Raw genomic sequence first — 57671 nt, 5'->3', positions numbered from 1 at the left:
GAGCACTTTGGTGTTTGTGGCGGTTGTAAATGGCAGAATATGAAATACAGCCAACAGTTGTATTACAAGCAAAATGAGGTGAAAAACCATTTGCAACGCATTGGAAAAATAGAACTTCCAGAATTTGAACCGATTTTAGGTTCCGAAAAACAGTTTTTTTACAGAAACAAAATGGAATTTTCGTTTTCGAACAGCCGTTGGTTGACCGAAAAAGAAATTGACAGCACCGAAGATTTAGGAAACAGAAACGCGCTTGGTTTTCACATTCCGAAAATGTGGGATAAAATCCTGGATATCAATAAATGTCATTTGCAGGAAGATCCATCGAATGCGATTCGTAATGAAGTTCGCGCTTTTGCAAACGAGCATGGATTGACTTTCTTTAATCCAAGAGCGCACGAAGGTTTATTGAGAACTTTGATGTTGCGTACGGCTTCAACTGGTGAAATCATGGTTTTGATTCAGTTTTTCGAAAATGATAAAGTAAATAGAGAATTAATCCTAGATCATCTTTACGAGAAATTCCCGCAAATTACTTCGCTTCAATACGTGGTGAACAACAAAGCCAACGATACTTTATACGATACCGATATTAAATTATACAAAGGAAGAGATTACATCTTGGAAGAAATGGAAGGGTTGAAATTTAGCATTAATGCGAAATCTTTCTACCAAACCAATTCAGACCAAGCGTATGAATTGTATAAAATCACTAGAGATTTCGCCGGTCTTACCGGAAATGAAATCGTTTATGATTTATACACCGGAACGGGAACTATTGCACAGTTTGTTTCTAAAAAAGCAAAAAAAGTAATTGGTGTGGAAAGTGTTCCTGAAGCGATTAAAGACGCAAAACTAAATGCGGAACGCAATGAAATTACCAATTGTGAGTTCTTTGTAGGAGATATGAAAGTCGTTTTCAACGACAGTTTCATCGCGCAACACGGACATCCTGATGTGATTATCACCGATCCGCCAAGAGACGGAATGCACAAAGATGTAATTGAACAAATCATGAAAATTGCTCCTGAAAAAGTGGTTTATGTAAGTTGTAATTCGGCTACACAAGCGCGTGACTTGGCTTTAATGGACGAAAAATACAAAGTGACTCGGGTACGTCCTGTGGATATGTTTCCGCAAACGCATCACGTGGAGAATGTTGTACTTTTGGAGAGAAGATAGCCATTTTAGATTGCAGATTCTTGAATGTTGATTGCAGATTTTAAAAATTGATATTGCCATTGCTATTGTCATTGAAATTTTTCACTTCAGCTATCCTATTGCACACCGAATTACACAAAAACAAATTGTAAATGAAAAAAATAATTTTATTGGTATTCGTATTAGCGCTATCCTTCTCCAGTTGTGAGAAAGACGATATTTGCGATGCAAATACACCCACAACGCCTCGTTTGGTGATTAGCTTTTACAGTATTTTAAATCCTTCGGTTTTGCAAAACGTGAATGATTTAAAAGTAGTTGGCGAAGGAATGACGGATGGAATTATTTTTAATGCCAGTGCGACAGATGATTCAAAATACCTGACAAACGGAAGCACGATTTCGATTCCGTTAAGAACGATAGGAACTACAACCAGTTATAGTTTTACTTTAAATTCTGGCAATCCAAATCCAGCTTTGGTGAACCAAGACAATATAAAATTTGATTATACGACACAAGAGTTATTTGTGTCGAGAGCTTGTGGCTACAAAACCATTTTTACATTAGACCCAACAAATCCATACACACATACCGATGCTGCAGTTGCAGATACAAAATGGATAAAACACATCTCGGTTGAAAAAAGTAACATAGAAAACGAAAATGAAACACATATTAAGATCTTTTTTTAGTTTTTGTCTCCTATTATCGTTGACTTTGGCACAAGCACAAGAGACTACTCCTGTCAAAAGTGATCCAAAAAGCACCAAAACGGATCAAATAGTTCCTGAAGCGCCTTTACCATTGGTCGAAATTAGTCCTGAAATTATAAAGAACGATTCGATTCCTGTAAAAACTGACCGATACGGGATTCGTGTTGGACTAGATTTATTCAAATTGACACGCGCCTTATATGACAAAGATTATAAAGGAATTGAGTTTGTGGGAGATTATAGATTGACGAAAAAATATTTTTTGGCTGCCGAAATTGGCAACGAAAATAAAACCACTGATGATGACCGTGTGAATTTCACTACCAAAGGTTCGTACCTAAAAGCAGGTTTTGATTACAACGCCTATGAAAACTGGCTGGATATGGAAAACATCATTTCTATAGGAATGCGTTACGGTTTCAGTACTTTTAATCAGCAATTAAACAGTTATAGAATTTATAATGCCAATCCTTATTTTGGTGAAGTTCCTGTAATTCCTTCCGGTCAAAAATTTGATGGATTAACTGCCAGTTGGATTGAAGTAGTGGCAGCAGTGAAAGCCAAAGTATTCAATAATGTTTTTATGGGTTTCAGTCTTCGATTGAACCGATTAATAACCAACAAAGAACCGGAGAATTTCTCCAACTTATATATTCCCGGGTTTAACAGGACTTATGATGGCGATTTCGGAGTAGGATTCAACTATACCGTTACTTATTTTGTTCCTATTTATAAGAAGAAAGTAAAACCTGTTGCAGTTCCTAAAAAAGTTGATACCAAAAAGTAATTCCGAATTTAGAATAAAAAAATATCGCAAAGAAAACAACAGTTCTCTTTGCGATATTTTTTGTTTTTAGAATAAACTAAAGCTATCCTATTTCCTTAATTCCTTTCATGAAAATCCATTTCATGAATAATTTCTCTCCGTCTTTGGTTTTTACGGATTGAAATTTTGGTGCCAAAAGCGTTCCTATAACAAATGCGGTTAACGGAATCCAAAAACTAGTTAAATTAGTAAAACGCTCCACTAAAAATCGAGCGGAAATAAATAATATTGCAAAACATCCCAATTGGTATAGAAATGCTCGTATTTGTAATTTGGTCATAATAAATTATGAATTGTAAGTTATGAATTATGTGTTTTTTAATTTGATTACTCCTTGCTGTCTGAAATCTGATCTGTGTTATCTGAATCCTGAACAACCTGAAACTTCGTTCTCTTACTTCCTTCGTACATTTCGTATTTTACCAAACGTGCTTCTAAACCAGCGTTAAAAAGCTTGATTTTTCTCGAAGGTTTTAATCCTACATATTTCAGTGCTTCCAGATTTGCTGTAATCATCCAAGCATTAGTTCCCGGATAATTTTTCTTCAAGGTATCACCAATACTTTTGTAGAATTCTTCCATGTGAATATCCAAACGCTCATCATACGGCGGATTGAAAACTATATGTAATTTTCCTTCTGAAGTTTTCTCAGTATCAAAAAAGTTCTTTTCTTCAATAGAAATATACTCGTCAAGATTGGCATTTTTGATGTTGTCTTTGGCTTTTTGAACGGCACTTGGTGCTTTATCATAGCCTTTTATCGTGTAATGAAACTCCCGAACACGTTTCAATAAACTGTCTGAAATAGCATCAAATAAGTCATTATCCCAATCGTTCCATTTTTCGAAAGCAAATTCTTTACGGTTGATGTTTGCCGGAATATTACAGGCAATCATCGCTGCTTCGGCTAAGAATGTTCCCGAACCACACATTGGATCCAAGAAATCGGTTTGTCCGTCCCAACCGGAAAGCAATAGAATTCCTGCTGCCAAAACCTCGTTTATAGGAGCTATATTTGTAGCTGTTCTATACCCACGTTGGTTCAATGCATTTCCTGAAGTATCCAGTGCAACCGAAACTTGGTCTTTATCGATATGGATGTTGATTCTTAAATCAGGGTGTACTTTATCAATACTTGGTCGTTGACCTGTTCTTTCTCTGAACTGATCCACAATCGCATCTTTACACTTTTGGGAAACAAATTCTGAGTGATTAAAATATTCCGAATGTACTGTTGTATCAATCACAAATGTCTGATTGGCATTCAGCAATTTAGACCAATTCACTCCCGAAATGCCTTTGTATAAAGCCTGCTCATTATTTGCCTTGAAAAAATAAATAGGTTTCAGGATTTTCAAAGCCGTACGTAAAGACAAATTCGCTTTGTACATAAACCCTTTATCTCCTTTAAAACTCACCATTCTCACACCCTGCTCGACGTTTTGTGCGCCCAGCATTTGCAATTCTTTTGCTAATATTTCTTCAAAACCAAAAAAGGTTTTGGCAACCATTTTATAATTATTTTCCATTGTAAAATCAAGTATTCGTTGCAAAAATACACTAAATTTGCATCAATCGAATTAATTGAAAAAGAATAAATGTCTGCAGCACAAAATCCGCCAACTGAAAATCATCTGAAATCATCTGAAAACTGGTATACCTCTTGGTTTGATACTCCGTATTATCACATCCTTTACAAAGACAGAAACTACAGAGAAGCACAGGTTTTTATGGACAATCTTACCCATTATCTTAATCTTCCTGAAAAAGCAAAAGTATTGGATTTAGCGTGTGGCAAAGGCCGTCATTCTATTTATTTGAACCAATTAGGATTTAATGTTCTTGGTGCTGATTTATCTGAAAACAGCATCGCTGAGGCTTCTAAAAACACGAATGAAACGCTGCATTTCAAAGTTCACGACATGCGCGAACCTTTTGAAGAAAAATTCGATGCCATTTTCAATTTATTTACCAGTTTTGGTTATTTCGAAAATGACGAAGACAATCTTACCACGCTAAAAGCCATCAAAGAAAGCCTTTCGGAATATGGTTTTGCCGTGATTGACTTCATGAATGTTGCCCAAGTCATTGAAACGCTGATTCCGGAAGAAACAAAAACAGTCGAAGGAATCGATTTTCATATCAAACGCTATTTAAAAGACGGTCATATTTACAAAGAAATTGACTTTGAAGACAAAGGTCAAAAATTTCATTTTACCGAAAAAGTAAAAGCCTTGACACTTCAGGATTTTGAACAATTAATGGAAGAAGCCGGGATTTACCTATTGGATATTTTTGGCGATTACAAATTGAAAAAATTCCATAAAACAGATAGTGAACGACTAATCATGATTTTCAAATAGATAATTTCGGTTAATCGGTTATTTGGTTAATCGATAAAACATGTTAACTATTCAACAAATAAACAGTTAAACAAAAAACATGAATTACCTTTTACCATTACTTTCCGTAATTATAGGATATATCATCGCATTGGTTTTAAAACCAAAAAATAAAACCAATTTAAAGTTATTATTAGCCTTTAGCGGTTCGTTTTTACTTTCCTTAACGGTGATGCATTTATTACCGGAAGTTTATGAAAGCGCCAACCCTAATATTGGAATCTTTATCATGCTTGGAATCTTATTCCAAATCATACTAGAGTTTTTCTCCAAAGGAGCAGAACACGGGCACGTTCACGGACATGAAATAATGACTCAAATCCCGTGGCTGCTGTTCATCAGTCTTTGCATCCATGCCTTTCTGGAAGGATTTCCCGTAAGTCACCACCATGATTTAGCCATAGGAATTGCCATCCATCATTTGCCAATCGCCATCATATTGACCACTTTTTTCATCAATGCAAGTCTGGATAAAAAAGCCATTCTTTTCTTCATGGCAACTTTTGCAATTATGACGCCGCTAGGAACCATCTTGTCTGATTATATGCCTATATTAAACGTATATTATACTGAAATTACAGCCATTGTAATAGGAATATTATTTCATATTTCGTCCACCATTATTTTCGAAAGCAGCGAAGGACACAAGTTCAATATCGCCAAAGTTTCGATGATAGTAATAGGAATCGCCTTGGCATATTTTATATAATTTTGTAACCAAAAAAGCAGAAAAATAGTGTTCGTTCTCACTTTATTTTTCTGCTAGTTTGCTAGCTGTTAGTTATAGTTGCTTCTTCTTTTGTTTATCTATAAATCTTAAATTTAGAGATTAATTTCTAAATCTATTATATGACTGTCCGTTACTTGTACCAAGCTACATCTTATGAATAAAATTTAGCTGTTTTGTCATTTCGACGAAGGAGAAATCACATAACGAGAGCAACTAATGAGATTTCTCCTTCGTCGAAATGACAAAATTAAATACATTGGTATTAGTAACGGACAGTCATAATCTATTATATACTCGCTCTTCTTTTCTCTTCCTCATTTCCAGAATTTCTTTATTTTTCTCTGATCTTATTATTTCCAAAAGTATAGGTCAACGAAACTCGAAAAAATCGACTGCTTTCATTTTGGCTATACACTTGTTTTATACCATTAACAACAGAGACCAAATCTTTCAAAGAAGCGGTATCAAAAATGTTGTTAATAAGTAATAAAACATAGAAATCACTAAAAACCAAATTCAAATACTTCTTCTGGTTTTTCTACACAGTTTTCGACATCGTGGATGAAATTATCGATTTGTTCTTTGGTCACATTTGGCATGCAGATGATGTGCGAGATATCGCCTTCGGTAGCCAATTGCCATTTCGATTTTATTTTTTCGGAGACTTTAGGAAATACAACTGTAATTGCATTTGGGTTTCGCCAAGCATTAATGCCAATTTCTTTTAGTCTTTTTTCACAATATTCGGCAATTTCCAAACTATGCAAGTAACGCTTTTTTAAACCGTTAACCCCTAATTTTTTAAGAGTATACCATAAAAATAAAGGACAATGTCCATTTCGAGACCCCGTAATGGTAGTGTCCAGCGAACCTATATAGGAAATTCCCTTTGAGATTCGATCTCTGTTGGATCGTTTTGTAATAATTACACCCGTTGGTATTGGCGAACCAATAAATTTATGACCGCTGATGGAAATGCTATCCGCGCCATCTTTAAAGTCAAATGGGAAACGAGGTTCCATAAAAGCGCCGTAACTGCCGGACAAAGCCGCATCGCAATGGATATAGCTGTCCTGTATTGCCAATCCTTTTAAGATATTTCTAATTTTAGAAACGTCATCTTTCGCTTCTTTCATAGTCGTGCCAAAGGTTGTCAACACTATGGCGGGCTTGTGTCGATTCATTTTTAGGGTATTCTCAAAATCGGTATAATCAATTTCTCCATTTTCTTGTGATCGGATGACAATGCTTGGAATATTAAGCAAATGAATGTTTTTACGGACACTATAATGGGTCGATTCGGAATAATAAACCATTGCTTTTGGATATAATTCTCTAGCCAGATATAAACCGTACAAATTGCTTTCGGATCCTCCATTGGTTACATAACCCCAATAATCTTTGGGATTCGCTCGGAATAATTTGGCAAAAAATCCAACAACTTCCCTTTCCAGTTCATGGGTTTGCACTTTATAGGTGCAGTCCTCGAAAGGATCTCCCAGATTATTAATCGGGTATTTTAAGAAATGATTGATTTCTGAATAATCAAAATCTTTTGAAACAGGATAGCCCAAGAAATTGTCTCTTGCATTTTCAATAAATTGTTCTAATTCAATTAATCGTTGGTTATCTTGCTCTGTTAATGACTCTGAAATTGTTTTCATGCTTTTGAAATATTTTTTTTTTGCAAAAATACTTTAATTGAAATACAATTCTATTTATCGAATCAAATTCGAAATATAATTCTACATTTGTTGTTAATTACAGAATTTTGATATTGAATTGTTTCAATTTTATTTTTCAAACAAGATAATTTTTCTGCTATGGATGCAACAGACAAAAAGATATTAATGCTCCTGCAACAAAATGCAAAGCTCAATACGAAGGAAATCGCCGAAAAAGTAGGCTTGTCAGTCTCTCCCACGTTTGAACGGATAAAGAAATTAGAACAAAAACAATACATCAAAAAATATGTAGCCCTGTTGGATGGCACAAAAATCGGAAAATCGATCAGTGTGTACTGTCAGGTTACCTTGGCCGTTCATTCGAGGGAATTGATTGATGATTTTAAAAAACAGATCAACGAATTGCCTGAAATTATGGGATGTTTTCATGTTTCCGGGAATTATGATTTTTTATTAAAAATTGCCGTAAATGACATGAATGAATACCAGAAGTTTATCATAGACAAACTATCGGTAATAAAAGGGATTTCTAATGTTCAGAGTTCCTTTGTCATGGAGGAAATAAAAAATGACATTGCTTATACGTTATAGAAAGGATTGTTGCAAAGTAGAGACGCACTGCAGTGCGTCTCTACTTTGCAACAATCCCATTATTTACTCGCTCTTCTTTTCTCTTCTTCATTTCCAGAATTTCTTTGTTTCTCACTGATCTTGTTATTCCCAAAAGTGTAGGTTAACGAAACTCGGAGAAATCTACTGCTTTCATTTTGGCTATACACTTGTTTTACGCCATTAACAACAGAGACAAAATCTTTCAAAGAAGCGGTATTAAAAATGTCATTCGCTAAAAAGGTTACCTGCATGTTTTTTTTGAGGAAGTCTTGTCTTAAAGCGATATTTAAACCTGACATGTAACCCACTGCATACAAACCACTTTTATAGGGAGAACTGTAGGTGTAATCTACTTGTAATTTTGTTGTTTCGCTTAGTGAAAAAGTATTGTTTGTAGAAAAATCGAACTGGGGACTATTTGTTGGAGTAGCATTGATATCCGTTGTAAAATTTGTTTTCGACCCTAAAAGATATATTGAGCTTTCATTTTCCCACCAATTGGTGAGGCTTGCCGAATAACTCTCTCCAATGCCGTACGAATACTCTTTGTAATAGTTCTCCCTAGTTACAATTTGCGTATTTGTTGTGGGGTTGGATGTGAATATAACACCATAACCGTCGGTAATGATATTGAAGAAAATATTGGTTCTTAATTTCTCTTTGTAAGAATGTGTGAATTCAAAATTATCACTAAAAGAGGGTTTCAAAAACGGATTTCCTTCAGAATAACTGTTGCTGTTGATATAGGTTCGAAAAGGGTTTAGCAAGTCAAAGCGAGGTCTGTTTATTCTTTTTCCGTAATTGAAATTAAAATTATGATTGTCATTCTTTTTATAGGCGATATAAACTGTTGGAAATAATTTTAAATAGTTATTTTCAGTTTGTTGCTTTAAAGTTTCAGAATATCCGTTTGTCTGTGTGTTTTCAAGTCTTAATCCTAATTGAATGTTGAATTTATCATTCAGTTTTTTATCTCCATTGATATAAATGGCCTGATTGTTTTCCTTGTATTCAAAGCCACTAGATTGATTGGGGTCTAATTCTGGAGTTCCTGTAATGGTATTGAAATAGAGTACATCACTTTTACTGTTTGTAAAACTTGCTTTAACACCATATGACAAATCTACAAATTGGAGCGGATGTTCCATGTCTGCCTTGATACTCCTATTATCAATGTTTTGATGGGAAATATTTCTTCCTGACTGATTTATGTCTAAGAATGTCATGTCTGGCGAATAGGTTTTTGTTGTAAAATCTCGGTCAAATTTTGAATCGTAATTGAAATAGTCAAGGTCAACCGTAAATTTTCTATTTAAAGAATCTAATTTTGTCAATAGATGAACATTATAGGTTTTATTGCCTGATTGTTTGTTGTTGAAACCATTGTTCAATAATATGTTGTCAACCGTATTTGAAGTATTATAATTTTTAATGACAATATCAGATTTAAAATCTGGATTCTTACTGTCATTCAAATACTGAAAACCAACAGTTGTTTGGTCTGAAAGGTCATAATCCAATGCTAATTTTCCCGAAAGATTATCTTCTTTTATTTTCGACTCACTACTCATATATGACAGACCATTTGGAAAATAGAGGTACAAATCTTCAACTGCATTGCTGTATCCTGATTTTCCATTACCGCTTACGGAAAATCGAAACTTCTTTTTGTTGTAAAAAAAATTATTTCTTAAACTATAAATCCCATATTTATTCTGATCATAAGATAACGTCGTGGTGTTTTTCCAAGAATCTGGTGCGCCTTTTTTTAAGATAATATTAATGAGTCCGCCAGTGCCACTTGCGTCGTATTTTGCAGGTGGATTGGTAATGATTTCAATATTCTTAATGTCGCTTGCCGATACTGATTTTAAAAAACTATTGAGTTCTTCTCCAGATAATTCAATCATACGTCCATCAATCATAACTCGTGATGTGCCTTTACCTAATATGTTTATAGAATTGCTTTGCACCACAACCCCTGGAGCCGTATTTAAAGCACTTAGCGCATCGCCACCAACAGTCGAAATATTGTTTCCTACATTATAAACCAAACGATCTATTTTCTGTTCGATTGGATTTTTTTGGGTTTTAATGACAACTTCAACAAGTTTTGTAGCATTTTCTTTCAGTGTAATTGTACCTAAATCGATGTCTTTTTCAATCAGAATATCTTTTTCCCAATCCATGAATCCTAGTGGACTAATCTTTATTTTATAGGAACCGTTTTTAAGGTCTATTTCAAAAGTTCCGTCATCTTTAGTTGTGGTTCCATTAATGATTTTTCCATCGGAATTTGATACTATTACATTTGCCCATGCTAATGGTGTTACTGCATCGGATACTTTTCCTTTTAATTTTAAAGACGATTGTGCTAAACAGAACAAAGGCAACAGTAAAAAAATAATCAGGTTTGCTTTTTTCATAATTTCTAAATTTATACTTGGTTTTAATAATTTGAAACAAAGTTGCTTTAGAAAATTTCGAAATGCGACCGACAAAAAAAAGTCGAACCAATTTCATCTGTAGAAATTGGTTCGACTTTTTTAGTGTAAAGTTCGACTTTTCACAAACCGCTTATAATGAGCTATTCTATTCGGAAATTAATGTTCTTAAATATTTTATATTGTGCTTCGACTACTGATAAATTAAAACCATGGCCCGCTTTTGGTAATAGTATGTATTCTTTTTTTGGAGCATTAATTTTATTGAAATATTCTTTTGTAGATTCCTTTGGTGTTAAAATATCTTCTTCACCTTGAATGAAATAAACCGGTATTTTAAAGTCCAGATTATTCTTCAGGAAGTTAATGGAAGAGCGCATAGAATTTACGCCCAGTTTTTTGTCACCGACAAAATTGACAAACGAATAGTCATCGCCATCCCTTCTGGCCCAATCATCTTTTGCATTGTTATAGCCTGGCGATTCTACAAACCAAGACTCAGGTGCCGGCAAGGAGTTTTCTCTTTCATATTTTTTTACAATTCTCCATAACTGACCCACTGTTTTAGCCCTATTGTAAGGTGGCTTACTAATCGTGTTTAGCATGTCTAGGGACTGCTTGTCATTGTTTTTTTCTGCCAATTGGTATACTTTGTTATAAAGCGACATATCATCATCAGGATTCACTATTTGTGAATGACCCACATAGGCATAAAACAGGTCAGGACGTTTTGTCGCTATTGTCACTCCCAAAGCAGATCCCCAAGAGGTTCCGAAAAGAATAAGTTTCTGCTTTTTCAAATACTGACGTAAGTATTCCGAGAGTGCAATACCGTCAACAGCGATCTGTTCAATCGTTAATGGGTGCGATTGCAAATATTCCGGGGTTAGTTCTTCCGGTGGTGCATTTTTCCCGTAGGTTTTTCCTGCGCCTCGCTGGTCCCATTGAACAATAATAAAATCTTTTTCCAATTCTTTGTAGAGGTTATCTGCATAGGGACTCATCACACTTCCCGGACCTCCATGAAGGAAAAGGATAACAGGTTTTGAACTTTCTCCTTTAATGGTTACCCATTGCTCAATGCCATTGATTTGGATAAACTTCTCTTCAAGAATTCGGTTTTTGCGGATAGGATCGGCCGCAGTCGTGGCTTCATTAACAATTTTTCTATCGGGATTTGATACTATTACATTTGCACGCGCTAATGGTGTTGTTGCATCGGATACTTTTTCTTTTAATTTTAATGATGATTGTGCTAAACAGAACAAAGGCAACAGTAAAAAAATAATCAGGTTTGTTTTTTTCATAATTTCTAAATTTATACTTGGTTTACTAATTTGAAGCAAAGTTGCTTTAGAAAATTTTGAAATGCGACCGACAAAAAAAAGTCAAACCAATTTCATTAGTAGAAATTGGTTCGACTTTTTGATTGTAAAGTTCGACTTTTTACAAAACGCTTATAATGAGCTATTCCTGTAAGCTGTAGGTGTTAGTTCGGTGTATTTCTTAAATGAGGTATTGAAAGAAGATTTTGAATTGAAACCAACTTCATATAAGATTTCTAAAATAGTCAAATGGCTTTTTGACTGATTTTTCAAAATATTCATCGCTTTTTGGATGCGGTATTCATTCACAAAATCAAAAAAATGTTGATTCATATGATGATTAATCAAAACCGACAAATCGCGAACGGGTATATTGATTTGATTGGCGAGTTCCTGTATGGTAAGCGAAGGATCAAGATAAGGTTCTTGATCAGTCATGTATTTTTTTAGCAATGCAATTTGATCGGTAATAATGATGTCCTGATTATTTTTTGATTCGGTTACGTTAGTATCGATTTCGGGCTTATTAATGATATCTTTTGTTAATAATAATTTAGAATCAATTCCTCTAAAAAGCTCAGGATAGTTCAGGGCTTTTAACACAAACCAGCAGGTTATAAAAAAAGCGACCATTCCTACGATTATATTTGCCCAAAGAAATACCTCATTATAATTCGTATATCTCAATAAATTCTTAAAAACCACAAAGGTATGCGCAGTAAAAAAAACAACTGTCATTTGAAACAGCCATTTATAAGTGGAAGTACTCGGATTCGTGTAATTTTCAAGGTATATTTCTTTATACTTTTTCAAAATTAGAAATACACTGATGATGTAAAACAAGTATTGAACTTCAATTAAAACCTGAAAAAAGTACATTTCAAACATTTGATTATGATGCTCAAAAAGGTGCTCTTTTGCAGTGCCATTTGATAGGTAGAATCTGGGAGTTAAAACTAAATTTATGATTAGAAACGGAATTGTATGTAATAAATGTTTTGGTTTTAATCGGAAATCAGTATAGCAAACAGCCAATACGTACAGATAGAATAATGGCATAATCAATAGACAAGCTGTCCATCTTAAAATTTCAAAATTCAGGTAATTATAAATATAGTCGTAAATAAAAAATCCGCTGAGGTCAAAAGCAGTTAGAATAAGAAACCACGCAAATAGTCGGTTTGCCAGTTTGTTTTTCGTTTTTACCGTGAGTAAAAAGAAAGCAAGAAGCAGCGAAACAAAAACAGCCATCATAGCGATGCCATTTAAAAAACTTAATTTATCCATTTACTTTTTAGTTATGCAACAAATATAATATTTTAGTTCGTTCAAAATAATTCAAAAAAACATTCGTTCTCACCTATCTATTTATAAAAGAAGGCATCGTAACTTGTATTACCCCTATTTTAAAAAAAAGATTTTAAATCTTTGCGACTTTACTCCTGAAATTTCGGGATTGCGATAAAAAAGATTAATTTTGGGGTTGTCCAATTACAAGAAAAATGACCTTTACAAAAACTACCGAACAATCCTCAAAATACGAACATTTAGAAAAAATGTCGGTTCCAGAATTGTTATCTAATATCAATCAGGAAGACAAAACCGTTCCGCTTGCCGTAGAAAAAGCCTTGCCTCAAATAGAAGCTTTAGTTACTAAAATCGTTGCTAAAATGAAATTGGGCGGACGATTATTCTATATTGGAGCAGGAACATCCGGGCGTTTGGGAATTCTTGATGCTTCGGAATGTCCGCCAACCTTTGGTGTTCCTTTCGATTTAGTAATTGGGATTATTGCCGGTGGCGACACTGCAATTCGTAAAGCCGTAGAAAACGCCGAAGACAATACTATACAGGCTTGGAAAGATTTAAAAGCGCATAATATAAATAAAAATGATGTCGTTGTAGGAATAGCAGCTTCGGGAACAACGCCTTATGTTATTGGAGGATTACAAACTTGCAACGAAAATAATATTACCACAGGAAGTATTTCTTGCAATGCAGAAAGCCCGCTTTCGCAAACGGCAAAATTTTCAATCGAAGTAGTTGTAGGTCCCGAATTTGTAACCGGAAGTTCCCGTATGAAAGCTGGTACCGCACAAAAACTGGTACTCAACATGATTACAACCGCCACCATGATTCAACTGGGAAAAGTGAAAGGCAACAAAATGGTCGATATGCAACTAAGCAATAGCAAACTGGTTGATCGTGGCGTGAAAATGATTATGGATGAAATTTCAGTTTCCTACGAAGAAGCCAGCGAATTATTGAAAAAACATGGCAGCGTTAGAAAAGCAGTTGATTATTATAGTGGTCAGTCCCAATAGCTATCGGGAGTATTCCGCTTTCAGCAATCAGTTGCAGATAACCCTTAACTCATAACTTTTAACCCTTAACTCATAAAATGGCAACCAACAAAGAACTATTATCTAAAGGAATCAAATATTTAGCGGGAGCTTTACCATTGCTATTCTTGGGACCTGCAGTGATTTATAATGCCTTTATGAATCAACAAAATGTGTGGCATTATTTGGTTTTAGCAATAGGAATAATTGCTTGTTTAGCAGCTATGTTTTTGATGTTTTTGGGTTTAAAAATAATTATGAAAAGTTTATTTAACGACTAATTCGTATCTTTACTAAAAATTTTAATCATGGATATTCAAGCTGAAATAAATTGGATTCATCAAGAAATTGATAAAGTAAAAGACCCTTCTTTTGTTGAAAAACTGAAACATCTTTTACAATCAATCAATTCAACAGCAGATGAAACTAGTACAGATTATAATACTGATATTGACAATGCATTAGAAAGCATCAAAAATGGGAATTTTTATTCTGATGAAGAAGCAAAATCAATTTCAAAAAAATGGGGAAGGAAATAATTTGGTCCTATGATGCGTTAGGACAACTAGAAGATATTCATTTTTATATTTTTTTTGAAAGCAAATCAATTCAAATTGCTGATAAGGTAGTTGAAGCTATTTTTGACAGTACCGAAATCCTCAAAACCCAACCCGAAATTTTCAAACTCGACAAACAAAAAGTCAATAATGACGGAACTTTCAGGGTTCTCCTTATTTATGACTACAACATTTCCTATCAAATTACTAAAACTACAATTCAAATTCTCCGCGTGAGACATAACGCCAGAAAATCGAAAAAACTCCCATGGAAAACCTAATTCATGTTCACAAAACATTTGAAAAAATCGTTTACATTGATAAAAAAGTAAACAATAGAGAATTTGAAGATTGCGTTTTTAAAAACTGTGATTTCTCCAATAGTGACTTCTCCTATACTACTTTTATGGATTGTGAGTTCATCGATTGCAATTTGGCTATGACCAAATTATCAGGAACAAGCTTGAAAGGGGTACAATTCAAAAACTGTAAATTGCTGGGTATCCAATTTGAGGAATGCGATGATTTCTTGTTTAACGTCAATTTTCAGGAATGTGTTTTGGATTATTCGTCGTTTGCCAATAAAAAAATGCCTAAGACAAAATTCAATTCCTGCTCGTTGAAAGACACTACCTTTATTGGAGCCAATCTTACGAGTTCCGTTTTTGACAACAGTAATTTGGATGGTGCTATTTTTAACAATACGCAATTAGCCGGAGCCGATTTTTCAAAAGCATCTAATTTTAAAATTGATCCCGAATTCAATCCCATGAAAAAAGCAAAATTTTCAACACAGGGAATCGTTGGACTTCTGGACAAGTATGACATCAAAATTGTGTAACCATGGAAACAAATATTGCCTATCTTGAAAGTGCGAAAAAGCAGTTTTTGTATTATAAAACACTAGGAGAAAAAGCCATAGAACAACTTGAACCAGAGCAACTTTTTGTCGCCGTAAATGAAGATACAAACAATATTGCCACGATTGTAAAACATCTTTCGGGGAATATGCTTTCACGTTGGACCGATTTCCTTAATAGTGACGGCGAAAAAGAATGGCGCAACCGCGATGCTGAATTTGAAAATGATTTACAATCTAAAGAAGCAGTTTTAGTCGCTTGGAATAAAGGCTGGGAATGTTTATTCAATGCTTTAAACGGATTACAACCAGAACAACTTTCACAGATTATATATATCAGAAATGAAGGCCATACTGTTGTGGAAGCGATCAACAGACAACTGGCTCATTATCCATATCACGTTGGTCAAATCGTTTTTTATGCCAAACAACTAAAAAATAGCGATTGGGAAAGTTTATCAATTCCGAAAAATAAATCCAACAGTTACAATGCGGATAAATTTGCACAAGAGAAAAGCATCAAGAATTTTACGGATGAAGAATTAAAACGGTTAAAATAATAGCTGCAATTAGCCCTGAGTACTTCACTTAATTTTATTTTAATTGGAGTTCAGTGAATTTCATTTGTAGCGGCATCCTTTTATTGGTCTCGTTTATTCAACGAGACCAATAAAAGATATAGCGAAAAACAGGACACGAGCGAAGCGAACTGACGAAGTAAACAGCTCCAAAAAAATTAAAAATAAATAACACTTAAGAAATGAAAAAAATAATACTCCTCCTCCCATTATTGCTACTAATGTCGTGTTATGATGCGGAGCGCAATTGCAAGGATTTTAAAACCGGGAAATTCAAGTTTGAATATGAAGTTAACGGCGTAAAAAAAATTGCCCTTTTTGAACGTAATGACAGTATTGAAATTGAAACTTTTGAAGGAAAAACAGATACCGCTTCGATACGATGGGTAAACGATTGTGAATATGTTTTACTGAAATTGCACCCAAAAAACATGGCTGAAGAAAAGGCAATTGGTATGAAAATTTTGACAACCTCAAAAAATTCCTATACCTTTGAATTTGGAATGGTTGGTGTTGATGAAAAACAAAGAGGAACTGTCACCAAGATTTCAAATTAAACAAATTAAAATCAATAAATAATAACGAACAAAAATGGAAGTATTTTTAAATCCCGATGCTTGGATTGCCCTTTTAACATTGACTTTTTTGGAAATTGTATTAGGAATCGATAACATTATTTTCATATCAATTGCCACAGGGAAATTACCTGCTGAACAACGTAAGAGAGCCACAAAAATAGGAATGTTCCTTGCCATGTTCATGAGAATCGCGCTTTTGTTTGGTATCAATTTATTGATTCAAATGAAAGAACCTTGGTTTCATATTGATTTCAGTTGGTTTTCAGCGGGAATTACTGGTCAGAGCCTTATTTTACTAGGCGGTGGATTATTCTTAATTTACAAGAGTACGAATGAAATCCGTGAAAAAGTAGACGAGAAAGGTCATGAAGAAAAAGAAATAGGAAAAGCTGCCACAAAATCATTTCAAAATGTACTGTTGCAAATTATCATGATTGATTTAGTTTTCTCTTTCGACAGTATTCTTACGGCAGTAGGTATGACAAACGGAGTTGAAGGTGCTTTGTATATTATGATTACAGCAGTGGTTATATCAGTATTAGTAATGATGCAGTTTGCAGTTCCTGTTGGGAATTTTGTAAACAAGCATCCATCTATTCAAATTTTAGGTTTATCATTTTTGATTCTAATTGGAATGATGTTGCTTACTGAAAGTGCTCATTTATCGAATGCATCAATTTTTGGAAATCACGTCACACCAGTACCAAAAGGCTATTTGTATTTTGCGATATCATTCTCATTATTAGTTGAAGTACTGAATATGAAAATGAAGAAAAATAAGTAATCATAAAAAAGCTTCCGCCGTGGCGGAAGCTTTTTTTATTCTAATGATAATGTTATTTGACCATCATCTTCCAATTGAATCTCTGAATCATCGGCATTAGTATCACCCATAACTTCTAACTCCTCAGGAATAACCTCAACAGGAATTTCATACGGCAAAGGTTCCAGCAGGTTTACTTGTTTCAACTTATCGGTTGTCAATTGATTCCCTAAAGCTTTAAATCCTTTCACCGAAATAAATGATTCTATATCTACCGTCATCGTTTCTTTTTGAACTCCTTTTACTTTTGTAAAAACCAATTCAGCCACTGGACGATACTCCGTTGATACAATCTCTAATTGTGAATTAGGATGTTCCGTGATAAAACTTTCCTCTTTATTCTCCGTTTCCACTAAGAAACGTTTGATGTAATAACGCTCTTTTTCTCCATCATAATAAATAGCTGAAATTGGTTTCTTCGGAACCCATTTTTCCAAAACGACCATATCTTCATCAAAATGAGTGGATAATTCTGGTGTAATTACTTTTATTTTTCCGGATTGCGATATAACCAAAATTTTATCATTTGGTCTGAACTCACCTAATAATTCACCTCTTGCATCTACATTTAATCTTTGAACAGTATCATCAAACCAAACTTTTCTAGGTAATAAAGTCGAAATGCCTTTCTCTTTCAATTCAATTTTTTTAATTGGATATTTGGTAACCAAATTTCCTTTGGAAGCCCTTCCTTTTATTGCTAAACTGGCAAAATCAATATCGAATTTCAGTTTTTTGACACTTCCCACCTGACGCAATAATATTGTAATTACTTCCGCTTCTCCATTTGGATTACAAGAGAAATATACTACTTGAGAACCCGCAGTTTCATTGGTTAAATCGTATGCTTTGTCTCTGGTAACTCCTGAAACATTGAATCGTTTGATGTAAGAAGGCCCAGATTTTCCATCACGGTAAATCATGTTATAAATGGTACGCTTATCACTTTTGTCAAAAATAGCAATGTGAATAATATCTTTACCCACAAAGGTTTTCGCATCCACTTTGGTAATCATCATTTTTCCATCACGAAGAAAAACAATTACGTCATCAATATCAGAACAATCCGTAACGTATTCGTCTTTTTTCAGGCTCGTTCCCACGAAACCTTCTTCTTTATTTACATATAATTTAGTATTTCTTAAAACTACTTTAGTTGCTTCGATATCATCAAAAATACGAAGCTCCGTTTGACGTTCACGTCCTTTTCCGTACTTCTCTTTCAATCGAGTGAAATAGGCAATCGCAAAATCAATCAGATGTTCTAAATTATGTTTTACTTGTTCGATGTCGCCTTCCAACGATTCGATTTTATCCTGCGCTTTGTTGCTGTCAAATTTAGAAATACGCATGATTCGGATATCCAATAAACGCAGAATATCGTCTTCGGTAACGGCGCGTTTTAAGTGTTGCGTGTGTGGTTTCAAACCATCATCAACCGATTTGATTACGCCTTCTCTGGTAATTTGCTCTTCAATATCACGATAGATTTTATTTTCGATGAAAATACGTTCCAAAGAAAGAAAATGCCATTGTTCCTCCAATTCGCTCAATTGAATTTCGAGTTCACTTTTCAGCAATTGGACAGTTCTGTTCGTTGAAATTTTCAACATCGCAGAAACCCCAATAAACAACGGTTTGTTGTCTTCAATCACACAACCCAATGGTGCTACAGAAGTTTCACAAGCCGTAAATGCGAACAACGCATCAATCGTTTTGTCTGGAGAAACACCCGGAAAAAGATGAATTAATATCTCTACCTCAGCAGCAGTATTGTCCTCAATTTTCTTGATTTTGATTTTCCCTTTATCATTCGCTTTCAAAATACTGTCAATCAAAGTCGTCGTATTGGTAGAAAACGGAATCTGGGTAATCACCAAGGTATTTTTGTCAAGCTGACCAATTTTGGCACGAACCCGAACACGTCCACCACGCAATCCATCATTATAATTGGACACATCGGCAATACCTTGCGTCATGAAATCCGGATACAGTGTAAAAGGTTTTCCTTTTAATATTTTTATCGAAGAATCGATTAATTCATTGAAATTATGTGGCAACACTTTCGTGGAAAGACCTACCGCAATACCTTCGGCTCCTTGTGCCAGAAGCAACGGGAATTTTACCGGAAGATTGTTCGGTTCCGCTCTTCGTCCATCGTAAGAAACGCCCCAATCGGTAATTTTTGGACTATAAATAACCTCCAAAGCAAATTTAGACAAACGTGCTTCAATGTAACGGGAAGCCGCTGCGCCATCTCCCGTTAGGATATTTCCCCAGTTTCCCTGACAGTCAATTAATAATTCTTTTTGTCCGATTTGTACCATCGCGTCACCAATACTCTGATCTCCGTGGGGATGATACTGCATGGTATGTCCTACAACATTGGCAACTTTATTGTAACGACCATCATCTAATTCCTTCAAGGAATGCATGATACGGCGTTGCACCGGTTTAAAACCATCTTCAATCGCCGGAACGGCACGCTCCAGAATTACATAGGAAGCATAATCCAGAAACCAGTCCTTGTACATTCCCGTAACTTTGGTAATGGTATCTTCGCTGTTTTCGTCGTTCTCGTAAAAATGTTGTCCTTCAAAAGATTTGGCATCTACTTCAATAATTCCATCAGCATCATTCTCTTCTTGATTTTCATCAATAGAATGATCCTCTGAATTATTTTCTTCGTCCTGACCTTTTGGGATTGTGTTATCGTCTTCTTCGTCTTTCATTATCTTGATTCCGAAATTAATTGTATTAAATCTTCTCTGCTTGGCAGAATTGTTTTGTATTTACTGGCAAAAATTTGCTCATTATTTTCAGGTAAAGTATATTCTACAACCAAATCACTTTTGTTTTGGCAAAGTACAATTCCTATGGTTTTATTTTCGTCTTCCAAACGCATTTCTCTGTCGTAATAATTGACGTACATTTGCATTTGTCCTAAATCCTGATGTTTCAATTCTCCTATTTTCAAATCAATCAGTACAAAACATTTAAGAATTCTGTTGTAAAAAACCAAATCGATTCGAAAATGTTTATCGTCAAAAGTAATTCTGTTCTGTCTTGCTACAAAAGTAAAACCATGACCTAATTCTAGTAAAAAATGTTCTAGTTTATTGATAATTTCTTCCTCTAATTCCGATTCCGAATAGTGATGTAATTCAGGTAATCCTAAAAACTCCAAAATATAAGGATCCTTAATAAGGTCTTTGGGTTTCTCTATAATCTGACCTTGCTCCGAAAGTTTCAAAATGCCTGCTACATCTCGGCTTAAAGCCAATCGTGTATAAAGAGCTGAATCATATTGTCGTTTTAACTCTCGAACACTCCAATTGTATTTTTCGGATTCTATTTCGTAGAAACGTCTTTCTTTCTCATCTTCAATTCGAATTAAGAAGTTATAATGAGACCAGTTTAATTTGAAAATCCGAGACAGTGTTGCGGATTTTGATATTTCATTTTGAGATAATATAGATGTGTTTTCGCTCATTTTTAATTTCGTAGACAGTGTCTGCGATTTTACATTTTCAAAAATCGTAGACACTGTCAACGAATTTGAATAAACTACATAAAACTTTCTTATTCTTTCAAGGTTCTCGACAGAAAAACCTTTACCAAATTCATTAGTCAACTGTTCAGAAAGACCTTTTAATAATTGCTTCCCATATTCAGCTCTATTTTTTCCGTTTTGCTCCTCTTCCACAATCATTCTTCCTATTTCAAAATAGGTGCAAACCATTGTTGAATTTACGGTACGTAAAACCTGTTGCCGGGCATTTTGCAATAGCACGACTACCTGAGAAAATAAAATTTTATTTTGAAGATTTTCTGGAATTGTATTTTCTTCGTCTTTCATTAAATATATTCTATTGAATACTAATTAATTCAATTTTTGTTTTATAAACTCTAAAAGGAATATTTTTCTTTACAAACATGCTCTTCCTTTGTAATTTCATTTCCATTTTTATCCAACTCTTTTTTTACAAGTGTATCACATTCTTTATGATCATTACTCCTTATAATAAAAAAGGTAGTTGAAAAACTAATCACAAATAATAAAGCGATAAAAATTAGTGTTCTTTTTGTAGGCATTTTATAACTATTTAAACTTTCTCAATTACATCTAATTCCACTTTCAAATTCTTGATGATAAATTCTTGTCTGTCCGGCGTATTTTTACCCATATAGAAAGACAATAATTGCTCAATCGATGTATTTTTGTCCATCATAATCGGATCTAAGCGAATGGTTTCTCCAATGAAATTTTTGAATTCATCCGGAGAAATTTCTCCCAATCCCTTGAATCGGGTGATTTCCGGTTTTGGTTTTAGTTTTTCGATAGCGTCTTTACGCTCTTCATCAGAATAGCAGTAAATCGTTTCTTTCTTGTTTCGAACCCTGAAAAGTGGCGTTTGCAAAATATACAAATGCCCTTCTTTTATCAATTCAGGGAAAAACTGCAGGAAAAAAGTGATCAACAACAAACGAATGTGCATTCCATCGACATCGGCATCGGTTGCAATTACGATGTTGTTGTAACGCAATTTTTCCAATCCGTCTTCAATATCCAGCGCCGCTTGCAATAAATTGAATTCTTCATTTTCATAAACAATTTTTTTGCTCATTCCATACGAATTCAAAGGCTTACCACGTAAACTAAAAACGGCTTGTGTATTTACATCCCGTGATTTGGTAATGGATCCGGAAGCCGAATCTCCCTCAGTAATAAAAAGGGTACTTTCCAGATTTTTAGGGTTTTTAGTATCCGGAAGATGGGCACGACAATCCCTTAATTTCTTGTTGTGCAAATTTGCTTTTTTGGCACGATCTGTCGCTAATTTTCGAATACCGGATAATTCTTTACGTTCTCTTTCGGCTTGAATAATTTTTCGCAATAATGCGTCTGCAGTTGCTGGATTCTTGTGTAAATAATTATCTAATTTCGTTTTCACAAAATCATTTACAAAAGTACGCACCGAAGGCATTCCCGGCTCTGAACCCATATCCGTAGAACCTAATTTGGTTTTGGTTTGCGACTCAAAAACCGGTTCCATTACTTTGATACTAATAGCTGTAACAATAGATTTTCGAACATCCGATGCTTCGAAGCTTTTATTGTAAAACTCCCTGATGGTTTTCACAATCGCTTCCCGATAGGCTGCTAAATGTGTTCCCCCTTGAGTTGTATTTTGTCCATTTACGAAAGAATGGTATTCTTCGCTGTATTGTGTTTTACTGTGCGTTAAGGCAATTTCGATATCGTCACCTTTCAAGTGAATGATTGGATATTCTAAATCATCAGCGTGAATGGTTTCTTCCAATAAATCTTTCAGACCATTCTCCGAAAAATATTTTTCACCATTGAATAAAATAGTCAAACCATTGTTTAAGTAACAATAGTTTTTGAGCATTTTGATTACATATTCATACCTGAATTTGTAATTTTTGAAAATCGCCTCATCCGGAATAAAAATAACTTTGGTCCCTTTTCTCTTGGTTGTTTCAATAATATCTTCTTCAAGAACAAGATTTCCTGCAGAAAATTCCGCAGCTTTTTGTTTTTCGTCTCGAACAGATTCTACACGGAAATAATTAGACAAAGCATTCACGGCTTTTGTCCCTACTCCGTTCAAACCAACGGATTTCTTAAATGCCAAGGAATCGTATTTCCCCCCGGTATTCATTTTAGAAACTACATCAATCACTTTCCCTAATGGAATTCCTCGTCCGTAATCTCGAACAGTAACTGTTTTGTCTTTAATCGTTACCTCGATTGTTTTACCGGCACCCATGACAAATTCATCGATACAGTTATCGAGCACCTCTTTTAGAAGAATATAAATACCATCATCCGGAGAAGATCCATCACCGAGTTTCCCGATATACATTCCGGGACGCATGCGAATATGTTCTTTCCAGTCGAGTGACCGAATATTATCTTCGGTATATTGATTTTGTTCGGACATTGTAAAATTTGTGGATTTTGCGCTAATGTAGTGTAATTCGATAAAATTTAAAATAGGAAGCCGTCAAAGTTATCAAGAATGATATTGACAACTGATTTAGGATTTAGGATTTAGGATTAACGATTTTAGATTGCAGATTTTAAATTGATATTGCCATTGTAATTTAAAAATTCTTGATAATTTCTTTCAACTGATTATCCAATTCGGGATTGGAAATTTTACCGTTTACAACATCAAAATTAGCATCGAAACTAGGAAGTGAGAAAGTTGCTTTTATATCAGCTCCATAACGGGGCAAAGCGTTTTTCGCAATTTCAAGAACGTTTGCTCCACCTCTTCCACCAGGTGAAGTTGCCATGAGAAGCATTGGTTTCCCTTGAAAAACTTTTACGTTTATTCTGGAACACCAGTCGAATAGATTCTTGAAAGCGGCAGAGTAATTGCTATTATTTTCGGCAAGTGAAACCACTAAAAAATCGGCTCCGGCAATTTTAGCCAAAAATGCTTTTGCGAGTTCATGCTGACCAATTACTTTTTCAATATCAACACTGAATAACGGCATTTGGAAATCGTTTAAATCCAACACCTCAACTTCAGCATTTTCGAAAAGATTTGCTGCGTACGTCGCTAATTTTTTATTGATGGAGTTTTTGCTGGGGCTTGCCCCAAAAGCGATTATTTTCATGATGATTTATTTTTACTAAAAGTACTAAAAATAAAATAACAACAAAATAATTGTCCGCAGATTCACAGATTACGAAAACAAATAAGAAAAAACGAAATTTCATTTTCTTCTAAATCGATTTTACCCCAGATTGCAACGGAAAGCATTTTTCAGATCAATCTTATTTTTTCTTGATGAAAAAGAGCGACCAAAGGAAGCTCCTTTTTTGTCTTAGAAAAAGAGATTGATGGGAAAATCTTGAAGTGGAAAGCTGGAATAGATACAAAAAAAAACCTGCAAAATTACTCTTGCAGGTTCCTCTTTATGCTATTTTATTAGCTATTTACACATTAAAACGGAAATGCATCACATCACCATCTTTAACGATATATTCTTTTCCTTCTACTTTGAATTTTCCTGCTTCTTTACATTTAGCTTCTGAACCGTAATGAACAAAATCTTCGTAAGCAATAACTTCGGCACGGATAAATCCTTTTTCGAAATCAGTGTGAATAACTCCAGCAGCTTGTGGCGCAGTTGAACCAACATCTATAGTCCAAGCACGAACTTCTTTAACACCTGCCGTAAAATACGTTTGTTGTTTCAATAATTTGTAAGCTGCACGGATCAACACAGATGCGCCTGGCTCTTGCAACCCCATATCTTCTAAGAAAACCTGACGTTCTTCATAGCTCTCCAATTCGGTAATATCAGCCTCAGCACCTACAGAAAGTACGATAACTTCCGCATCTTCATCTTTAACCAATTCACGAACCTGATCTACATACTTATTTCCGTTAACTGCCGAATTTTCATCAACATTACAAACATATAATACTGGTTTCGCCGTAATCAATTGAAAACCTTCCATCAAAACTTCTTCGTCATTGTTTTGCGGCGTTATAGTTCTCGCTGATTTCGCTTGAAGCAGCGTTTCTCTAATCCTGTTCAACAACGCTTCTTCGACGATTGCTTCTTTATTTCCAGTTTTAGCGGCACGTTTTACTTTTTCCAAACGTTTTTCAACATTCTCTAAATCTTTCAACTGCAACTCAATATCAATTGTTTCTTTGTCACGAATGGGGTTTACATTCCCATCAACGTGAACAATATTATCGTTATCAAAACAACGCAAAACGTGAATAATTGCATTACACTCTCTAATGTTTCCTAGAAACTGATTTCCCAAACCTTCTCCTTTACTGGCTCCTTTTACCAATCCTGCAATATCAACGATATCAACAGTTGCCATTTGCACACGCTCCGGTTTTACTAATTCTTCCAGTTTTTCTATTCTAGAATCCGGAACATTTACAACACCAATATTAGGCTCGATTGTACAAAAAGGAAAGTTGGCACTTTGCGCTTTTGCATTTGATAAACAATTGAATAATGTTGATTTTCCAACATTCGGTAATCCTACAATTCCTGCTTTCATATGTAGATAATATTTGTTTTTTTTAATGGAATATGCAATCGCCATTCTTCACATTCCTTTTTCATTTGAATCATGGCGATGTCATGATATTTTTGTTTACTGACAGCCTTTCCAGCCAAAAGTTTTAGTACTTACTTTAAAAGTTTGCAAATATAAGATTTATTAGATGCTAGATAAGCAAAACCGCACATTAATCCACAGTTGATAATTTTTTTATATAATTTTTATTGATTTGTTAATGATACGTTAAAAAATTATTATATTGCCACCAATTAACTAACCAAAAAACAACCAAACTCAACTTATTATGAAAAAACTTGCATTATTATTATTCCTGTTAAACGTCTCGTTTCTTTTTGCACAAAAAGAAATCTCGGGTGTTGTTAAAGACAATACCGGCAATGCCCTGCCTGGCGTGAATATTATTGAAAAAGGGACTCAAAACGGGGTTTCTACTGATATGGATGGGGCATACAAGATAAAAGTTAAAGAAGGAGCAACTTTAGTTTTTAGCTATGTTGGTTTTTCTAAATTAGAAAAAGCGGCTACAGATGCTGTCATAAATGTTGTTTTATCGGAAGAAGGCGGGCAAAATCTGGATGAAGTTGTAGTTACTGGAACCAGAACGGCGCCAAGAAGTAATACAACAACCGCACTTCCAATAGATGTATTGTCGTCAAAAGACTTAACATCAACTGGACAAGCTTCTTTTGACAAAGCGTTACAGTACAAAATCCCATCTTTCAACACGGTTCAAACACCTGTAAATGATGCAACTTCATTACTCGATCCTTATGAAATTAGAAATATGGGACCAAGCAGAACTTTAATCCTTATTAACGGGAAACGTAAAAACTTAAGTTCTTTATTATATGTGCAAACGTCTCCGGGACGTGGAGAAACAGGGGCTGATATTTCTGCAATTCCTACTGACGCTATCGAAAGAGTAGAAATACTTCGTGATGGAGCGTCGGCTCAATATGGTTCTGATGCTATTGCAGGAGTTATGAATATTATCTTGAAAAAGAATACCGGAAACGGATCAGTAACCGTTAGAAGCGGAATTACTTCTGAAGGTGACGGTGAAATGTTAGGAGTAAGCATGAATAATGGCTCTACTGTAGGAGAAAAAGGATTTGTAAATTACACAGTCGATTTTTCTAAAGTCAACTTATCTAACAGACCTGGAACAGTAGATGCTGCTGGTGAAGCAGGAGATTTTGGAGCTTCTCTTTCAGATGTTCAAGCCTTTCTTGCTAAAAAACCAGACGCTGGAAACATCAATGGTTCTCCAGAAACTGCTGCTGCAAAATTCTTGGTAAACGGTGGATTTAGTTTATCTGATGAAACATTATTATATTACAATGCTGCTTATGTTTACAAAAAAGTAAATTCTTTTGCTAATTATAGAACTCCTTATTGGAGAACTTTAACTGATTATCCATTCCTAAAAGACTTTTTTGGTGACGGAACACCAGCATCTTATCAAGGTTACGTACCAACATTTACTGGAGATTTAAATGATTACAATGGTACATTGGGATATAAATCAACAAAAAACGATTGGAATACTGATGCCAGTATTACTGTTGGTGGAAATACACAAACCTATTCAGTTGATAACTCTTTTAACAGATCTGACATTCAAGATGATGATGGAAATAATGTTTACTTAGAAAACAGTCCAATCTCTTTTAAACCAGGAGGAACTTCTTTCAATCACGTTGTAGGAAATTTAGACATCTCCAAAGTATTATCCGATAAAATCAGTATTGGTTTTGGATCTGAGATTAGAACTGAAACTTTTGAAGTAACAGAAGGCGACAAAGCTTCTTGGGATGGAATGGGAGCTGATTCATTCGCTGGTAACAGACCTGAAAATTCAGGAAAATGGAACCGTTATAATTTAGGTGCTTATTTTGACCTTGCTTATGATGTAACGGAAGATTTCTTAATAAATGGTACCGTTCGTTATGAAGACTATAGCGATTTTGGTGATGCAACAGTTTGGAAATTGAGTTCTAGATATAAATTTTTAGATGACAAAATCACATTAAGAGGATCTGTTTCTACTGGATTTAGAGCCCCTACATTACACCAAATTTATACTCAAAAATCACAATATTCATTCGTTCCAGGACAAGGAATTCAAGTGAGCGGTATTATAAATAATGTTTCTCCACAAGCGCGTCAATTAGGAATTGATCCATTAGATGCTGAGAAGTCTACAAACATCACTATAGGAATTGGAGCAAAACCAATGAAAAACTTTAATTTCACTATCGATTACTATAACATTAAAGTGGAAGACAGAATCGTTTTAGGAGACAAAGTAGATACTCAATTTGGTACAGTAGCTTGGTTTGAAAATTCATTTGACTCTAGAACTTCTGGTTTAGACGTAGTTGCTAATTACAACAACATCGAATTAGGAACAGGAAAATTAGGATTCAATTTATCTGGAAATATTACTTTTCAAAATGAAAGAATCTCACCTGTAAAAAGTGATAATTTTGGACCAATACTTGAATCATTAATGTTTACTTCAAGACCTGACACAAAATGGATTTTAGGAGCGAATTATGAAATTGGAAAATTTGGTTTCTCTCTTAACAACACTTACTTCGGTAAGACAACCTTTAATCAAGATGGCTTAGCTACAAATGACCCGACTGCTCCAGTTGGATCTGTAGATTATTTAAAAGCTAATTTAAAAACTGAGTTTACTCCAAAAGTTGTTACTGATTTAGGAGTTACTTTTTCTGCTACTGAAAAGCTAACTTTGGCATTGAATGTAAACAATCTATTAAATGTACTACCTGAATGGAAATTTGTAGCAGAAAATGCTAAGGGTGTAGAACTTTTAAATGACCCTGCACAAGTAAAAACACAATCTAATCTGATCACTTTCAACCAACGTTATTCTCAAATGACGTATGATGGATATCACTTTAGCCAATTAGGAACTATGTTTAATTTATCTTTAAACTATAAATTCTAATTCTAAGTTTATAAAAACTAAAAAGGGCTGTCAATCGACAGCCCTTTTTTTTGTATACCCCTAACCCTGTCAGGGTTTGAAACCCTGATAGGGTTAGGGTTTATTTCTTCATTAAATACAAAATAAACTAAAATATAGAAATTAACAATTAATTTGTAGGCATAATACTAGGATGTTAAATGTTTTAACTAAATTTGATTATCTAAAGGCCTTTAGAAATAAATTAATCTTAAAAAAGAAAAAAAAATGAAAAAAAAATTAACTAAAATAATGAATATACTTATTGTTTGTTCATTTTTAATATTTGTTCAGTGTAGTAATGATGGTAACATCGATTCAAGTACAAATGTGAATACATTAAATATTGATGAAATCATTCAATTAAGAAATTTTATTTCAAGTTCTATAGGAACTGATTTAGAAAAGGTCTCTTTTGATTCTATGACTAATAATTTTACTATTGGTGGTGACATTCGCATGTCATTAGTAGATGCTCGGCAACATTATAGTAAGTCCATTAAAAACAAGACATCTCAAACAAATAAAATTGCCCAACAAAAATATATTTATGCAATGACTCCTGCAAATGCTGCCTCTGTTCAAGTATATATTTCTCCATCTGTAAACTCAGATTGGAGAATTGCAATAAACCAAGCAATAACTAATTGGAATATAACAAATTCAGGTATTTCAATAATTTTAGTAAATGCTTCAACTTCAACTAGTATTGACATATCGACTTATACTGACACGACAACAAATACAATTGCATATGCAAACTTTCCTAATTCAATAGGTCAATCTGGTAAATACATAAAAATTAACACCCAATTCAATACCCTTACAGCAAACAATAAGATACAAGCAATGACTCACGAAATGGGTCACAATTTTGGACTAACTCATACAGATCAAGCAACTTATACCCAAATACCGTGTACACCCGTCTTAGATTCAGGATCAATTATGAATTCTACAGTTTCTGACTTAACAAATTTTAGTCTTTATGATAATGTTGCTATAAGTATTTTGTATCCAATATTTGCAGAAACAAAAAAACTCTATGGGGGCTCAGTAAGATACAAGGACTATTGCACAACAAATCCTTGCGACTTTAGTCAACTTTTTAATATTGATCAACTAGGTTATTTATACACAACCAATGTTTCTGGAACAATTCCTCTATATCGTCGTGGAGAAAACTACGCTGTTTATACATTAACATCAGATCCAGTTAATAATACATTTTTGGGATACATATTTTCTACTCAACAACCTGGCACTATACCATTGTATAGTTTTAAATATATAAATTATGATAATATCATATACAGAAATGAAAATAAAATTGTATACCATCGTTATTACACAATCAATTTAAATGGAATGGGGGTATCTAATTATGAAAAAATTGTGGGATACGTTGCATCAAAATAATATTTTTCATTCTTAGATTTATTAACTAAAATTAGTACTGATTTAGGAATTAACTTCTCTGCAACAGACAAGTTAACTTTGGCTTTGAATATAAACAACATTTTCAATGTACTACCTGAATGGAAATTTGTAGCAGAAAATGCTGCAGGGGTTGCTTTATTAGCAGATGCAGCCGAAGTAAAAACACAATCTAACTTGATTACATTTAACCAACGTTATTCTCAAATGACGTATGATGGGTATCACTTTAGCCAATTAGGAACTATGTTTAATTTATCTTTAAACTATAAATTCTAATTCGGTTATCGAATAATTTAAAAGGACTGTCTTTCGACAGTCCTTTTTTTATTTCGTTTATTCTCCCTAAATTTAGTACTTAATACACAACTATCATGACAAATCTTTATGACGGAAAAATGGCGGCAATTTTTGATGCTATGTATCAAACCTTTATTGATTATGATGAAGAGTATCATTTTTACAATAGTTTAATCCAAGAAAACAATTGTAAAACCATACTGGAAATTGGCAGTGGCACAGGAAATCTTGCCAAACGATTTCAGGAAAACAATCAAGATTACATTGGTCTGGATTATAGTCAAAGTATGATTGCAATTGCCAAAGAGAGGAATAAAAACGGTACTTTCATACATGGCGACATGAGAGAATTTGAACTTGAAAAACCGGTTGATTGCATCCTAATTACGGGACGCTCCACCAGTTATTTAATAACAAATGAAGATGTGAACAATACTTTTGACTCTATTCATAAAAACCTAAACAAAGACGGAATTCTCATTTTTGATTTTATTGATGCCAATCGATTTATTCCTTTCACTAAAGAAAATGAAATCATAATTCACAATGCTGAATATGATGGAGTAAAATATTATAGAAACAGTAACTGGAAAACAACTTCGTCAGAAAATTTTATGCTGGAGTGGACCGCGCAATATTACACCTTGAAAAATGATGAAAAGGAAATAATTGCAGACGATTTTTCTACAGTTCGCGTTTTTACCTTAAATGAAATACAATTGTTTCTATATTTAAATGACTTTGAAATCATAAGAACAATTGACCGAAAAACCTATGCGTATGACACCTATGTAATTGTCGCAAGAAAAAAATAAAACATGCTCCTTGTAGCACTTTCTGTAAATTATACAATCTTTTATTATAATTACGTAACAACTGATCAGCCAGACGGTTGTAAATTTGATTTATATTAATACTAAATTAAATATTATGAAAACTATAATTCTTGGAATGGTTGCTTTTCTATTTTCAATAAATATTCAAGCTCAAAATAAAAATGTTAAATCTGAAGTTAAAACGACAGTTACTACTGTGAAAAATTCTGATGGTCAGAAAAAATCAATAAAAACTCAAGAAGTAAAAGAAATTCAAAAAATTGAATTAAAAGACGCTGACTCTAATGCTTTAAACAAAGAAAGAAAAGAAACACCGGTTGAAGTTACTGCAATTACTTCGATTACTGCAAATGGAGTTACAAATATTGTTGACATTGACAGATCAGCTTATTATGATTTAAACGGACAAAAATATCAGGTTAAACTAGCTGAGAGTGGATATACTATATACCAACCTAATGAAGAAAAAGCAGCTGTTTTGAGAAAAACATCAAATAATAACTACATCTATAGTTCAAAAAACAAAACTTCCTATGGTTACTTTGATGCCAATGGGAATTTAGTTTTAGAATCCTATGATGACAAAACAGACAAAATAACTGTAGAAACTTTTGTAATTATCAAAAAATAATCTATTTCGGAATACAATAAAAAAAAATCCTGAGTTCTAACTCAGGATTTTTTTTTAACATTAAAATTTTGTCTTTATTCGTTATGTAAAAACGCTTGTCTATTTAGTAACGTTTCTTCGCTTTCTACATGATTATCATCAGGGATACAACAGTCTACAGGACATACTGCAGCACATTGTGGCTCATCGTGAAAACCTTTACATTCGGTACATTTACCCGGTACAATATAGTAAATTTCGTCTGATATTGGAGTTTGAGCTTCATCGGAATCTACTTCGGAACCATCAGGTAAAATTACTTTTCCTTTCAGTTTTGTTCCGTCTTTATATCTCCAATCATCTGCTCCTTCGTATATTGCTGTATTTGGGCACTCTGGTTCACAAGCACCACAATTGATACATTCGTCTGTTATAATAATTGCCATTGTTCTTTGTTTAAAAGTATAAAGTTTTAGGTTTAAAGTTTGTTTTTAAAACTTATGTTTTTTTAACAATGCCTAATTACTTTATCCTTATTTTTGTGCAAAATTACAATCAAAACTATTCATAAGCAAACATTATGACATTAGAAACAAAAAAAAGTGTTTTTGTTGAATTAGGGAAATTCTTAAGTCAGTTTTCCGAAGATAATACTTCTAAGAATCCAACTGTTTTGCACAACGATCTGTTTTTTGATGATTTTATCGAATTAATAAAATTATCTCAATCCCATAATGGATGGTATACACCGGAACAAGTGTATTTTGCCATTCAATCTTGGGCAGAAGCATTAACTGCAGAAAACTTAAATCAATGGCTTTCTGCTTATGATTTTCAAATAAACGAACCTAAAAACATCGCCTTAATTCTTGCCGGAAATATTCCATTGGTGGGGTTTCATGATTTCCTGTCGGTTTTAATTACAGGAAATAATGTATTAGTAAAAACATCCTCAAATGACCAGCATTTGTTGCCTTTTTTAGCGAAGTACATTATTGCAGTTGATTCTGAATTAGCCAACAACATCACTTTTGTAGAAGGGAAATTAGAAAACTTTGATGCTGTAATAGCAACAGGAAGTAATAATACAGCCCGTTATTTTGAATATTATTTCAAAGACAAACCTTCTATCATTCGAAAAAGCAGGAACTCAATTGCAGTTTTGAATGGAAAAGAAACCAAAGAGCAACTAACTGCTTTAGGCGAAGATATATTCCGATATTTTGGATTGGGTTGTCGCAATGTTTCTAAACTTTTTGTTCCAAAAGGATACTCATTTGACGCCTTTTTTGAAGCCATATTTGAGTACCAAGACGTGATACATTATGAAAAATATGCGAATAATTACGATTACAACAAAGCCGTTTTCCTGATGAGTAATTTCAAATTATTGGACAATGGTTTTTTGACAATAAAAGAAGATCAAAGCCATGCCTCGCCTATTTCTAGTGTGTTTTATGAGTTTTATGATGACATCAATGATTTGAAAACAAGGTTACAATCAGAAAATGAGCAAATTCAGTGCATTGTAAGTGACAATCTTATAGAGAACAGTATTGGCTTTGGGCAAACCCAAAAACCTAAATTGTGGAATTACGCAGATAACATCGATACTATTTCGTTTTTGTTAACAACATAGTTGAAATATGTTTAATTATTTCGAATTATTTAACGCCTTTTAAAATCCTATTCCCGAAATTTGCACTTTAATTTTTTGGACTTAAACTACACCATGAAAAAACACAACTACAGCGCAGGACCTTGTATTTTACCACAAGAAGTTTTTGAAAAATCAGCACAAGCTATACTAAATTTTAACGATTCTGGGTTATCCCTTTTAGAAATTTCGCATAGAAGTAAAGACTTCGTTGCCGTTATGGATGAGGCTAGAGCAATTGTTATTGAACTTTTAGGCCTTGAAGGCAAAGGATATCAAGCATTATTTCTTGCTGGCGGAGCCAGTTTAGAATTCTTGATGGTTCCTTATAACTTAATGAAAGAAGGCGGAAAAGCGGCTTATCTTGATACAGGAACATGGGCTTCTGGCGCTATAAAAGAAGCAAAACTTTTTGGAGATACCGTTGTTGTAGCTTCTTCTAAAGAACAAAATTACAACCATATCCCAAAAGGATATACTGTACCTGCAGATGCTGATTATTTCCATTGCACCAGTAACAATACGATTTTTGGTACACAAATGAAGGAATTTCCATCAGTTGATATGCCACTTGTATGTGACATGAGTTCTGATATCTTTTCAAGAGAATTGGATTTTTCTAAATTTGATTTGATTTATGCAGGAGCACAAAAAAATATGGGTCCGGCTGGAACTACTTTGGTTGTTATAAAAGAAGAAATTCTTGCTAAAAACGACCGAATTATCCCAAGTATGTTGGATTACACTAAACATATCAAAGCAGAAAGTATGTATAATACTCCTCCTGTTTTCCCCGTTTATGCTTCATTATTGACATTACAATGGTTGAAAAACCTTGGCGGAATTGCTGCTATTGAAAAAATAAATAATGCTAAAGCAGCGTTGCTTTATTCAGAAATTGACAGAAATCCTTTGTTCAAAGGCGCTGCAGCTGTAGAAGACCGTTCCAATATGAATGCCACTTTCTTATTGAATGATGAAGCGCATGCTCCAACATTTGATGCGATGTGGAAAGCTGCAGGAATATCTGGATTACCTGGACATCGTTCCGTAGGTGGTTACAGAGCTTCTATGTACAATGCACTTCCATTGGAAAGTGTTCAAGTATTAGTTGATGTAATGAAAGAACTTGAAAAAAATGTTCAGTAATCAGTCGCAGTTTTCAGTTTAAAAACATATAAAATTAGATTTACTGGACATCTAGCCCCGATTGAAATGGAAATCCTTTTATGTTTTTTCTTTAAAAACATAAAAGATTACTTCACCAAGTTAATATTTAATTTTGGTGTTCAGTGAATTTCATTTGCAATGGAAAGCGGGAAATAGCTCCAGAAAAATAAAATAATAAATAACTATGAGGATGGGATTGCTTCATTCCTCGCAATGACATAAAAAATGAAAGTATTAGCCAACGATGGAATTTCAAAAAGTGGAATTCTAGCTTTAGAAAAAGGTGGATTTGAAGTTATAACTACAAAAGTAGCTCAAGAACAAGTAGCTAATTTTGTAAACGAAAATAATGTAAGTGTAGTTTTGGTAAGAAGCGCAACTAAAGTTCGCAAAGACATCATTGACGCTTGCCCAGGATTAAAAATCATAGGTCGTGGTGGTGTAGGAATGGATAATATTGATGTGGATTATGCTAAAAGCAAAGGAATTCACGTAATAAATACTCCGGCTTCGTCATCAGAATCAGTGGCAGAATTGGTTTTTGCACACTTATTTTCCGGTGTACGTTTTTTACATGATTCTAATAGAAATATGCCTCTTGAAGGAGATACTAATTTTGAAGGTTTGAAAAAAGCTTATGCAAATGGAGTTGAATTAAGAGGAAAAACGCTTGGAGTAGTAGGAATTGGTCGTATTGGTCAGGCTACCGCTAAAATGGCATTAGGTTTAGGAATGAAAGTAATTGCTGCGGATATGTTTATCCCACAAGTTGATGTTAAAGTAGAGTTTTTTGACGGTCAATCGATTACAACTACTATCGTTTCGCAATCATTGGAATCTTTGTTCAAAGAAGCTGATTTCATCACTTTACACGTTCCTGCTCAAGATGGTTACATCATTGGAGAGAAAGAATTGGCAATCATGAAAGACGGTGTAGGGATTGTAAACTGTGCTCGTGGTGGTGTTATTGATGAAGTTGCTCTAGTAAAAGCATTGGACAGCGGAAAAGTATTATTCGCTGGATTAGACGTTTTTGAAAACGAACCAACTCCTGAAATGGCTATTTTGATGAATCATAAAATCTCGTTGACTCCACACATTGGGGCTGCAACCGGAGAAGCTCAAGACAGAATTGGTACTGAATTAGCACAACAAATCATTAGTATATTAAGCTAGTCTACCATCATAACTATTTGAAAGAGGTTGTCCAAAAAAAAGACAACCTCTTTTTTTTGTTAAAACACTAATAACAAACCATTTAATTTTGTAAATTTAATATTCAATTTTCTGATTATGAAAAATAGTGTTTACCTATTAGCGATTATTTTAGTTTCTCTTTTTAGTTGTAAAACTTCAAATTCAAGTTTTTCAAAAACAGATAAACCAGTTGCAACTCAAGGCGATACCGTACGAATTGCCAACGATGCCCTTGAATACGAAGTGATTATTATTGATTCCGGTTTTAGTTCGTGGCTTAGCTCAAGAGCTTTACCGCGAAACTATCATTCCCAATCTTATTTAGAAAACAAAAATCGAATTTGGATTAGCGAATGGAACAGTCGTGTTTTACAACCGCAACGATATAATCCCAATCTGTATGAAATGACAATCAACTATGATTCTAACATTGATTATGGGTATGAGGTAAATTATTTGATTTACAATTACATGATTTATTTTCAAAACACGTACAAACAAAAACTTTTTGGTTATGTCCCCATAAGATAATGTTACTATATTTGTAATCATTATAAATAAAAATGAACAAACTAAAACAACGTTGGGGAATAGACACTAATTTCCAACTCACCATCATATTTATTGTTTTTGCAATTACCGGTTCGGCTTCAGCATGGTTGTCAAAACCATTTTGTTTTTGGTTGGGAATTACAAAATCAGATTTGGGTTATTGGTTTACACCAGTGCGATTAATTTTAATTTTTCCAATATACCAAGTGCTTTTAGTCCTAATTGGATTTCTTTTCGGGCAGTTCAAATTCTTTTGGGCATTCGAAAAAAAGATGCTGAAACGCATGGGATTGGGATTTCTTTTTAAAGAATAACAAAAACGCCTCAATTACGAGGCGTTTTTGTTTTTAATCCAATAATTATAAATCCAAGTTAATGTAAACGTTGGTATAAAATCCGAAAAGGGTAAAATTTCTTCCAGAAAAGTGACGACTCCTCCTACTCGTCCTATGGTTCCTTTATACATCCAAGTCATTAGAAACCCTGCCAAAGGTGCCCAAATCACATCGGAGAACTCACCAACTAGCGGAACTGTAAACGATAGCAATCCTATTGCATCAAAGAGAATTCCTAATATAAGATTTCTAGTTTTATTGTTTTCTGTTATAACCTGTGCTTGCTCTGTCATATCTATTTCAATTTTTCAGAAAACTGTACAAATCCAATGCCAATTATTTTTTGAGCTTGTCTTGATACACTTTTTTCAGTTTCTCAATTTTTGGAGTAATTACATAACTACAATATCCTTGTGTTTTGTTTTGATTGTAATAGTTTTGATGATAGTCTTCGGCTTCGTAAAATTTAGAAACTGCAGAAATCTTGGTTACAATTGGTTTGCCAAATGTACTCTCGCTGGTCATCAAAGCGATATAATCTTCGGAGAGTTGCTTTTGAATAGGATTGTGATAAAAAATTTCACTACGATATTGTGTCCCAACATCATTACCCTGACGATTTAACGTAGTAGGATCATGTGTGGCAAAAAATATTTCCAATAGTTCTCCAAAACTTATTTCTTTAGGATCAAAAGTAATTTCAATAGCTTCCGCATGACCGGTATCTCCATTGCAAATATCCTTGTACGTTGGGTTTACAGTATTGCCGCCAATATATCCCGAAACAACTTTTTTCACTCCCGCCAATTCTAAAAAAACTGCTTCGGTACACCAAAAACAACCTCCTGCAAAGGTTGCAATTTCCAATCCGTTTTGTATTTCCATATTTTTTGTTTCTTTACTTTTTGGCACAGTACTATTCTTTTCTTTCGCACAAAATGAAAAAGGCAATAGTGCCAGAAAAATTCCAATTATTTTTTTCATCATTCCCGATTTAGAATCAAATTTATTCATTAAAACGAACCGATTATCCGATATTAACTAAAGTTTATATTTTGTCAAAGCAAAATATATTGCGATGCATTTAATAATCATTAAAATCTTTGTTTCTTTGTGAAAACAGTTTCAAAATGATACAAGCCAAAAATCTACATAAATATTACGATCAACTACATGTGTTGAAAGGGGTTGATTTACATATTCAAAAAGGAGAAATTGTCTCTATCGTTGGTGCTTCGGGAGCCGGAAAAACAACACTTTTGCAAATCCTTGGAACTTTAGACAAGCCAACCGTTGAAAACGGAATTGAATTGTGCATCAACAATGAGGACATTCTGACAATGAATGACAAAAACTTATCTAAATTCAGAAATCTAAATTTAGGTTTTATTTTTCAATTTCATCAATTATTACCTGAATTTACAGCATTAGAAAATGTTTGCATTCCCGCTTTTATTGCCAATAAATCAAAACTGGAAACGGAGATAGAAGCAAAAAAACTGCTGACGTATCTTGGACTTTCCCATCGAATGAATCATAAACCCAATGAACTTTCCGGCGGGGAACAACAACGTGTGGCTGTGGCCAGAGCGCTGATTAATAAACCTGCCATCATTTTTGCAGATGAACCTTCGGGAAATCTAGATACTGCTTCGGCTGAAAACCTGCATCAATTATTCTTTAAATTGCGTGATGAGTTGGGACAAACCTTCGTTATTGTAACCCATAATGAAGATTTAGCGAATATGGCCGATAGAAAGCTAGTAATGATAGATGGACAAATTAGTAATTAGAAGCTATTTCCAGCTATACGTTGCAATCTTTCTAGTCCTGAACTTGTTTCAGGACTAGAAAGGATTTACACTGCAAACGAAGTTCACTGAACTTCTATGAAAATAGAAATCAAGTGCAGTAATCTGGGCTAAGCGTATTTGCTGTAATCTGTAATATTTTTTTTAATCTGTGTCATCTGCGTTTCAATTATGAATCATTCTGAACTCAAATCCTTCCTCGACGAAAAAGTGATACAGTACAACACACTTGACTTCATAGAAAGTGATCCTGTCCAAATTCCGCATTTATTTTCACAAAAAGAGGATATCGAAATCGCCGGTTTTCTAAGTGCTACAATAGCTTGGGGCAATCGCAAAATGATTATCAAAAATTCCCATAAAATGATGGATTTAATGGGGAATGCACCTTATGATTTTGTTATGTCACATACCGAAAATGATTTGGAGCGACTAGAATCTTTTGTCCATCGGACTTTTAACGGACAGGATTTTGCAAGCTTTATCAGAAGTTTACAGCATATTTATAAAAACCACAACGGATTGGAAGCTGTTTTTAGTACCAATCAATCCCGAAGCGTCGGGACCAATTCAATGCAAAAAAGCATTCATGAATTCAAGAAAACTTTTTTTGAAATCCCGCATCAATATAGAACTCAAAAACACATTTCAGACCCTCTGAACAATTCTGCCGCCAAGCGAATCAACATGTATTTACGCTGGATGGTGCGCCAAGACACTAAAGGTGTCGATTTAGGAATATGGAAAAGTATTTCTCCAGCTTCTTTATCCTGTCCTTTGGATGTGCATTCCGGTAATGTAGCGCGAAAATTAGGATTGCTGACCCGAAAACAAAATGATGCAAAAGCATTAGCCGAATTAGATTTAAGACTACGTGAATTCGACCCGACTGATCCCGCTAAATATGACTTTGCATTATTTGGATTGGGAGTTTTTGAAAAATTTTAAGTTTCTCTAATCTAAAAATCGATTATCCCAATTTTCAGAAAAGTAAAAAATTTGATTAAAAAGATGCCTTTAATTTTTATAAAACATTCTTTTTATAAAAAATTGAAGTGTAAATTTTGTTGAAATTTTATTTAAAATCATACTATTTAACTCACTTTTAAACACTTAATCTATTTTTTTTGCACTTTATCGGATGTTTTCAAAAAAATTACATTATATTTGATTAGTAAAATTACTAATAAAATAAAGTTAAAAATGATAACTTTTTTTATTAAAAAAATCACTAAACAAATAAAAACTCAAATTATAAATAAGTCGAGTCTACTTAGAACAAAATAAAAAGGGTAATTAATAATACTATTAACCAATTATTTTTTCAGCATTTTAAATCTGAATTATTAACTTAAGTAATGTGATTGAAATAATGTAGTATTTGTTCTTAGAGGCAACCTCTGTAGTTATTGAGGTTTGGCACTATAAAATACGACAACATATCGTTCCTGTTACTTAATTCAAACCAATAAGACTAATGGGTAACAGCAAAAAAATAGTTTTAGCCGAAGATAATTCAGTCCTTTCATTACTACTGAAATTTAGATTGGAAAAAGAAGGATATGAACTTCTTATAGCAATAGACGGAAAACAAGCAATTGAATTAATTGAAGAGCACAAACCGGAATTAATTTTGACCGATATTATGATGCCTTTTGTTAGCGGACTAGAAGTAATCAGTCACGTAAGAAATAAATTGAATTTACAAACTCCAATTATTGTTTTTTCGTCAGCTGGACAAGAAGAAATTGTACTTAAAGCATTCGATTTAGGAGCTACTGATTTTATGAGTAAGCCTTTAAGTCCTCATGAATTAGTAATCCGGGTTAAAAGATTACTGGTTTAATATTTCAAATAAATTAAAGTATTGGGATATGAACGAAAACGTATATATTTTAGAAAATCTTAAACAGTCTTCACCAATAATTCAATTGGCATGGGGTCTAAGCAGTATTTTTTTCGTAATTATTACAATGCTAATCATGTATCTTAAATACTTAAGAAACCATTTAAGAGAGAATGAAAGGATAGAGGCTAAATACCAAGAGGAATATGAAACCCATCTCATAACCTATTTGTATGCCGGAAATGATGATGATACTTTTAGTTTGGAACAACAATCAATTATCGACGAATTGAAAACTTGTATTGTCGACCCTTTTAAAAGAAAGATTGTAATTTCAACATTATTGAAGTTAAGAAATGAAATATCCGGAGAAATAGCTGAATCTATTGATAAACTTTACATTGAATTAGGGCTTTTAAGTTATTCATTAGCCAAACTGAGAAATAAAAAATGGGACATTATTGCTATCGGTATAAGGGAACTTACACAGTTTAAAGTAAAAGGAGTTCATAAAGTAGTAATAAATAACATCAACCATCCAAAAAAAGAAGTTCGTAAGGAAATGCAATTATACTTGATTCATTTATTTTCTTTTAAGGGACTTGCTTTTTTGAATGTTATAGAGACCCCTTTATCTGAGTGGGATCAGATTCAGTTGCTAGAAGTACTTCAAGTAACTAATGATACTGAAATTGCAGACATTAGGCCATGGTTGAAATCTTCAAATGATTCAGTAGTTATTTTTTCTTTAAAACTTGCCAGAGTTTACAATCTATTTGAAGCAAAAGAAGAACTTATTGAATTGTTAAGTCATAAAAGTGAAAACGTAAGAGTTAATACAATTGCTGCATTGAGTCATTTGAATATTATTGAAGCCAAAAATATTTTGAAAACTAATTTTGCTGAACGTAGTAATGAAGAGCAAATCGCTTTTCTTAAAATGATGGGAAATGTATATGAAAGTAGCGACAAAGCATTTTTATTGGAACATATGCAACATAAAAATTTTGAAATTAAGCTATTAGTGATGGAAATTTTGAAGAATATCAATTTTGAAGAGTACCCATTGCATGAGAGCGAATTTCAAAAATCATTAATAGCTTAAAACCAATTGACTATGAATACAAGTAGTGTAGAAATTATAATGTCAATAATTCATTATTTCTTTCTTGTTTTTTCTGTAATTGCAATTTCCTCTTACATGATATTAGGAGTAATTTCTATTATCGAGACTATTGAATATGTAAAAAAAAATAGTTTTGTTAATTACAAGGAAATATTATCTTCGACTTTTTCTCCATCAATTTCAATTATTGCTCCTGCCTATAATGAAAGTTTAAACATTGTTGAAAACGTACGTTCACTGTTATCAAGTCATTATGTAAATTATGATGTTATCATTGTAAATGATGGAAGTAAAGATGATAGTCTAAGCAAACTTATTGAAGCGTACGATTTGATTCAAATAGATCATCATATCAACGAACAAATTAAAACCAAGCCACTAAGAAAAGGTATTTATAAGTCTACAAATCCTGCATTTGATAAATTAACTATAATTGACAAAGAAAACGGAGGAAAAGCAGATGCTTTAAATATGGGGCTGAATGTAAGTAAAAATGAATATGTTGCATGTATAGATGTAGATTGTTTGCTATTGGAAGATGCACTTCAAAAAATGATTAAACCATTTCTAGAAACAACTGATGCAAAGGTAATTGCTGCCGGTGGAGTAATCAGAATCGCCAATTCATGTATTGTTAAAGACGGTAAATTACTTGATGTGAACTTTCCTAAAACTTGGCTGGAACAAGGGCAAATTTTAGAATACTTAAGAGCCTTTTTATTAGGAAGAATGGCTTGGAGCAGACTAAATGGTTTATTAGTTATTTCCGGGGCTTTTGGTTTATTTGACAAAAAAATAGCGATTACAGTTGGTGGTTATGACACCAATACCGTAGGGGAAGACATGGAGATTATTGTGCGAATGAGGCGATACATGGAAGATGAGAAACAAAAATATAGAGTCGCTTATATTCCTGACCCATTATGCTGGACAGAAGCTCCAGACAATTATAAAACATTTATTTCCCAAAGAAACAGATGGACTCGTGGAACTATCGAAACACTTAAAAAACATAATAAAATAGGATTTAATCCAAAATATAATTCATTGGGACTTATCAGTTACCCGTATTGGTTCTTTTTCGAAAGAATGGCGCCTATTATAGAAGTCGCAGGTATCATTTATTTTGGAATTCTTACCGTTCTTAATGAAGTTAGATGGGATTATACATTTGCATTTATTATTTTGGCCTACTTATTTTCGGTGCTTTTTTCTATAGTTGCAATAGTTTCAGAGGAACTTACCTATCATCAATATAAAAAGAAGTCAATAGGATTTAAATTAGTAATGATAGCTTTACTGGAACCTTTTGTCAATCATCCATATATTCTATACTCAGCAATTAAAGGAAATATAGATTATTATTTTTACAAAAAAATTGAATGGGGAGATATGACACGAAAAGGAATGACAAAAGCATAAATATTTAAGGTATAATTTAAAAAAAATGGAGATTAAAAAATTTAAGAACATTTTAAACAGTAATTATTTTAATAATAATTATGTCTATATCTATTTAACTTTTTCATTAATTGTTACATTTTGGTTATTAACTTTATTTGAAATTTACTCAACTGTATCCAATTATTCCGAAAATCAGAATATTGGTGTCACTTTAATCTATAAATTACTCAATGACTTTTGGGCCGGAATTGCTATCGGATTATTATTCATTCCATTTTATTTCGCATTACTTTATATAAAAAAGCCACTTGAAGTAGTATTAATTAAAGTCTTATTTGCTTTGGTTATCATTATTCAATTTGCTTTGGTAAAATACAGTCTTACCACACATATAAATCTGGGAGCAGATCTATTGGGATATTCTATGGATGATATGTACACAACAGTTACAGCATCTGAATCATTGTCCTTTCTCTATTTTTTGCCTTTTATAATAATGCCATTATTGTATTTGGGAATAAATTATCTTTTGAATAAGTACACAAATGGGCGACAAATTTTTGCGACTTCTTTCATTTTTATAATTATTTTAGGTAGTTTAAAGCTTGTAGTTCCGGATTCATCTGGTGCAGTTTTTCAAAACAAACTTAATTTCCTGACTACAGATATCATTAAGTTTCAAAATGAAAAAAATGCATTAGACGTTTCTAATTTGTTTTACAAGAAAGAGTTTCCTTTGATGAAGCCATTTAAAGAAACAGAAGATGTATTAGCTCCGTTTTTTAACATTCAAAGTGAAAAACCCAATATTGTAATAATTATGGCAGAAGGGTTAGGCAGCGATTTTATAGGAAAAAACGCTTATGGAGGCTTTACACCTTACCTCGATTCCTTAACCTCAAAATCACTCTATTGGGAAAACTTCGTCAGTAATACTGGAAGAACCTTTGGTGTAGCATCATCATTATTGGGATCGTTACCTTATGGTGAAAAAGGCTTTATGGAATTAGGCCAACTTCCTTCGCACATTTCGCTAATAAGCGTGCTAAAAGCAAATGATTACACAACATCTTATTATACTGGTGACGATTCAAGCTTTGACAGAAAAATAAATTTTCTGGAATACAATGATATCGACCATGTAACTGATATAAATAAATTTGGTTCTGGTTATGTAAAGACTAAAGAGAATTCAGGTGGTTTCTCTTGGGGATACCCCGATGCCGAAATATTCAAAAAAACATTATCTGAACTAGATAGCAAAAAAATGCCTCGATTAGATGTTATAATGACACTTTCGAATCACGAACCTTTTGATTTTCCTTCAAAAGATGGTTATTTGAAAAAGGTTGATGCCATTGTAAATACGAATAAGACTTTGGGAGTTAAAAAAGGAGAAGTAGAAGCCTATAAAGATATTTTTGCTGCACTTCTTTATACGGATACATCCATTAAAAACTTCATGGAGGCCTACGCCAAAAGACCGGAATACAATAACACCATTTTTATCATTACAGGCGATCACCGATTGATTCCTATCCCTCAAAAAGATGAATTATGTCGTTTTCATGTACCGCTATTGATCTATAGCCCGATGTTAAAAAAAGCAGAGAAATTTAAATCTGTTTCGTCTCATTGGGATGTAACCCCAAGTTTACTTTCTTTTTTAATGAATAATTACAAGTTTAACAAGCTTGAGAAGACAGCTTGGATGGGTCAGGGATTAGATACAGCAAAAGAATTTAGAAATATTCACCAAATCCCTTTAATGAGATATAAAGGAAGCATCAACGATTATATTTATAAAGATTATTTGTATTCCGGTGGAGAATTATATAAAATAAATGAAAATTTTGGGACTTATAAAGTTCATGAAGAAAAAATATCTAAAATAATAGCAGACTCCTTATTGAGTTTTAAAAAACTAAACGCTTATTTAACTAAGAAAAATAAAATTTTCCCCGCTTCTTTAAATATTTATTCACAACCGGCAGTTCAATTTTCAAAGACTGAATTAGCGACAATTAAAGAGTTAACAAAGGGTTTGAATTTTGACCAGACTTTTCTTCTCGCAAGAGATTTTGCGTTTAAAAAAGATTATAAAAAGGCAAAACTGTTGTGTAATTACATTTTAAATGAACTTCCTAATTATTCCGAAGTACGAACTTTAAAAGGAAGAATGCTGGCTTGGGAAGGAAAATTTCCAATTGCTGAATCTGAATTGTTAAGTGCTATTAAAAGAACTCCTTTTGAGAACGACAGTTATCTGGCATTAATGGATGTTTATTGGTGGTCTAATCAGAATAATAAAGCAGTTGAAATAGCAAATAAGGCAGTAAGTAATGGAATTAAAAATCCAGAAATTAGCTTCAAACTGGCAGAGACATATAAACGAATGAATAATCCTAAAGATGCTAATAGTATAATAAATGATCTTCTGAAAAAATATCCAGGAAATACTAACTATTTAACTTTTAAAAAATCTTTAAAATAATGATTCCAAAAATAGGTATTAAATTCACTTTTATATTGGCATTTTTAGTTGCTTTTCCAATGTTTGGACAAGAACAAAAATACAATGGCGACCCTGACAGTTCTTTTGAAAGAGCTCGTGAATTGGCTTTTAATAAACAACGAAAACAAGCGCAAGATACGTTGCTGTCTATTCTGACTAAATATCCTAATTATCATGAAATCCGTTCCTTTTTAGCGACAACGTACTCATGGGATGGCGAATACAAAAAAGCCCGAAAAGAGTTTACTACTATTTTCGAGAAAGATACCAAGAATAAAAGTATCTGGGAAGCAGCAATTAAAAATGAATTATGGGGAGATATGCCTTATCCTGCGTTAGAAATGACAACTGAGGCTTTGAAAAATTTCCCTGATGATCCCGAAATATTATATTTAAAGGCGAGTGCACAAGAAAAAACAAATAATTCATTAGAAGCATTAAATACTATTGAATTAATATTGACTCAGAATCCTAACGACCAAAAAGCAAAAGATTATAAAGTCAGTTTAAATAATGCTTTAAGCCAAAATGCAATAGGAATAACTTCTTCGGTGGATATTTATTCTGATGTTTTTGATCCAATGCAATATTATACACTGACGTACAAGCGACAAACTAAATATGGAAGTATTATAGGACGAGTAAATTTCAACAGAAGATTTAATGAAAATGGATTGCAATATGAAATTGATTTATATCCTAAAATTGTAAAAGGTCTTTATGCTTATGTAAATATTGGTCTCTCAAAATCTTTTCTTTTTCCAGATGTAAGATACGGTTTGGAATTATACAAATCTTTACCTAAAAGTTTCGAAGTTTCCTTAGGTTTACGAACTTTGAAATACAGCACAACGACAAACATATATACTGGCTCTGTCGGTTGGTACACCGGAAATAGTTATTTGGCTTTTCGTCCCTATATAACTCCGGGAGAAACAGGAACCAGTAAATCGGGTACTTTTACATACCGAAAATACCGAAGTGATGCAGATAATTATTTAGGGGTATCGCTTAGCGTGGGTTTTTCTCCTGAAATTAATCAGTTCAACATCAATGAAGATGCCGCAAAATTCGTCGACTTAAAATCCCAAAGGATCAATCTTGGATATTATTTCACTTCCTCAAATAAGCAAAATGCTTGGGGAACCCAATTTGGAGTTTCACACCAAGAAATAATATTTGACCAAGGAAATTACTTTTGGATTTATTCCCTTGCTTTGTCATGGGAGCTAAAATTCAAGTAAAATAGCACAAAAAATACTGCTCCTTTCTTGAATGTAGTTGATTTTATAATTTTACTTTCAAAAAGACTATATTTGCACAAAATTTAAGCAAATGAGCACTTTCGAACAATTCAATCTCCCTAAATCTGTACAAAAAGCAATAGATGATTTAGGATTTACATCTCCAACTCCTATCCAAGAAAAAACTTTTTCTGTGATAATGTCTGGAAGAGATATGATGGGAATTGCACAAACCGGTACCGGTAAAACATTTGCATATCTATTGCCTTTATTAAAATTATATAAATTCACTCCGGGACATACTCCTAAAATAGTAATTCTGGTTCCTACGCGTGAGCTTGTAGTGCAAGTAGTGGAAGAAGTAGAAAAATTGACAAAATACATGTCGGTTCGTACTGTTGGTATTTTTGGAGGTGTCAACATTAATACTCAAAAAACAACCGTTTATCAAGGCTGCGACATACTAGTGGGAACTCCAGGAAGAATCATGGATTTAACGCTGGATAATGTGATTCGTTTTGAAGAAATGCAAAAATTGGTAATCGATGAGTTTGACGAAATGCTTAATTTAGGTTTCCGTACCCAATTGACCGCTATTTTGGCCATGATGCCTAAAAAACGTCAAAACATACTATTTTCGGCAACTATGACAGATGAAGTGGATGCCATTTTGAATGATTATTTTGATTATCCGGAAGAAGTTACGCTTTCAGCATCAGGAACTCCTTTGGAAAACATCAAACAAATTGCCTATAATGTTCCCAATTTCAATACTAAAATAAACCTTCTAAAACACTTATTGCAAAACAACGAAGACATGAGTCGTGTTTTAGTATTTGTCAATAATAAGAAGATTTCAGATATGGTTCACGAACGTATCGAAGAAGATTTTGAGGGGCAATTTGGGGTAATTCATTCTAATAAATCACAAAATTATCGTTTGAGTACGATGGCGTCGTTCCAAGAAGGAAATCTCCGTGGACTTATAACTACTGATATTATGGCAAGAGGTTTGGATATTTCCAATATCACCCACGTTATCAATTTTGAGATGCCCGAAATGCCTGAATTGTATATGCACAGAATTGGTAGAACCGGTCGTGCAGATGCTACAGGAACCGCAATAAGTCTTATCGCACCTCGTGAAGAAGAATCTAAAGTCGAGATAGAAGTGCTGATGAACATGGAACTAGCAATCGAACCTTTCCCGGAAACGGTTGAAGTTTCTTCAAAATTAATTGAACCTGAAAAAGACAGGCAACCGATTAAGTTTATGATGAAAAAACAGAAACTTGACGGAGATGGTGCTTTTCAAGAGAAAAGTAAAAAGAATAAGAAAGTCAATTTAGGTGGACCTGGGGTAACCAAGAAAAAAACGCACGGTTCTGTAAATAGAAACATGCTAAAAACCAGAGACAAAAAGAGAAAAGACAAGAATAAATAGTAATAAAAAAAGGCTAAAAATGAGTATCATTTTTAGCCTTTTTTCTTGAATCGTATATATTTTAATTCTTTGTAAAAACCAAACAAACCGGAGAACACAAAGCAATCTTTTTTCCAGTATCTGTAAGTGCTCCCGTAGTTTTATTTCTTTTAAAAATTACAATGTCATTGGTATATTGATGTGCTACCAAAAGAAAATTTCCAGTTGGGTCAATTACAAAATTTCTAGGTCCTTTTCCTAAAGTACTCGTTTGTCCTTTCGATTCTAATTTTCCGCTTTTCAGAATTTTAAAAATAGAAATGTCATTTGCCGTTCCACGATTGGAAGCATATAAAAACTTCCCGTCAGGCGAAATATGGATATCCGCAGAACTAAAATCCCCTTTGAAATCTTTGGCTAAAATGGTGGTTTCATCAATCTTTTTCAATATCCCGTTTGAATAACTGAATACGGTTAACGCTCCGTCAAGTTCCTGTAATAGGTAAACAAATTTCCCGTCTTTACTGAACGTCAAATGTCTTGGTCCACTTCCAGATTTCACTGAAATGCTATCTTTTAATTCTAAAACAGTACTGGTAGCATTAGGATTATAGGCATACGAATACACTTTGTCATTCCCTAAATCGTTAGACAAAACAAACTTTTTATCTGGAGAAAAGTGAACCATATGCACATGAGGACCTTCTTGTCTTTGCGTGTTAATTCCTTTTCCATAATGCTGAATAACTTGCTTTGCTTCAGCAAGACTTCCGTCGTTATTTTTACCAAAAACGGAGATATTCCCACCGGAATAATTGGCAACTATCACATTTTTATCATCGTTTATAATGTAACAAGGATCAGCGCCTTTTGAACTTTGTTTGTTGATTAAGTCTAATTTTCCGCTTGATGGATTGTAACTGAAAGAACTTACCGTACTTTCAGCACCATCTTCATTTACGGAATAAATAAAGTTATTCTCTTTTGAAACCGTCAAATAACTCGGATTTATAACTTTTTCAGTCGCATTTTTAAAACTGAAATCACCTGTCTTTGAATCAAAATCATATACATAAATTCCTTTGCTGTCACAACTTTGGGTGTAGGTTCCAATCAGTAAATTGAATTTATTTTTTTGTGACTGAACACTTGTAAAAATGAAAATTAACAGAACAACAGCAAACGGTTTTTTCATGTTTTTAAATTTTATTGAAAAGCTAAAATACACATTATATCCATAATGAATGTCAATTGTTTATTCCTTTGAAAAATTATAACAACTTCATCTAAAACTGTCAACAAATTTGTATTTTTGACTCACGAAATTCAATGAACTCCATTGAAAATAAAATCCAGTGAAGTAAACTCAACCTCAGAATGCATTTTAAACATCCCGAAATTTTATACTTTCTGTTCTTGTTGATTGTTCCAATTTTGGTTCATTTGTTTCAATTACGCCGTTTCAAAAAAGAACATTTCACTAATGTTCGTTTCTTAAAAGCACTTTCGATCCAAACCAGAAAAAGCTCTAAAATCAAGAAATGGTTGCTTCTCGCCTGTCGTTTATTACTACTAACGTGTATTATTATAGCATTTGCGCAGCCATTTTTTGAGTCAAAAGACAGTAAAAATGCCAGCAATGAATTGTATATTATTTTGGACAATTCTTTTAGTATGCAAGCCAAAGGCAAAAAAGGGGAATTACTAAAAAGAGCCGTTCAGGAATTACTCGAAGAAACTCCGGAAAATGTAAATTTTTCTTTGCTCACTAATTCCGAAAATTATTGGAACACGGATATAAAGTCGGTACGTAGTGCTTTACAGAATCTAAAATACAGCGCCACTCCTTTCCAACTTACTACTATAATGGCAAAAATAAAAGCGCATAAATCAGCTTTTAAAAAGGATATCGTTATCATTACCGACGCCGTTGGTCTTGATGAAAAACAACTGAAAAATAGTGACGCAACTGATTCTCCTTTATTTATAATCCCAAAAGCAGAGCAAAAAAACAATGTTTCTATCGATAGTGTTTTTATCAATAAAACATTAGAAAATTTTTATGAAATTAGCGTCCAAATATCCGGTTATGGAGATGATTTTAACCCGATTCCTATTTCTTTATACAATGAAAACAAGCTCATTGCGAAGACAATAGTAAAATTAGACACAAAGAAAAAAAATCTGAATTTTACGATTCCAAAACAATCCTTTCACGGCTATTTTTCTATAGTTGACAATGGGTTGAATTATGATAACACGTTGTATTTCAGTATTTATAAAACCAAGAAAACCAATATTATCAGCATTGGAGAACCGGTAAAAAGCAACTTTCTTTCCCGAATTTACACCAGTGAAGAATTCAGTTTTAACAATTACACTTTAAGCGCATTAGACTACAATAAACTGGAAGAACAAGACGCGATTATTTTAAATGAATTGGATGAAATTCCGCAAGCTTTGGCGACCACTTTGAAATCTTTTGTAGAAAAAGGCGGCAATTTAATTGTAATTCCTTCTGCAATAAGTTCAATTACAAATATGAATTCTTTGGTGTCTAATTTTGGAAATCTTACATTCAATTCTTTAGAAAACAGAGAAAAACTGATTACTAAAATCAACTTTAATCATCCTATATTCAATAGTGTTTTTGAAAATAAAGTGACTAATTTTCAATATCCAAAAACAAAAAGTTCGTTTGTATTATCCAGCTCCAGTCCTGCCGCTCTATCTTATGAAGATCAAAGTGTTTTCTTGACTTCGATAGCAAATTCAGTTTCAGCAGTTGCTGTTTTTGCAGCTCCTATTAACATCGAAAATTCAAATTTCCAACAATCTCCATTAATTGTACCTACATTTTACAAAATGGCGATGAACAACCAAAAAAACGGTGTAAATGCTTTGATAATAAGGAATAATAACCCGCACTTGACCGAAGCATCGTTAAACAAAGACGCTATTTTAACTGTAAAAGGCTTGGACGAACAATTTATTCCTATCCAACAAATTCTGAATAATAAAGTCAAAATGACTTTCAATGATTATCCGGAACAAGCGGGAAATTTCAGCATTTACAATAAAAAGGAGTGGATTGAAAACATCAGTTTCAATTACAACAGAACCGAAAGTGATTTGGCTTCAGCCAATGACAATATTCTTTCGGACTATAAAACAATCGAATCAATCCCATCGCTATTTGACACTTTACAAACTGACAGAACTGATAATCAAATTTGGAAATGGTTTGTTATCTTTGCACTGTTATTTCTAATAACCGAAATGGCAATTATACGATTCGTAAAGTAAATAACGAAGGTCTAATAATTAAAAAATCAATATGAAATGAGCATGACCGTAATTTGGTCGTAAAAGTTAATGCAACTATGCGAATTCCATATTCCATTAAAAAAACAAATATTATCTACATATGAAATTAATCCTCAGAGGCGCCAAAATTATCGATTCGAAAAGTCCCTTTCATAATAAGACTGCAGATATTTTAATTGTTGATGGTTTTATAAAAAAAATTGGAACATCGCTTCCAAATCCAGATAAAGCAGACGAGGTAAAACTTGATAATTTACATGTTTCACAAGGCTGGTTTGACAGTAGCGTTTCTCTTGGAGAACCTGGTTTTGAAGACCGAGAAACCATATCAAACGGGCTTAATGTGGCTGCCAAAAGCGGTTTTACGGCAATCGCTTTACAACCCAACTCCTTCCCTATTATTGACAATCAATCCCAAGTGAATTTTGTTTTAAATAAAGCACTAGGATTTGCAACTCAGCTGTATCCTATTGGCGCTTTGAGCAAAGAAAGTGCAGGAAAAGACATGGCCGAATTGTATGATATGAAAAAAGCGGGTGCAATTGCTTTTGGAGATTATAATAAAAGTTTGGATAATGCTAATTTGCTAAAAATCGCCTTACAATACGTTCAGGATTTTGATGGATTGCTTCTTGCTTTTTCTCAAGACGAAAATATAAAAGGAAACGGAGTGGCGAATGAAGGCATTGTTTCTACCCGATTAGGTTTGAAAGGAATTCCAAATCTTGCCGAAGAATTACAAATCGCAAGAAATTTATTCCTGTTAGAATATACTGGAGGAAAACTTCACATTCCGACAATTTCGACTAAAAAATCAGTTCAATTAATCAAAGAGGCTAAAGCCAATGGACTAAATGTAACCTGCAGTGTCGCTGTACATCATTTGGTTTTAACCGATGAAAAACTGGAAGGTTTTGACACCCGTTATAAAGTTTCGCCGCCACTTAGAACTGAAGCTGATAGAAAAGCATTACTGAAAGGAATAAAAGACGGAACGATTGATATGATTACATCTGACCATAATCCGATAGACATTGAACACAAGAAAATGGAATTTGATGGTGCCAAAAATGGAACAATTGGATTGGAAAGTGCTTTTGGTGCTTTGATGACCGTATTACCATTAGAAACCATAATAGATAAATTGACTGCTGGGAAATCTAGATTCGGTATTGATATCCAAGTCATAAATGAAGGTTCAAAAGCAAATATTACCTTATTTAATCCTGAACCAAAAAACATTTTCACAAAATCATCCATTTTATCTAAATCGAAAAACTCTGCGTTTCTGGAAACAGAAATCAAAGGAAAAGTGCATGGGATCATCAATCAAGGAAAATTAATTTTAGCATAAATAAAAAATATCACCAACCTCAAGGTGAGCACAAATAAAAATGAATAATACTACCGAAACAGGAAAAACTGCCGCCATCACAAGCTATATTTTAGGAATTGGCGTGTTTATAGCGATGTCTATGAACTCCGAAGATAAAAATGCGTTTGCTTCTTTTCACATTCGCCAAGGACTGGGACTCACATTAACTTTTATATCATTGGGATTAATCATCAGCAATTTTGACAGCTTAATGATTTCAGCTCCCATGTGGATTTTCGTATTTGTTTTATGGTCTTATGGCATTACCTGCGCTATAAAAGGAGAAACAAAACCAGTTCCTTTATTGGGAACTTATTTTCAAAAATGGCTTAAAAACATATCATAATCCGATGAATTTATCTTTAGAATATAAAATACGAGAACCTAAAATAAAATTAGACAAAAATCCTCTTATCCTTTTATTGCATGGATATGGCAGCAATGAAGAAGATTTGTTTTCATTCGCTACCGAACTTCCAGATGAATATTATATTATATCAGTACGTGCGCCTTATGACTTACAATACGGCAGTTATGCTTGGTATGCCATAAACTTTGATGCGGATCAAAATAAATTTTCAGACCACGAACAAGCCAAAGTTTCAAGGGATTTAATCGCTGGATTTATTGATGAGTTAATTGCTAATTATCCAATCGATGAGACACAAATTGCTTTAGTCGGCTTCAGCCAAGGATCAATCTTGAGTTATGCTGTGGCACTTTCCTACCCAGAAAAAGTTCAAAAAGTAGTAGCTATGAGTGGCTATTTGAATTTAGAGATTGTGGCTGATGATTACCTTAAAAATAACTTTACAAACTTGAAAATATTTGCTTCACACGGAACTGTAGATCAAGTAATCCCTGTAGAATGGGCTAGAAAAACACCTGCAATAGTAGAAAATTTAGGCATAAATACAACCTATAAAGAATATCCTGTAGGTCATGGAGTGGCGCCACAAAATTTCTATGACTTTAAAAATTGGTTAGAAGAATAACTAACCAATTATTGTCCTGTATATTTAATTTCTTCGGCTTTTTTCAAAACATAACCTTTCCAAGGAATCAATTGCCAATCATCCTTAACCCATGGTTGGCCTTCGGATTTTCGTTCTAAAATAATCGATTCCTTTTGCGTATCCAGAAACAATTCAGCTTTATTTCCGTTATTGGCATCAAAAATTACAAAAGCTGACGTAGTTGCAGTTTCTCCACTTTGCTCGTAATGATTTAATCGTGTCTCGATTTCAAAAACTCGGATACACTCCTTTCTCAACACAGACCAAGTATAACCGGCAGAAGCTTTACAATCGTGTTCATCCAAATCTCCACCTACTAATTGTGGTTTTTCTTCTTTTAGAATCAGACTCTTAGATTCCTTTTTTTTATCCATTTGCTTTGCACAAGAAAAAGCAAAAATGATCATTACCGAAAACAATAATCCCTTTTTCATATTTATTTTTGATATAACAATGATTGATTTACTTCGAATGAAATACTGTCATCAGCATTTACAAAATATTTCAACAAAACCTCTCCCCAAATTTCACCGTCACTAAAGTCAGCTATAATCCATCTGTGATTTAGAATTCTTACTTTATTGATAATAAATTTATTAGTGCCAATTTGATCTTGACCAGTGTAAGGATTTCCTTTTGGGTTGGAGTTAAAATCCAATAATTTTTCGGTAACAACAGGAATTAATTTTTCGTATTGAATCATTTTTTCAGAACTTCCTGAATCAAAATAATTCTGGGCATTTTCATTTTTTGCTAAAGAAAAATAGTTAGCATCAGCTAACTGATTCGAAACTAAACTTAGACTATCTCTCAACTTTTTTGTGTTTTTTTCATACCTTGCTTGTTCAAATGCTACCTGTTTACTCAAAAACATATAAGTAAAAACTGAAGAAAGTATCGCTAAAATTGTGAGATAAAGGAATAATGACTGTTTCATTGTGAATTGAATTATAGTGTAATTTCTAAATTGTCGTACGCTAGGAAAACAGTTGGAGGAAGGTTTTTTTGAACCTCTTCATGATATCCCATAATATGACTAATGTGTGTAAGATATGTTGTTTTTGGTTGCACCAAAGTTATAAAATCTAATGCTTCTTTCAAATTGAAATGAGTATCATGAGGCTCTTCCCGTAAAGCATTTATAACCAATACTTTTAAGTTTTTCAATTTTTCAATTTCACTTTTTTCAATAGTTTTAACGTCCGTTAAATAGGCAAAATCATCAATTCTATACCCAAAAACCTGAAGGTTTCCATGCATAACATCAATAGGAATTACCGTTTTATTTCCCAGAGAAAATGGTTCATTATTGACAACTTCAATAGTTGCAACAGAAGGAGCGCCCGGGTATTTATTTACCGTTTCAAAAACATAGTCAAACCGTCTTCTCAAATTATCGATAACCCTTTGATGTGCATAAATTGGAATTTCACCTTGTTTAAAATTAAACGGGCGAATATCATCTATTCCCGCTGTATGGTCGGCATGTTCGTGGGTAAACAAGATTCCATCTACTTTTTGACAATTTGAAGAAAGCATTTGCTGCCTGAAATCAGGTCCGCAATCAATTACAAAAGAATGATTTCCCCAAGAAATCCAAACGGAAACTCTTAGTCTTTTGTCTTTAAAATCAGTGCTTTTACATACTGGATGATTACTTCCAATAACAGGAATCCCTTGTGATGTGCCAGTTCCTAAAAAATATACCTTCAATTTTATTGCTTTTATTTACAAAAATAGGGTTAATTATCTTTCATTAGAAACCTATTTCATTAACTTTGCAACATATTAGCCATATTAAAAGAAAATGGATACAGAAATAAAATTAAAAGGTGACAAAATCATCGAACAAATCCCTTCGATTAAAGACAAAGCACTTCGTATTAATTTAAATGAAAATATATACGGAACTTTTGCAGAGATTGGAGCTGGACAGGAAACTGTAAGACATTTTTTTAGATCTGGTGGTTCTTCAGGCACAATTGCAAAAGCGATGTCAGCCTATGACAAAGACTTTAGCGATGCCGTTTATGGCGTTGAAGAGGACGGCCGTTACGTAACCGAAAGCCGACTTAAAAAAATGCTTTCTCATGAAGTAAATCTAATAGAAAAAAGATTGAGCAGAGAGAAACATCCAAACAAAATGTTTTTTAGTTATGCCAATACTGTAGCTACTATTGATTTTGCAAAGCAATTCAAAGGACATGGTTGGGTTGGAATTAGTTATCAAATTGAACCGGATGAGGATTATAATGAAATTATCATTCACATTCGATTTAAAGAAACTGATGTCCGCTTGCAACAAGAAACGCTTGGTATTCTTGGTGTAAACTTAATTTATGGAGCGTATTATAAATACAATGATCCTAAACGATTGTTGCGCTATTTATACGATCACTTAGATAAAGATCAATTAGAAATAGACACTATAAATTTCTCAGGACCCCGTTTTGCTGATGTTGACAATCGTTTGATGAGTTTACAATTAGTAAAAAACGGAATGACTGATGCGGTAATGTTTAACCCCGAAGGTAAAAACATTCTTCCCGCAGCAATTTTATACAAAAAAAATATTCTTGCTTTTAGAGGTAGTTTTCGTCCCGTTACAAAAGTGAACATGGACATGTATGAGAAATCATTGAAAATGTTCCTGAATGAAAATAAAGTAAATGCCGAAAATACACTGGTAGTTTTTGAAATTACATTATCAAACTTACGTTCTGATGGTGAAATCGATGAAAGAGATTTTATGGATAGGGCTGAATTACTGTGTTCTCTTGGACAAACAGTAATGATTTCAAACTTCCAGGAATACTATAAAGTGGTTGAGTATTTTGCTAATTATACCAAAGCCAGAATGGGATTAGCCATGGGCGTGAATAATTTAGTAGATATTTTTGATGAGAAATATTACCGTCATTTAAGCGGTGGAATTCTAGAAGCATTTGGAAAATTATTCTATCGCGATATGAAAGTTTTCTTGTATCCAATGATTGGAGAAAATGGAGAAATCATCACATCAGAAAACTTAAAAGTACATCCTAGAATGAAAGAGTTATACAAATTCTTTAAGTTCAACGGAAAAGTAGTTGATATAGATGATTATGACCCTTCTATTTTAGAAGTTTTCTCTCGTGAAGTTTTAAATATGATTAATAATGGAAAACCGGGTTGGGAAACAATGCTTCCTACTGGTATTGCTGAAATAATTAAAGAACACCGCCTTTTTGGGTATGACCCAAATAAAGTTTTGAAGGAAAGTAATTAGTGAATAGTGGTCAGTAATCCGTTTTTAGTGTTCAGCTACTAGTCCTGATAACTATCGGAATCAGTCGTGAAATTTCGATTTAAATCACAAAACAAAGTCCAGAATTGAGGTCATTTAACACCTCAATTCTGGACTTTATTTTGTTTGTCATAATTTGATTTCAGTTTTTGTATACTTATTTGTAATTGCAGTAACTGACTAAAAACGGATCACTGAACACTTACTTTAGTATCTGAGCGGCATGAGCCTTAGTTTTCACATCTGAAATCACGTCCTCGATGATTCCTTTTTCATCAATTACAAATGTGGTTCTGTGAATGCCATCGTATTCTTTTCCCATGAATTTTTTTGGTCCCCAAACTCCAAAAGCTTCAATTACAGATTTATCTTCATCAGCCAATAACGGAAAAGGAAAGTCAAATTTCTCTTTGAATTTGGCTTGTGCTTTTTGCGCATCTGCACTAACACCCAGCAATTCATAATTATTAGCCTGAAA

General features: G+C 33.5%; 56 protein-coding genes and 1 pseudogene (2 of these 57 cut by a window edge). 37 read left to right on the top strand and 20 right to left on the bottom strand.

The window, feature by feature from the left end; genetic code table 11:
• The 3 genes from rlmD to ACNQGX_RS11415 form a co-directional block, all read left to right on the top strand.
• Positions 1–1182, top strand: partial view of a 23S rRNA (uracil(1939)-C(5))-methyltransferase RlmD gene (rlmD, locus tag ACNQGX_RS11425; protein ID WP_417976371.1) — the 3' portion only. It extends 231 nt beyond the left edge of the window; only the last 1182 of its 1413 coding nucleotides appear in the window; its start codon lies off the left edge, out of view; its stop codon occupies positions 1180–1182.
• A gap of 131 nt (positions 1183–1313) precedes the next feature.
• Positions 1314–1853: a DUF6452 family protein gene (locus ACNQGX_RS11420; RefSeq protein WP_417976368.1), complete on the top strand. Its 540-nt coding sequence runs from the start codon at positions 1314–1316 to the stop codon at positions 1851–1853.
• Entirely contained in the window at positions 1825–2661 is an 837-nt protein-coding gene (locus ACNQGX_RS11415) for a DUF6048 family protein (protein ID WP_417976366.1), read from the top strand. Before ACNQGX_RS11420 ends, ACNQGX_RS11415 begins: the two co-directional genes overlap by 29 nt.
• Before the next feature lie 82 nt (positions 2662–2743).
• Here the strand turns inward: ACNQGX_RS11415 and ACNQGX_RS11410 are convergent, their stop codons facing one another.
• Complete coding sequence (locus tag ACNQGX_RS11410) at positions 2744–2980, bottom strand: hypothetical protein (RefSeq protein ID WP_417976364.1); 237 nt, start codon at positions 2978–2980, stop codon at positions 2744–2746.
• A 47-nt stretch (positions 2981–3027) separates the two neighbouring features.
• On the bottom strand, positions 3028–4230 hold the full coding sequence (locus ACNQGX_RS11405) for a THUMP domain-containing class I SAM-dependent RNA methyltransferase (RefSeq protein WP_417976362.1): 1203 nt from the start codon (positions 4228–4230) through the stop codon (positions 3028–3030).
• Positions 4231–4299: 69 nt separating this feature from the next.
• Here ACNQGX_RS11405 and ACNQGX_RS11400 point away from each other — a divergent pair, with 69 nt between their 5' ends.
• The gene (locus ACNQGX_RS11400) at positions 4300–5064 is read left to right on the top strand and encodes a class I SAM-dependent methyltransferase (protein ID WP_417976360.1); all 765 of its coding nucleotides are present in this window, start codon (positions 4300–4302) and stop codon (positions 5062–5064) included.
• Positions 5065–5143: 79 nt separating this feature from the next.
• Positions 5144–5812 carry a ZIP family metal transporter gene (locus ACNQGX_RS11395; protein ID WP_417976358.1) on the top strand — a complete coding sequence of 223 codons (669 nt, stop codon included), beginning with the start codon at positions 5144–5146 and terminating at the stop codon, positions 5810–5812.
• 524 nt (positions 5813–6336) lie between these two features.
• On the opposite strand, the gene ACNQGX_RS11390 is transcribed toward ACNQGX_RS11395, so the two are convergent.
• Positions 6337–7497 carry a histidine decarboxylase gene (locus ACNQGX_RS11390; protein ID WP_417976356.1) on the bottom strand — a complete coding sequence of 387 codons (1161 nt, stop codon included), beginning with the start codon at positions 7495–7497 and terminating at the stop codon, positions 6337–6339.
• A 159-nt stretch (positions 7498–7656) separates the two neighbouring features.
• Between ACNQGX_RS11390 and ACNQGX_RS11385 the strand changes: the two genes are divergently transcribed.
• Positions 7657–8109: an Lrp/AsnC family transcriptional regulator gene (locus ACNQGX_RS11385; RefSeq protein ID WP_417976354.1), complete on the top strand. Its 453-nt coding sequence runs from the start codon at positions 7657–7659 to the stop codon at positions 8107–8109.
• A gap of 59 nt (positions 8110–8168) precedes the next feature.
• Here the strand turns inward: ACNQGX_RS11385 and ACNQGX_RS11380 are convergent, their stop codons facing one another.
• The 3 genes from ACNQGX_RS11380 to ACNQGX_RS11370 all read right to left on the bottom strand — a co-directional run bounded on the left by ACNQGX_RS11380 (position 8169) and on the right by ACNQGX_RS11370 (position 13186).
• Complete coding sequence (locus ACNQGX_RS11380) at positions 8169–10556, bottom strand: TonB-dependent receptor (protein WP_417976351.1); 2388 nt, start codon at positions 10554–10556, stop codon at positions 8169–8171.
• 161 nt (positions 10557–10717) lie between these two features.
• Positions 10718–11881 (bottom strand): alpha/beta hydrolase family protein, encoded by a 1164-nt coding sequence (locus tag ACNQGX_RS11375; RefSeq protein WP_417976349.1) that lies wholly within the window; start codon positions 11879–11881, stop codon positions 10718–10720.
• 150 nt (positions 11882–12031) lie between these two features.
• Positions 12032–13186 carry a helix-turn-helix domain-containing protein gene (locus ACNQGX_RS11370; protein ID WP_417976347.1) on the bottom strand — a complete coding sequence of 385 codons (1155 nt, stop codon included), beginning with the start codon at positions 13184–13186 and terminating at the stop codon, positions 12032–12034.
• A gap of 215 nt (positions 13187–13401) precedes the next feature.
• On the opposite strand from ACNQGX_RS11370, the gene murQ reads away from it, so the two are divergent.
• From murQ to ACNQGX_RS11330, 8 genes are all read left to right on the top strand, one after another.
• Positions 13402–14223: an N-acetylmuramic acid 6-phosphate etherase gene (gene murQ / locus ACNQGX_RS11365; RefSeq protein WP_417976345.1), complete on the top strand. Its 822-nt coding sequence runs from the start codon at positions 13402–13404 to the stop codon at positions 14221–14223.
• A 77-nt stretch (positions 14224–14300) separates the two neighbouring features.
• Positions 14301–14522, top strand: coding sequence for a DUF6095 family protein (locus ACNQGX_RS11360; protein ID WP_417976342.1), 222 nt, complete (start codon positions 14301–14303; stop codon positions 14520–14522).
• 27 nt (positions 14523–14549) lie between these two features.
• The gene (locus ACNQGX_RS11355) at positions 14550–14780 is read left to right on the top strand and encodes a hypothetical protein (RefSeq protein ID WP_417976340.1); all 231 of its coding nucleotides are present in this window, start codon (positions 14550–14552) and stop codon (positions 14778–14780) included.
• On the top strand, positions 14765–15079 hold the full coding sequence (locus ACNQGX_RS11350) for a type II toxin-antitoxin system RelE/ParE family toxin (RefSeq protein WP_417976339.1): 315 nt from the start codon (positions 14765–14767) through the stop codon (positions 15077–15079). Before ACNQGX_RS11355 ends, ACNQGX_RS11350 begins: the two co-directional genes overlap by 16 nt.
• Positions 15067–15639 (top strand): pentapeptide repeat-containing protein, encoded by a 573-nt coding sequence (locus ACNQGX_RS11345; protein WP_417976337.1) that lies wholly within the window; start codon positions 15067–15069, stop codon positions 15637–15639. Before ACNQGX_RS11350 ends, ACNQGX_RS11345 begins: the two co-directional genes overlap by 13 nt.
• 2 nt (positions 15640–15641) lie before the next feature.
• Entirely contained in the window at positions 15642–16217 is a 576-nt protein-coding gene (locus ACNQGX_RS11340; RefSeq protein WP_417976335.1) for a DUF1572 family protein, read from the top strand.
• Between the two features lie 200 nt (positions 16218–16417).
• On the top strand, positions 16418–16792 hold the full coding sequence (locus ACNQGX_RS11335; protein ID WP_417976333.1) for a DNA topoisomerase IV: 375 nt from the start codon (positions 16418–16420) through the stop codon (positions 16790–16792).
• 34 nt (positions 16793–16826) lie between these two features.
• Positions 16827–17597 carry a TerC family protein gene (locus tag ACNQGX_RS11330; RefSeq protein WP_417976331.1) on the top strand — a complete coding sequence of 257 codons (771 nt, stop codon included), beginning with the start codon at positions 16827–16829 and terminating at the stop codon, positions 17595–17597.
• Positions 17598–17632: 35 nt separating this feature from the next.
• On the opposite strand, the gene ACNQGX_RS11325 is transcribed toward ACNQGX_RS11330, so the two are convergent.
• The 6 genes from ACNQGX_RS11325 to ychF all read right to left on the bottom strand — a co-directional run bounded on the left by ACNQGX_RS11325 (position 17633) and on the right by ychF (position 25707).
• Positions 17633–20368 carry a DNA gyrase/topoisomerase IV subunit A gene (locus tag ACNQGX_RS11325; protein WP_417976329.1) on the bottom strand — a complete coding sequence of 912 codons (2736 nt, stop codon included), beginning with the start codon at positions 20366–20368 and terminating at the stop codon, positions 17633–17635.
• Complete coding sequence (locus ACNQGX_RS11320; protein ID WP_417976327.1) at positions 20368–21495, bottom strand: PDDEXK nuclease domain-containing protein; 1128 nt, start codon at positions 21493–21495, stop codon at positions 20368–20370. Before ACNQGX_RS11320 ends, ACNQGX_RS11325 begins: the two co-directional genes overlap by 1 nt.
• Positions 21496–21545: 50 nt before the next feature.
• Positions 21546–21731: a hypothetical protein gene (locus tag ACNQGX_RS11315; RefSeq protein WP_417976324.1), complete on the bottom strand. Its 186-nt coding sequence runs from the start codon at positions 21729–21731 to the stop codon at positions 21546–21548.
• 11 nt (positions 21732–21742) lie between these two features.
• Positions 21743–23605, bottom strand: coding sequence for a DNA topoisomerase IV subunit B (locus ACNQGX_RS11310; protein WP_417976323.1), 1863 nt, complete (start codon positions 23603–23605; stop codon positions 21743–21745).
• 163 nt (positions 23606–23768) lie between these two features.
• Positions 23769–24290, bottom strand: a complete 522-nt coding sequence (locus ACNQGX_RS11305) for an NADPH-dependent FMN reductase (protein WP_417976322.1) — start codon at positions 24288–24290, stop codon at positions 23769–23771.
• A gap of 322 nt (positions 24291–24612) precedes the next feature.
• On the bottom strand, positions 24613–25707 hold the full coding sequence (ychF, locus tag ACNQGX_RS11300; RefSeq protein ID WP_131916854.1) for a redox-regulated ATPase YchF: 1095 nt from the start codon (positions 25705–25707) through the stop codon (positions 24613–24615).
• A gap of 307 nt (positions 25708–26014) precedes the next feature.
• Between ychF and ACNQGX_RS11295 the strand changes: the two genes are divergently transcribed.
• The 5 genes and pseudogenes from ACNQGX_RS11295 (at position 26015) to ACNQGX_RS11275 (ending at position 31930) form a co-directional block, all read left to right on the top strand.
• Positions 26015–28708 carry a TonB-dependent receptor gene (locus ACNQGX_RS11295; protein ID WP_417976319.1) on the top strand — a complete coding sequence of 898 codons (2694 nt, stop codon included), beginning with the start codon at positions 26015–26017 and terminating at the stop codon, positions 28706–28708.
• A 246-nt stretch (positions 28709–28954) separates the two neighbouring features.
• On the top strand, positions 28955–30145 hold the full coding sequence (locus ACNQGX_RS11290) for a M57 family metalloprotease (protein ID WP_417976318.1): 1191 nt from the start codon (positions 28955–28957) through the stop codon (positions 30143–30145).
• A gap of 27 nt (positions 30146–30172) precedes the next feature.
• A pseudogene (locus tag ACNQGX_RS11285) lies at positions 30173–30442 on the top strand (ferric enterobactin receptor); the annotation flags it as partial.
• Between the two features lie 95 nt (positions 30443–30537).
• Complete coding sequence (locus ACNQGX_RS11280) at positions 30538–31278, top strand: class I SAM-dependent DNA methyltransferase (RefSeq protein ID WP_417976316.1); 741 nt, start codon at positions 30538–30540, stop codon at positions 31276–31278.
• Positions 31279–31393: 115 nt separating this feature from the next.
• Positions 31394–31930: a hypothetical protein gene (locus tag ACNQGX_RS11275; protein WP_417976314.1), complete on the top strand. Its 537-nt coding sequence runs from the start codon at positions 31394–31396 to the stop codon at positions 31928–31930.
• A 74-nt stretch (positions 31931–32004) separates the two neighbouring features.
• On the opposite strand, the gene ACNQGX_RS11270 is transcribed toward ACNQGX_RS11275, so the two are convergent.
• Positions 32005–32355 (bottom strand): 4Fe-4S dicluster domain-containing protein, encoded by a 351-nt coding sequence (locus ACNQGX_RS11270; RefSeq protein WP_417976312.1) that lies wholly within the window; start codon positions 32353–32355, stop codon positions 32005–32007.
• Between the two features lie 134 nt (positions 32356–32489).
• On the opposite strand from ACNQGX_RS11270, the gene ACNQGX_RS11265 reads away from it, so the two are divergent.
• The 5 genes from ACNQGX_RS11265 to ACNQGX_RS11245 all read left to right on the top strand — a co-directional run bounded on the left by ACNQGX_RS11265 (position 32490) and on the right by ACNQGX_RS11245 (position 36799).
• Positions 32490–33548, top strand: a complete 1059-nt coding sequence (locus ACNQGX_RS11265) for an acyl-CoA reductase (protein WP_417976310.1) — start codon at positions 32490–32492, stop codon at positions 33546–33548.
• 93 nt (positions 33549–33641) lie between these two features.
• On the top strand, positions 33642–34715 hold the full coding sequence (gene serC, locus ACNQGX_RS11260; protein ID WP_417976308.1) for a 3-phosphoserine/phosphohydroxythreonine transaminase: 1074 nt from the start codon (positions 33642–33644) through the stop codon (positions 34713–34715).
• 246 nt (positions 34716–34961) lie between these two features.
• Positions 34962–35912: a D-2-hydroxyacid dehydrogenase gene (locus ACNQGX_RS11255; protein ID WP_417976306.1), complete on the top strand. Its 951-nt coding sequence runs from the start codon at positions 34962–34964 to the stop codon at positions 35910–35912.
• 117 nt (positions 35913–36029) lie between these two features.
• Positions 36030–36464, top strand: coding sequence for a DUF6146 family protein (locus tag ACNQGX_RS11250; RefSeq protein WP_417976304.1), 435 nt, complete (start codon positions 36030–36032; stop codon positions 36462–36464).
• 32 nt (positions 36465–36496) lie between these two features.
• Positions 36497–36799, top strand: coding sequence for a DUF6787 family protein (locus ACNQGX_RS11245; RefSeq protein ID WP_131916863.1), 303 nt, complete (start codon positions 36497–36499; stop codon positions 36797–36799).
• A gap of 14 nt (positions 36800–36813) precedes the next feature.
• On the opposite strand, the gene ACNQGX_RS11240 is transcribed toward ACNQGX_RS11245, so the two are convergent.
• Both ACNQGX_RS11240 and msrA read right to left on the bottom strand, forming a co-directional pair.
• Positions 36814–37113 carry a hypothetical protein gene (locus ACNQGX_RS11240; protein ID WP_417976302.1) on the bottom strand — a complete coding sequence of 100 codons (300 nt, stop codon included), beginning with the start codon at positions 37111–37113 and terminating at the stop codon, positions 36814–36816.
• Between the two features lie 43 nt (positions 37114–37156).
• Positions 37157–37705, bottom strand: coding sequence for a peptide-methionine (S)-S-oxide reductase MsrA (gene msrA, locus ACNQGX_RS11235; protein WP_417976375.1), 549 nt, complete (start codon positions 37703–37705; stop codon positions 37157–37159).
• 245 nt (positions 37706–37950) lie between these two features.
• Between msrA and ACNQGX_RS11230 the strand changes: the two genes are divergently transcribed.
• From ACNQGX_RS11230 to ACNQGX_RS11195, 8 genes are all read left to right on the top strand, one after another.
• Entirely contained in the window at positions 37951–38613 is a 663-nt protein-coding gene (locus ACNQGX_RS11230) for an ABC transporter ATP-binding protein (RefSeq protein WP_417976300.1), read from the top strand.
• Between the two features lie 189 nt (positions 38614–38802).
• The gene (locus ACNQGX_RS11225; RefSeq protein WP_417976298.1) at positions 38803–39579 is read left to right on the top strand and encodes a TIGR02757 family protein; all 777 of its coding nucleotides are present in this window, start codon (positions 38803–38805) and stop codon (positions 39577–39579) included.
• A gap of 529 nt (positions 39580–40108) precedes the next feature.
• The gene (locus ACNQGX_RS11220; RefSeq protein WP_417976296.1) at positions 40109–40477 is read left to right on the top strand and encodes a response regulator transcription factor; all 369 of its coding nucleotides are present in this window, start codon (positions 40109–40111) and stop codon (positions 40475–40477) included.
• A gap of 28 nt (positions 40478–40505) precedes the next feature.
• Positions 40506–41582 carry a HEAT repeat domain-containing protein gene (locus ACNQGX_RS11215; RefSeq protein ID WP_417976294.1) on the top strand — a complete coding sequence of 359 codons (1077 nt, stop codon included), beginning with the start codon at positions 40506–40508 and terminating at the stop codon, positions 41580–41582.
• Positions 41583–41594: 12 nt separating this feature from the next.
• On the top strand, positions 41595–43025 hold the full coding sequence (locus tag ACNQGX_RS11210; protein WP_417976292.1) for a glycosyltransferase family 2 protein: 1431 nt from the start codon (positions 41595–41597) through the stop codon (positions 43023–43025).
• 25 nt (positions 43026–43050) lie between these two features.
• On the top strand, positions 43051–45501 hold the full coding sequence (locus ACNQGX_RS11205) for a sulfatase-like hydrolase/transferase (RefSeq protein WP_417976290.1): 2451 nt from the start codon (positions 43051–43053) through the stop codon (positions 45499–45501).
• Positions 45501–46766: a YaiO family outer membrane beta-barrel protein gene (locus tag ACNQGX_RS11200; protein WP_417976288.1), complete on the top strand. Its 1266-nt coding sequence runs from the start codon at positions 45501–45503 to the stop codon at positions 46764–46766. Before ACNQGX_RS11205 ends, ACNQGX_RS11200 begins: the two co-directional genes overlap by 1 nt.
• Before the next feature lie 91 nt (positions 46767–46857).
• Complete coding sequence (locus tag ACNQGX_RS11195) at positions 46858–48210, top strand: DEAD/DEAH box helicase (RefSeq protein ID WP_417976286.1); 1353 nt, start codon at positions 46858–46860, stop codon at positions 48208–48210.
• A gap of 61 nt (positions 48211–48271) precedes the next feature.
• On the opposite strand, the gene ACNQGX_RS11190 is transcribed toward ACNQGX_RS11195, so the two are convergent.
• Positions 48272–49384 (bottom strand): lactonase family protein, encoded by a 1113-nt coding sequence (locus ACNQGX_RS11190; protein ID WP_417976284.1) that lies wholly within the window; start codon positions 49382–49384, stop codon positions 48272–48274.
• Between the two features lie 182 nt (positions 49385–49566).
• On the opposite strand from ACNQGX_RS11190, the gene ACNQGX_RS11185 reads away from it, so the two are divergent.
• The 4 genes from ACNQGX_RS11185 (at position 49567) to ACNQGX_RS11170 (ending at position 53886) form a co-directional block, all read left to right on the top strand.
• On the top strand, positions 49567–51495 hold the full coding sequence (locus ACNQGX_RS11185; RefSeq protein WP_417976282.1) for a BatA domain-containing protein: 1929 nt from the start codon (positions 49567–49569) through the stop codon (positions 51493–51495).
• 121 nt (positions 51496–51616) lie between these two features.
• Complete coding sequence (locus ACNQGX_RS11180) at positions 51617–52870, top strand: dihydroorotase (RefSeq protein ID WP_417976280.1); 1254 nt, start codon at positions 51617–51619, stop codon at positions 52868–52870.
• 40 nt (positions 52871–52910) lie between these two features.
• Positions 52911–53237, top strand: coding sequence for a hypothetical protein (locus ACNQGX_RS11175; RefSeq protein ID WP_417976279.1), 327 nt, complete (start codon positions 52911–52913; stop codon positions 53235–53237).
• A 4-nt stretch (positions 53238–53241) separates the two neighbouring features.
• Entirely contained in the window at positions 53242–53886 is a 645-nt protein-coding gene (locus tag ACNQGX_RS11170; protein WP_417976277.1) for an alpha/beta hydrolase, read from the top strand.
• Positions 53887–53894: 8 nt separating this feature from the next.
• On the opposite strand, the gene ACNQGX_RS11165 is transcribed toward ACNQGX_RS11170, so the two are convergent.
• Genes ACNQGX_RS11165 through ACNQGX_RS11155 form a run of 3 tightly spaced genes read right to left on the bottom strand, consistent with a single transcriptional unit; the run spans position 53895 to position 55620 of the window.
• Positions 53895–54341, bottom strand: coding sequence for a hypothetical protein (locus ACNQGX_RS11165; protein ID WP_417976275.1), 447 nt, complete (start codon positions 54339–54341; stop codon positions 53895–53897).
• Between the two features lie 2 nt (positions 54342–54343).
• Positions 54344–54844, bottom strand: a complete 501-nt coding sequence (locus tag ACNQGX_RS11160) for a hypothetical protein (RefSeq protein ID WP_417976273.1) — start codon at positions 54842–54844, stop codon at positions 54344–54346.
• 11 nt (positions 54845–54855) lie between these two features.
• Positions 54856–55620 carry an MBL fold metallo-hydrolase gene (locus ACNQGX_RS11155; protein WP_417976271.1) on the bottom strand — a complete coding sequence of 255 codons (765 nt, stop codon included), beginning with the start codon at positions 55618–55620 and terminating at the stop codon, positions 54856–54858.
• Positions 55621–55714: 94 nt separating this feature from the next.
• Here ACNQGX_RS11155 and ACNQGX_RS11150 point away from each other — a divergent pair, with 94 nt between their 5' ends.
• Positions 55715–57175, top strand: a complete 1461-nt coding sequence (locus tag ACNQGX_RS11150) for a TonB-dependent receptor (RefSeq protein ID WP_417976269.1) — start codon at positions 55715–55717, stop codon at positions 57173–57175.
• A gap of 220 nt (positions 57176–57395) precedes the next feature.
• On the opposite strand, the gene bcp is transcribed toward ACNQGX_RS11150, so the two are convergent.
• Positions 57396–57671: the 3' portion of a thioredoxin-dependent thiol peroxidase gene (gene bcp / locus ACNQGX_RS11145; protein ID WP_282743557.1), read on the bottom strand. 177 nt of this gene lie beyond the right edge of the window; the window shows 276 of its 453 coding nt (coding positions 178–453); its start codon lies off the right edge, out of view — the gene reads right to left on this strand; it ends in the stop codon at positions 57396–57398.

It is taken from the genome of Flavobacterium glycogeni (genome assembly GCF_048286775.1).
GTDB lineage: Bacteria > Bacteroidota > Bacteroidia > Flavobacteriales > Flavobacteriaceae > Flavobacterium.
This window is presented reverse-complemented; position numbering and strand designations above follow the sequence as displayed.

Coding starts and splice junctions, on each gene's coding strand:
- ACNQGX_RS11280 (WP_417976316.1), top strand. CDS start 30,538: ATGACAAATCTTTATGACGGAAAAATGGCGGCAATTTTTGATGCTATG.
- ACNQGX_RS11405 (WP_417976362.1), bottom strand. CDS start 4,230: ATGGAAAATAATTATAAAATGGTTGCCAAAACCTTTTTTGGTTTTGAA.
- ACNQGX_RS11335 (WP_417976333.1), top strand. CDS start 16,418: ATGAAAAAAATAATACTCCTCCTCCCATTATTGCTACTAATGTCGTGT.
- ACNQGX_RS11400 (WP_417976360.1), top strand. CDS start 4,300: ATGTCTGCAGCACAAAATCCGCCAACTGAAAATCATCTGAAATCATCT.
- ACNQGX_RS11415 (WP_417976366.1), top strand. CDS start 1,825: ATGAAACACATATTAAGATCTTTTTTTAGTTTTTGTCTCCTATTATCG.
- ACNQGX_RS11410 (WP_417976364.1), bottom strand. CDS start 2,980: ATGACCAAATTACAAATACGAGCATTTCTATACCAATTGGGATGTTTT.
- ACNQGX_RS11330 (WP_417976331.1), top strand. CDS start 16,827: ATGGAAGTATTTTTAAATCCCGATGCTTGGATTGCCCTTTTAACATTG.
- ACNQGX_RS11375 (WP_417976349.1), bottom strand. CDS start 11,881: ATGAAAAAAACAAACCTGATTATTTTTTTACTGTTGCCTTTGTTCTGT.
- ACNQGX_RS11170 (WP_417976277.1), top strand. CDS start 53,242: ATGAATTTATCTTTAGAATATAAAATACGAGAACCTAAAATAAAATTA.
- ACNQGX_RS11420 (WP_417976368.1), top strand. CDS start 1,314: ATGAAAAAAATAATTTTATTGGTATTCGTATTAGCGCTATCCTTCTCC.
- ACNQGX_RS11200 (WP_417976288.1), top strand. CDS start 45,501: ATGATTCCAAAAATAGGTATTAAATTCACTTTTATATTGGCATTTTTA.
- msrA (WP_417976375.1), bottom strand. CDS start 37,705: ATGGAAATACAAAACGGATTGGAAATTGCAACCTTTGCAGGAGGTTGT.
- ACNQGX_RS11255 (WP_417976306.1), top strand. CDS start 34,962: ATGAAAGTATTAGCCAACGATGGAATTTCAAAAAGTGGAATTCTAGCT.
- ACNQGX_RS11215 (WP_417976294.1), top strand. CDS start 40,506: ATGAACGAAAACGTATATATTTTAGAAAATCTTAAACAGTCTTCACCA.
- serC (WP_417976308.1), top strand. CDS start 33,642: ATGAAAAAACACAACTACAGCGCAGGACCTTGTATTTTACCACAAGAA.
- ACNQGX_RS11275 (WP_417976314.1), top strand. CDS start 31,394: ATGAAAACTATAATTCTTGGAATGGTTGCTTTTCTATTTTCAATAAAT.
- ACNQGX_RS11305 (WP_417976322.1), bottom strand. CDS start 24,290: ATGAAAATAATCGCTTTTGGGGCAAGCCCCAGCAAAAACTCCATCAAT.
- ACNQGX_RS11390 (WP_417976356.1), bottom strand. CDS start 7,497: ATGAAAACAATTTCAGAGTCATTAACAGAGCAAGATAACCAACGATTA.
- ACNQGX_RS11190 (WP_417976284.1), bottom strand. CDS start 49,384: ATGAAAAAACCGTTTGCTGTTGTTCTGTTAATTTTCATTTTTACAAGT.
- ACNQGX_RS11265 (WP_417976310.1), top strand. CDS start 32,490: ATGACATTAGAAACAAAAAAAAGTGTTTTTGTTGAATTAGGGAAATTC.
- ACNQGX_RS11310 (WP_417976323.1), bottom strand. CDS start 23,605: ATGTCCGAACAAAATCAATATACCGAAGATAATATTCGGTCACTCGAC.
- ACNQGX_RS11270 (WP_417976312.1), bottom strand. CDS start 32,355: ATGGCAATTATTATAACAGACGAATGTATCAATTGTGGTGCTTGTGAA.
- ACNQGX_RS11345 (WP_417976337.1), top strand. CDS start 15,067: ATGGAAAACCTAATTCATGTTCACAAAACATTTGAAAAAATCGTTTAC.
- ACNQGX_RS11210 (WP_417976292.1), top strand. CDS start 41,595: ATGAATACAAGTAGTGTAGAAATTATAATGTCAATAATTCATTATTTC.
- ACNQGX_RS11360 (WP_417976342.1), top strand. CDS start 14,301: ATGGCAACCAACAAAGAACTATTATCTAAAGGAATCAAATATTTAGCG.
- ACNQGX_RS11165 (WP_417976275.1), bottom strand. CDS start 54,341: ATGAAAAAGGGATTATTGTTTTCGGTAATGATCATTTTTGCTTTTTCT.
- ACNQGX_RS11175 (WP_417976279.1), top strand. CDS start 52,911: ATGAATAATACTACCGAAACAGGAAAAACTGCCGCCATCACAAGCTAT.
- ACNQGX_RS11370 (WP_417976347.1), bottom strand. CDS start 13,186: ATGGATAAATTAAGTTTTTTAAATGGCATCGCTATGATGGCTGTTTTT.
- ACNQGX_RS11385 (WP_417976354.1), top strand. CDS start 7,657: ATGGATGCAACAGACAAAAAGATATTAATGCTCCTGCAACAAAATGCA.
- ACNQGX_RS11240 (WP_417976302.1), bottom strand. CDS start 37,113: ATGACAGAGCAAGCACAGGTTATAACAGAAAACAATAAAACTAGAAAT.
- ACNQGX_RS11355 (WP_417976340.1), top strand. CDS start 14,550: ATGGATATTCAAGCTGAAATAAATTGGATTCATCAAGAAATTGATAAA.
- ACNQGX_RS11205 (WP_417976290.1), top strand. CDS start 43,051: ATGGAGATTAAAAAATTTAAGAACATTTTAAACAGTAATTATTTTAAT.
- ACNQGX_RS11220 (WP_417976296.1), top strand. CDS start 40,109: ATGGGTAACAGCAAAAAAATAGTTTTAGCCGAAGATAATTCAGTCCTT.
- ACNQGX_RS11325 (WP_417976329.1), bottom strand. CDS start 20,368: ATGAAAGACGAAGAAGACGATAACACAATCCCAAAAGGTCAGGACGAA.
- ACNQGX_RS11160 (WP_417976273.1), bottom strand. CDS start 54,844: ATGAAACAGTCATTATTCCTTTATCTCACAATTTTAGCGATACTTTCT.
- ACNQGX_RS11290 (WP_417976318.1), top strand. CDS start 28,955: ATGAAAAAAAAATTAACTAAAATAATGAATATACTTATTGTTTGTTCA.
- ACNQGX_RS11380 (WP_417976351.1), bottom strand. CDS start 10,556: ATGAAAAAAGCAAACCTGATTATTTTTTTACTGTTGCCTTTGTTCTGT.
- ACNQGX_RS11185 (WP_417976282.1), top strand. CDS start 49,567: ATGCATTTTAAACATCCCGAAATTTTATACTTTCTGTTCTTGTTGATT.
- ychF (WP_131916854.1), bottom strand. CDS start 25,707: ATGAAAGCAGGAATTGTAGGATTACCGAATGTTGGAAAATCAACATTA.
- ACNQGX_RS11395 (WP_417976358.1), top strand. CDS start 5,144: ATGAATTACCTTTTACCATTACTTTCCGTAATTATAGGATATATCATC.
- murQ (WP_417976345.1), top strand. CDS start 13,402: ATGACCTTTACAAAAACTACCGAACAATCCTCAAAATACGAACATTTA.
- ACNQGX_RS11315 (WP_417976324.1), bottom strand. CDS start 21,731: ATGCCTACAAAAAGAACACTAATTTTTATCGCTTTATTATTTGTGATT.
- ACNQGX_RS11250 (WP_417976304.1), top strand. CDS start 36,030: ATGAAAAATAGTGTTTACCTATTAGCGATTATTTTAGTTTCTCTTTTT.
- ACNQGX_RS11195 (WP_417976286.1), top strand. CDS start 46,858: ATGAGCACTTTCGAACAATTCAATCTCCCTAAATCTGTACAAAAAGCA.
- ACNQGX_RS11340 (WP_417976335.1), top strand. CDS start 15,642: ATGGAAACAAATATTGCCTATCTTGAAAGTGCGAAAAAGCAGTTTTTG.
- ACNQGX_RS11320 (WP_417976327.1), bottom strand. CDS start 21,495: ATGAAAGACGAAGAAAATACAATTCCAGAAAATCTTCAAAATAAAATT.
- ACNQGX_RS11180 (WP_417976280.1), top strand. CDS start 51,617: ATGAAATTAATCCTCAGAGGCGCCAAAATTATCGATTCGAAAAGTCCC.
- ACNQGX_RS11150 (WP_417976269.1), top strand. CDS start 55,715: ATGGATACAGAAATAAAATTAAAAGGTGACAAAATCATCGAACAAATC.
- ACNQGX_RS11230 (WP_417976300.1), top strand. CDS start 37,951: ATGATACAAGCCAAAAATCTACATAAATATTACGATCAACTACATGTG.
- ACNQGX_RS11295 (WP_417976319.1), top strand. CDS start 26,015: ATGAAAAAACTTGCATTATTATTATTCCTGTTAAACGTCTCGTTTCTT.
- ACNQGX_RS11350 (WP_417976339.1), top strand. CDS start 14,765: ATGGGGAAGGAAATAATTTGGTCCTATGATGCGTTAGGACAACTAGAA.
- ACNQGX_RS11225 (WP_417976298.1), top strand. CDS start 38,803: ATGAATCATTCTGAACTCAAATCCTTCCTCGACGAAAAAGTGATACAG.
- ACNQGX_RS11245 (WP_131916863.1), top strand. CDS start 36,497: ATGAACAAACTAAAACAACGTTGGGGAATAGACACTAATTTCCAACTC.